Annotated in this window: 54 protein-coding genes (2 of these 54 cut by a window edge); 28 read left to right on the forward strand and 26 right to left on the reverse strand. The window is 69.4% G+C overall.

Annotated elements, in window-relative coordinates; translation table 11 throughout:
* From A9977_RS09560 to A9977_RS09570, 3 genes are all read left to right on the forward strand, one after another.
* Window positions 1-1,110 carry the 3' portion of an acyl-CoA dehydrogenase family protein gene (locus A9977_RS09560; RefSeq protein ID WP_183024593.1) on the forward strand. Its footprint begins 6 nt before the window's first position, so 1,110 of the gene's 1,116 nt are visible here — the last part of the coding sequence; its start codon lies beyond the left edge, outside the window; its stop codon occupies window positions 1,108-1,110.
* Window positions 1,111-1,195: 85 nt separating this feature from the next.
* On the forward strand, window positions 1,196-2,554 hold the full coding sequence (locus A9977_RS09565) for an alpha/beta fold hydrolase (protein WP_183024594.1): 1,359 nt from the start codon (window positions 1,196-1,198) through the stop codon (window positions 2,552-2,554).
* A 4-nt stretch (window positions 2,555-2,558) separates the two neighbouring features.
* Complete coding sequence (locus A9977_RS09570; RefSeq protein WP_183024595.1) at window positions 2,559-3,347, forward strand: enoyl-CoA hydratase; 789 nt, start codon at window positions 2,559-2,561, stop codon at window positions 3,345-3,347.
* On the opposite strand, the gene A9977_RS09575 is transcribed toward A9977_RS09570, so the two are convergent.
* A complete protein-coding gene (locus tag A9977_RS09575) occupies window positions 3,344-3,904 on the reverse strand; it encodes an HNH endonuclease (protein ID WP_183024596.1) in 561 nt (186 codons plus the stop codon). The two genes, A9977_RS09570 and A9977_RS09575, sit on opposite strands and share 4 nt — an antisense overlap.
* Before the next feature lie 167 nt (window positions 3,905-4,071).
* Between A9977_RS09575 and A9977_RS09580 the strand changes: the two genes are divergently transcribed.
* The 10 genes from A9977_RS09580 (at window position 4,072) to A9977_RS09625 (ending at window position 16,031) form a co-directional block, all read left to right on the forward strand.
* Window positions 4,072-5,097, forward strand: a complete 1,026-nt coding sequence (locus A9977_RS09580; RefSeq protein ID WP_183024597.1) for a bifunctional riboflavin kinase/FAD synthetase — start codon at window positions 4,072-4,074, stop codon at window positions 5,095-5,097.
* Window positions 5,098-5,204: 107 nt separating this feature from the next.
* On the forward strand, window positions 5,205-8,057 hold the full coding sequence (gene ileS, locus A9977_RS09585; RefSeq protein ID WP_183024598.1) for an isoleucine--tRNA ligase: 2,853 nt from the start codon (window positions 5,205-5,207) through the stop codon (window positions 8,055-8,057).
* Window positions 8,057-8,575 carry a signal peptidase II gene (gene lspA, locus A9977_RS09590; protein WP_183024599.1) on the forward strand — a complete coding sequence of 173 codons (519 nt, stop codon included), beginning with the start codon at window positions 8,057-8,059 and terminating at the stop codon, window positions 8,573-8,575. Before ileS ends, lspA begins: the two co-directional genes overlap by 1 nt.
* Before the next feature lie 125 nt (window positions 8,576-8,700).
* Window positions 8,701-9,699, forward strand: a complete 999-nt coding sequence (locus A9977_RS09595) for a LacI family DNA-binding transcriptional regulator (RefSeq protein ID WP_183024600.1) — start codon at window positions 8,701-8,703, stop codon at window positions 9,697-9,699.
* Window positions 9,700-9,754: 55 nt separating this feature from the next.
* The gene (locus tag A9977_RS09600; RefSeq protein ID WP_183024601.1) at window positions 9,755-10,768 is read left to right on the forward strand and encodes an ABC transporter substrate-binding protein; all 1,014 of its coding nucleotides are present in this window, start codon (window positions 9,755-9,757) and stop codon (window positions 10,766-10,768) included.
* The gene (locus A9977_RS09605; protein WP_259651881.1) at window positions 10,765-11,574 is read left to right on the forward strand and encodes an iron ABC transporter permease; all 810 of its coding nucleotides are present in this window, start codon (window positions 10,765-10,767) and stop codon (window positions 11,572-11,574) included. Before A9977_RS09600 ends, A9977_RS09605 begins: the two co-directional genes overlap by 4 nt.
* 18 nt (window positions 11,575-11,592) lie before the next feature.
* Window positions 11,593-12,393 carry an ABC transporter permease gene (locus tag A9977_RS09610; protein WP_183024602.1) on the forward strand — a complete coding sequence of 267 codons (801 nt, stop codon included), beginning with the start codon at window positions 11,593-11,595 and terminating at the stop codon, window positions 12,391-12,393.
* Window positions 12,383-13,450 (forward strand): ABC transporter ATP-binding protein, encoded by a 1,068-nt coding sequence (locus A9977_RS09615; protein ID WP_183024603.1) that lies wholly within the window; start codon window positions 12,383-12,385, stop codon window positions 13,448-13,450. The genes A9977_RS09610 and A9977_RS09615 overlap by 11 nt, the downstream gene beginning before the upstream one ends.
* Window positions 13,447-14,274 carry a phosphodiesterase gene (locus A9977_RS09620; RefSeq protein WP_183024604.1) on the forward strand — a complete coding sequence of 276 codons (828 nt, stop codon included), beginning with the start codon at window positions 13,447-13,449 and terminating at the stop codon, window positions 14,272-14,274. Before A9977_RS09615 ends, A9977_RS09620 begins: the two co-directional genes overlap by 4 nt.
* 92 nt (window positions 14,275-14,366) lie before the next feature.
* Window positions 14,367-16,031 carry a Na/Pi cotransporter family protein gene (locus tag A9977_RS09625; protein ID WP_183024605.1) on the forward strand — a complete coding sequence of 555 codons (1,665 nt, stop codon included), beginning with the start codon at window positions 14,367-14,369 and terminating at the stop codon, window positions 16,029-16,031.
* A 7-nt stretch (window positions 16,032-16,038) separates the two neighbouring features.
* Here the strand turns inward: A9977_RS09625 and A9977_RS09630 are convergent, their stop codons facing one another.
* Complete coding sequence (locus A9977_RS09630; RefSeq protein ID WP_183024606.1) at window positions 16,039-17,040, reverse strand: bile acid:sodium symporter family protein; 1,002 nt, start codon at window positions 17,038-17,040, stop codon at window positions 16,039-16,041.
* A 70-nt stretch (window positions 17,041-17,110) separates the two neighbouring features.
* Here A9977_RS09630 and A9977_RS09635 point away from each other — a divergent pair, with 70 nt between their 5' ends.
* Window positions 17,111-18,001, forward strand: coding sequence for a LysR family transcriptional regulator (locus A9977_RS09635; protein WP_183024607.1), 891 nt, complete (start codon window positions 17,111-17,113; stop codon window positions 17,999-18,001).
* Here the strand turns inward: A9977_RS09635 and A9977_RS09640 are convergent.
* The 6 genes from A9977_RS09640 to A9977_RS09665 all read right to left on the reverse strand — a co-directional run bounded on the left by A9977_RS09640 (window position 17,991) and on the right by A9977_RS09665 (window position 24,482).
* Window positions 17,991-18,974, reverse strand: a complete 984-nt coding sequence (locus A9977_RS09640) for a quinone oxidoreductase (RefSeq protein WP_183024608.1) — start codon at window positions 18,972-18,974, stop codon at window positions 17,991-17,993. The genes A9977_RS09635 and A9977_RS09640 overlap by 11 nt on opposite strands.
* Before the next feature lie 79 nt (window positions 18,975-19,053).
* Complete coding sequence (locus A9977_RS09645; protein ID WP_183024609.1) at window positions 19,054-19,944, reverse strand: DUF5672 family protein; 891 nt, start codon at window positions 19,942-19,944, stop codon at window positions 19,054-19,056.
* A gap of 17 nt (window positions 19,945-19,961) precedes the next feature.
* Window positions 19,962-20,759: an SDR family oxidoreductase gene (locus A9977_RS09650; RefSeq protein ID WP_183024610.1), complete on the reverse strand. Its 798-nt coding sequence runs from the start codon at window positions 20,757-20,759 to the stop codon at window positions 19,962-19,964.
* Window positions 20,760-20,777: 18 nt separating this feature from the next.
* A complete protein-coding gene (locus A9977_RS09655; protein WP_183024611.1) occupies window positions 20,778-21,698 on the reverse strand; it encodes a DMT family transporter in 921 nt (306 codons plus the stop codon).
* 184 nt (window positions 21,699-21,882) lie between these two features.
* The gene (locus A9977_RS09660) at window positions 21,883-23,496 is read right to left on the reverse strand and encodes a gamma-glutamyltransferase family protein (protein WP_220811631.1); all 1,614 of its coding nucleotides are present in this window, start codon (window positions 23,494-23,496) and stop codon (window positions 21,883-21,885) included.
* Between the two features lie 14 nt (window positions 23,497-23,510).
* A complete protein-coding gene (locus A9977_RS09665) occupies window positions 23,511-24,482 on the reverse strand; it encodes a tripartite tricarboxylate transporter substrate binding protein (protein ID WP_183024612.1) in 972 nt (323 codons plus the stop codon).
* A 98-nt stretch (window positions 24,483-24,580) separates the two neighbouring features.
* Here A9977_RS09665 and A9977_RS09670 point away from each other — a divergent pair, with 98 nt between their 5' ends.
* The gene (locus A9977_RS09670) at window positions 24,581-25,507 is read left to right on the forward strand and encodes a LysR family transcriptional regulator (RefSeq protein ID WP_183024613.1); all 927 of its coding nucleotides are present in this window, start codon (window positions 24,581-24,583) and stop codon (window positions 25,505-25,507) included.
* 66 nt (window positions 25,508-25,573) lie between these two features.
* Here the strand turns inward: A9977_RS09670 and A9977_RS09675 are convergent, their stop codons facing one another.
* The 7 genes from A9977_RS09675 to A9977_RS09705 form a co-directional block, all read right to left on the reverse strand.
* Window positions 25,574-27,085, reverse strand: coding sequence for a tripartite tricarboxylate transporter permease (locus A9977_RS09675; protein WP_183024614.1), 1,512 nt, complete (start codon window positions 27,083-27,085; stop codon window positions 25,574-25,576).
* Between the two features lie 10 nt (window positions 27,086-27,095).
* Complete coding sequence (locus A9977_RS09680) at window positions 27,096-27,584, reverse strand: tripartite tricarboxylate transporter TctB family protein (protein WP_183024615.1); 489 nt, start codon at window positions 27,582-27,584, stop codon at window positions 27,096-27,098.
* A 107-nt stretch (window positions 27,585-27,691) separates the two neighbouring features.
* The gene (locus A9977_RS09685) at window positions 27,692-29,485 is read right to left on the reverse strand and encodes a GspE/PulE family protein (protein WP_183024616.1); all 1,794 of its coding nucleotides are present in this window, start codon (window positions 29,483-29,485) and stop codon (window positions 27,692-27,694) included.
* The gene (locus A9977_RS09690; protein ID WP_183024617.1) at window positions 29,482-30,234 is read right to left on the reverse strand and encodes a spermidine synthase; all 753 of its coding nucleotides are present in this window, start codon (window positions 30,232-30,234) and stop codon (window positions 29,482-29,484) included. Before A9977_RS09690 ends, A9977_RS09685 begins: the two co-directional genes overlap by 4 nt.
* Window positions 30,234-30,848 carry a DNA-deoxyinosine glycosylase gene (locus tag A9977_RS09695; RefSeq protein ID WP_183024618.1) on the reverse strand — a complete coding sequence of 205 codons (615 nt, stop codon included), beginning with the start codon at window positions 30,846-30,848 and terminating at the stop codon, window positions 30,234-30,236. Before A9977_RS09695 ends, A9977_RS09690 begins: the two co-directional genes overlap by 1 nt.
* The gene (locus A9977_RS09700) at window positions 30,829-31,179 is read right to left on the reverse strand and encodes a hypothetical protein (protein ID WP_183024619.1); all 351 of its coding nucleotides are present in this window, start codon (window positions 31,177-31,179) and stop codon (window positions 30,829-30,831) included. Before A9977_RS09700 ends, A9977_RS09695 begins: the two co-directional genes overlap by 20 nt.
* 126 nt (window positions 31,180-31,305) lie before the next feature.
* On the reverse strand, window positions 31,306-32,166 hold the full coding sequence (locus tag A9977_RS09705) for a TatD family hydrolase (protein ID WP_183024620.1): 861 nt from the start codon (window positions 32,164-32,166) through the stop codon (window positions 31,306-31,308).
* A gap of 87 nt (window positions 32,167-32,253) precedes the next feature.
* Here A9977_RS09705 and A9977_RS09710 point away from each other — a divergent pair, with 87 nt between their 5' ends.
* The 4 genes from A9977_RS09710 to A9977_RS09725 are packed head-to-tail and all read left to right on the forward strand — an operon-like array spanning window position 32,254 to window position 36,320.
* Entirely contained in the window at window positions 32,254-33,219 is a 966-nt protein-coding gene (locus A9977_RS09710) for a S1C family serine protease (RefSeq protein ID WP_183024621.1), read from the forward strand.
* A gap of 36 nt (window positions 33,220-33,255) precedes the next feature.
* Entirely contained in the window at window positions 33,256-34,272 is a 1,017-nt protein-coding gene (locus tag A9977_RS09715) for a MoxR family ATPase (RefSeq protein WP_183024622.1), read from the forward strand.
* On the forward strand, window positions 34,253-35,254 hold the full coding sequence (locus A9977_RS09720) for a DUF58 domain-containing protein (RefSeq protein ID WP_183024623.1): 1,002 nt from the start codon (window positions 34,253-34,255) through the stop codon (window positions 35,252-35,254). Before A9977_RS09715 ends, A9977_RS09720 begins: the two co-directional genes overlap by 20 nt.
* A 25-nt stretch (window positions 35,255-35,279) precedes the next feature.
* Window positions 35,280-36,320 carry a VWA domain-containing protein gene (locus A9977_RS09725; RefSeq protein ID WP_183024624.1) on the forward strand — a complete coding sequence of 347 codons (1,041 nt, stop codon included), beginning with the start codon at window positions 35,280-35,282 and terminating at the stop codon, window positions 36,318-36,320.
* Between the two features lie 19 nt (window positions 36,321-36,339).
* Here A9977_RS09725 and A9977_RS09730 read toward each other — a convergent pair whose 3' ends face one another.
* Window positions 36,340-37,074, reverse strand: coding sequence for a response regulator transcription factor (locus A9977_RS09730; RefSeq protein ID WP_183024625.1), 735 nt, complete (start codon window positions 37,072-37,074; stop codon window positions 36,340-36,342).
* A gap of 149 nt (window positions 37,075-37,223) precedes the next feature.
* Here A9977_RS09730 and A9977_RS09735 point away from each other — a divergent pair, with 149 nt between their 5' ends.
* From A9977_RS09735 to A9977_RS09760, 6 genes are all read left to right on the forward strand, one after another.
* Entirely contained in the window at window positions 37,224-39,326 is a 2,103-nt protein-coding gene (locus A9977_RS09735; protein WP_183024626.1) for a carboxypeptidase-like regulatory domain-containing protein, read from the forward strand.
* A 103-nt stretch (window positions 39,327-39,429) separates the two neighbouring features.
* On the forward strand, window positions 39,430-40,026 hold the full coding sequence (locus tag A9977_RS09740; protein ID WP_183024627.1) for a YqiA/YcfP family alpha/beta fold hydrolase: 597 nt from the start codon (window positions 39,430-39,432) through the stop codon (window positions 40,024-40,026).
* A 47-nt stretch (window positions 40,027-40,073) separates the two neighbouring features.
* Window positions 40,074-42,131: a ribonuclease catalytic domain-containing protein gene (locus A9977_RS09745; protein WP_183024628.1), complete on the forward strand. Its 2,058-nt coding sequence runs from the start codon at window positions 40,074-40,076 to the stop codon at window positions 42,129-42,131.
* 23 nt (window positions 42,132-42,154) lie between these two features.
* Window positions 42,155-43,015: an energy transducer TonB gene (locus A9977_RS09750; protein WP_183024629.1), complete on the forward strand. Its 861-nt coding sequence runs from the start codon at window positions 42,155-42,157 to the stop codon at window positions 43,013-43,015.
* A 4-nt stretch (window positions 43,016-43,019) separates the two neighbouring features.
* Window positions 43,020-43,859 (forward strand): shikimate dehydrogenase, encoded by an 840-nt coding sequence (gene aroE / locus A9977_RS09755; protein ID WP_183024630.1) that lies wholly within the window; start codon window positions 43,020-43,022, stop codon window positions 43,857-43,859.
* A 4-nt stretch (window positions 43,860-43,863) separates the two neighbouring features.
* Complete coding sequence (locus A9977_RS09760; protein ID WP_183024631.1) at window positions 43,864-44,625, forward strand: transglycosylase domain-containing protein; 762 nt, start codon at window positions 43,864-43,866, stop codon at window positions 44,623-44,625.
* A gap of 7 nt (window positions 44,626-44,632) precedes the next feature.
* Here the strand turns inward: A9977_RS09760 and A9977_RS09765 are convergent, their stop codons facing one another.
* Entirely contained in the window at window positions 44,633-45,145 is a 513-nt protein-coding gene (locus A9977_RS09765) for a GNAT family N-acetyltransferase (RefSeq protein WP_183024632.1), read from the reverse strand.
* Window positions 45,142-45,576, reverse strand: a complete 435-nt coding sequence (locus A9977_RS09770; protein WP_405054677.1) for a DUF2809 domain-containing protein — start codon at window positions 45,574-45,576, stop codon at window positions 45,142-45,144. Before A9977_RS09770 ends, A9977_RS09765 begins: the two co-directional genes overlap by 4 nt.
* Here A9977_RS09770 and A9977_RS09775 point away from each other — a divergent pair.
* The 3 genes from A9977_RS09775 to ruvC all read left to right on the forward strand — a co-directional run bounded on the left by A9977_RS09775 (window position 45,575) and on the right by ruvC (window position 47,974).
* Window positions 45,575-46,222 carry a lysophospholipid acyltransferase family protein gene (locus A9977_RS09775; protein ID WP_183024634.1) on the forward strand — a complete coding sequence of 216 codons (648 nt, stop codon included), beginning with the start codon at window positions 45,575-45,577 and terminating at the stop codon, window positions 46,220-46,222. The two genes, A9977_RS09770 and A9977_RS09775, sit on opposite strands and share 2 nt — an antisense overlap.
* Entirely contained in the window at window positions 46,219-47,271 is a 1,053-nt protein-coding gene (locus A9977_RS09780) for a phosphatidate cytidylyltransferase (RefSeq protein WP_183024635.1), read from the forward strand. Before A9977_RS09775 ends, A9977_RS09780 begins: the two co-directional genes overlap by 4 nt.
* A 154-nt stretch (window positions 47,272-47,425) precedes the next feature.
* Window positions 47,426-47,974, forward strand: coding sequence for a crossover junction endodeoxyribonuclease RuvC (gene ruvC / locus A9977_RS09785; RefSeq protein ID WP_183024636.1), 549 nt, complete (start codon window positions 47,426-47,428; stop codon window positions 47,972-47,974).
* Here the strand turns inward: ruvC and A9977_RS09790 are convergent.
* The 8 genes from A9977_RS09790 to murG form a co-directional block, all read right to left on the reverse strand.
* Entirely contained in the window at window positions 47,971-48,147 is a 177-nt protein-coding gene (locus tag A9977_RS09790) for a hypothetical protein (RefSeq protein ID WP_183024637.1), read from the reverse strand. The genes ruvC and A9977_RS09790 overlap by 4 nt on opposite strands.
* Window positions 48,148-48,165: 18 nt before the next feature.
* A complete protein-coding gene (gene lpxC, locus A9977_RS09795) occupies window positions 48,166-49,089 on the reverse strand; it encodes a UDP-3-O-acyl-N-acetylglucosamine deacetylase (RefSeq protein WP_183024638.1) in 924 nt (307 codons plus the stop codon).
* A gap of 193 nt (window positions 49,090-49,282) precedes the next feature.
* Window positions 49,283-50,491, reverse strand: coding sequence for a cell division protein FtsZ (gene ftsZ / locus A9977_RS09800; protein WP_183024639.1), 1,209 nt, complete (start codon window positions 50,489-50,491; stop codon window positions 49,283-49,285).
* Window positions 50,492-50,654: 163 nt separating this feature from the next.
* Window positions 50,655-51,884 (reverse strand): cell division protein FtsA, encoded by a 1,230-nt coding sequence (gene ftsA, locus A9977_RS09805; protein ID WP_183024640.1) that lies wholly within the window; start codon window positions 51,882-51,884, stop codon window positions 50,655-50,657.
* Window positions 51,885-51,904: 20 nt separating this feature from the next.
* Window positions 51,905-52,687: a cell division protein FtsQ/DivIB gene (locus tag A9977_RS09810; RefSeq protein WP_183024641.1), complete on the reverse strand. Its 783-nt coding sequence runs from the start codon at window positions 52,685-52,687 to the stop codon at window positions 51,905-51,907.
* Between the two features lie 4 nt (window positions 52,688-52,691).
* Complete coding sequence (locus tag A9977_RS09815) at window positions 52,692-53,675, reverse strand: D-alanine--D-alanine ligase (protein ID WP_310936107.1); 984 nt, start codon at window positions 53,673-53,675, stop codon at window positions 52,692-52,694.
* Entirely contained in the window at window positions 53,672-55,129 is a 1,458-nt protein-coding gene (gene murC / locus A9977_RS09820) for a UDP-N-acetylmuramate--L-alanine ligase (RefSeq protein ID WP_183024642.1), read from the reverse strand. Before murC ends, A9977_RS09815 begins: the two co-directional genes overlap by 4 nt.
* A protein-coding gene (gene murG / locus A9977_RS09825) for an undecaprenyldiphospho-muramoylpentapeptide beta-N-acetylglucosaminyltransferase (RefSeq protein WP_183024643.1) crosses the window boundary here: on the reverse strand, window positions 55,126-55,785 show its 3' portion. It continues 426 nt past the right edge of the window; 660 of the gene's 1,086 nt are visible here — the last part of the coding sequence; its start codon lies beyond the right edge, outside the window; it ends in the stop codon at window positions 55,126-55,128. The genes murC and murG overlap by 4 nt, the downstream gene beginning before the upstream one ends.

Here is a 55,785-nt window from a genome sequence, read left to right on the forward strand (position 1 = left end):
TTCAATTTCACCGACGACCAGGAACAGCTGCGCGACGCGGTCCGCAAGTGGGTCGACAAGGGCTATGACTTCGAGCGCCGCCGCGGCATCGAGGCCAAGGGCGGCTTCTCGCGCGAGGCCTGGGACGAACTGGCCGAGCTCGGCCTGGGCGGCCTGTACATCTCCGAAGACGACGGCGGCCTGGGCATGGGCCCGGTGGCCGGCATGGTCGTGATGGAAGAACTGGGCCGCGGCATCGTGCTCGAGCCCTTCGCGCAGACGTTGATCGCGGGCGCGGTGCTCGGCGGCTATGCCGACGGGAACCTCAAGGACAACTGGCTGCCGCGCATCGCGGGCGGCCAGGCCATCGTGGTGCTGGCCTACCAGGAACGTAAGGCGCGCTACCGCCTCGACGTCTGCGAGGCCACGGCCGTGACGTCGGGCAGCGGCCATTCGCTGACCGGCGCCAAGAGCCTGGTGCCCGTGGGCGACGAGGCCGATGCCTTCATCGTGCCCGCCAAGCTCGACGGCAAGATCGCCCTCTTCCTGGTCGAGCGCAGCGCCAGCGGCGTCGAGGCCCGCGGCTACGGCACGCAGGACGGCAGCCGCGCGGCCGAGGTGGTGTTCGACAAGGCCGACGCCACGCTGGTCACGGCCGACGGCCTGGCCGCGCTGGAGTACGCGGTGGACGTGGGCATCGCCGCCACCTGCGCCGAAGCCGTCGGCGTGATGGACAAGACCGTCGACGTCACGGTCGAGTACCTGAACCAGCGCAAGCAGTTCGGCGTGGTGATCTCCAGCTTCCAGGCGCTGCGCCATCGCGTCGCCGACATGAAGATGCAGCTCGAGCTCGCGCGCTCGATGAGCTACTACGCGACGCTCAAGCTCAACGCCCCGGCGGACGAACGCCGCCAGGCGCTGGCCCGCGCCAAGTACCAGCTGGGCACCTCGATGCGCTACGTGGCCGCGAACTCGGTGCAGCTGCACGGCGGCATCGGCGTGACCGACGAATACATCGGCAGCCACTACTTCCGCAAGCTCACGCAGCTGGAGCTGACCTTCGGCGACACGCTGCACCACCTGGGCGAGGTGTCGGCCCGCATGCAGGACACGGCCGGCGTCTTCGCCTGACGGCCTTTCCCCCTTAGCATCCAACGCCCGCCCGCTTTTGCGCCGGCGGGCGTTTTCACGTGGACCTCAGCCCCAGGAACGCAACATGCCCTCCCGCCGCACCCTCCTCGCCATGGCCGTCCTCGGGACCGCCGCCGCCGCCATGCTGACCGCCTGCGCCACCGCCCCCTCCGGCTTGGGCACCGAACGCCCGCCGATCGTCTTCATGCACGGCAACGGCGATTCGGCCGCGCTGTGGCAGACCACGCTCTGGCGCTTCGAATCCAATGGCTGGCCGCGCGACCGCCTGTTCGCGCTCGACCAGCCCGCGCCGCTGGCACGCGACGACGACGCGGTGGCGCAGCCGGGCCGCAGCTCGAGCGCCGAATCGGCCGCCTTCCTGAAGGCCGAGGTCGACCGGGTGCTCAAGGCCACCGGCGCCGGCAAGGTGGTGCTGGTCGGCAACTCGCGCGGCGGCAACACGATCCGCAACTATGTGCAGAACGGCGGCGGCGCGGCCGTGGTGAGCCACGTGGTGCTGGGCGGCAACCCGGCGCACGGCATCTGGGCCGTGAAGGGCTTCCGCGAGAACAACGAGTTCTCGGGGCTATCGCCCTTCATGCAGCAGCTCAATGCGCCCAAGGGGCCGAACGGCGACGAGGTCACGCCGGACGTGAAATGGCTGACCCTGCGCTCGGACAACAACGACAAGTACGCGCAGCCCGACGGCGCCTGGATCGGCGCGCCGGGCAAGCCCACCAACATCGGCTTCGACGGGCCGGCGCTCAAGGGCGCGACCAACCTCGTGCTGCCGCGCGTCGACCACCGCGAGGTCTCGTTCTCGCCGGCCGCCTTCGCCGCCACCTGGCAGTTCCTGACGGGCGAGGCGCCGCGCGTCACGGCCATCGCGCCCGAGTCCAGCGTGGTGCTCGGCGGCCGTGTGCTCAGCGCGGAGAACCTGCCGCTGGCCGGCGCGCAGCTCGCCATCTACGCGGTCGACCCGGCCACGGGCGCACGGCGCGGCGAGGCGGTGCACCGCCAGGACATCGGCGCCGGCGGCCGCTGGGGGCCCTTCGCCGCGCGCGGCGACGCGTTCTACGAGTTCGCGGTCAGCGCGGCCGGCGGCGTGACCCATATCTACCGCAGCCCCTTCCCGCGCAGCAGCAGCGTGATCCACCTGCGGCCCGAGCGCCTCGCGGCGGCCGACGCCGGCGCGAACGCGGTGGTGGTCTTCACCCGGCCGCGCGGCTACTTCGACGCACAGCGCGACACCCTGCGCTTCGACGGCCAGAGCCCGCCGGCCGGCGTGCCGCCCCGGGGCGCGGGCGTGTCGAGCTCCCGGCTGCGCATCGCCGCGGCCGAGCCGCAGCGCGCGGTAGGCGGCGAGTTCAACGGCGAACGCATCGCCGGCCAGACCTGGCCCGCGGCGCAGGGCCATGTGACGGTGCTCGAACTCACCTACTGAGGCCATGGACGCCACCCCGACGCCTTGCCTGCTGCAGACGCGCGACGCACGCGGCGTGGTCACGCTGACGCTGAACCGGCCCGCGGCCTTCAACGCACTGTCGCAGGGCCTGATCGAGGCGCTCGAGCAGGCGCTGGAGGGCCTCGCAGAAGACGAGCAGGTGCGCGCGGTCGTGATCGCCGGCGCCGGCAAGGCCTTCTGCGCGGGGCATGACCTCAAGGAGATGCGCGCCGAGCCCTCGTCGAGCTACTACCAGCAGCTGTTCGATCGTTGCGGCGCGATGATGCTGCGGATCCAGCGCCTGCCGGTGCCCGTGATCGCGCGCGTGCACGGCCTCGCGACCGCGGCCGGCTGCCAGCTGGTGGCGATGTGCGACCTGGCCGTGGCCGCGAGCGACGCGCGCTTCGCGGTCAGCGGCGTCAACGTGGGCCTGTTCTGCGCCACGCCCAGCGTCACGCTGTCGCGCAACCTGGGGCGCAAGGCGGCTTTCGAGATGCTGGTCACGGGCGAGTTCATCAGTGCGCAGCAGGCACGCGACGAGGGGCTAGTCAACCGCGTGGCGCCACCTGAAGCGCTCGATGCCGAGGTCGAATCGCTGGTCGCCAGCATCGTCGCCAAGCCGCGCATCGCGCTGGCCCTGGGCAAGGGCCTGTTCTACCGCCAGCTCGAGACCGGCATCGAGGCCGCGCTGGCCGATGCCAGCCAGACCATGGCCTGCAACATGATGGACGAGAGCGCGCTGGAAGGCGTGCAGGCCTTCATCGAGAAGCGCCCGCCGGCCTGGAAAACCTAGCTGTCGTGCAGCCGCGAGCTCTGCGGCAGGTGCGCCATCAGGAACTCCATCTGGTCCGCCAGGATGCGGCGATTGCGCAGGATGAAGTCCTCCCAGAGGCTGGGCACATAGGGCGTGTAGAGCAGCGGCATGTTGGCCTGCTCGGGCGTGCGGCTGCTCTTGCGGTGGTTGCAGGGCTTGCAGGCCGTGACCACGTTCATCCAGACGTCGATGCCCTTCTGCGCGAAGGGGATGATGTGCTCGCGCGTGAGTTCGTCTTCGTGGAAATGGCCGCCGCAGTAGGCGCAGACGTTGCGGTCGCGCGCGAACAGCTTGCTGTTGCTCAGGCCGGGACGCTGGGTGAAGGGGTTGATGCGCGGCACGCCCTTGGTGCCGATGATGCTGTTGATCGCGATCTGCGACTGCAGGCCGGTGACCGCGTTGTGACCGCCACGGAAGACCGCCACCTGCGCGCCGACCTCCCAGCGCACCTCGCCCGCCGCATAGTGGAGCACCGCCTCTTCGAGCGAAATCCACGACTGGGGCAGCCCTTGGGCCGACAGCTTCAAGACCTTCACACACGCCTCCTGACCACAGGGAAGAACACGGAGAGACCCGGACCACGGCAGCACCCCGGAGGGCACCTGCCGTGACGCACTGCGTCACAATATACCGGCTTTGTGACAACAGGCCCTGCCATGCCCCATTCCGCGGGCGCGCAGCGCTATCAAAATCAGATCGATCCATGCAGGTTTTTCGCGGATTCCGGCATCCCGGCGTGGCTTCGGCCTGCGCCCTCACCATCGGCAATTTCGACGGCGTGCACCGTGGCCACCAGGCCATGCTGGCGCTGCTGCAGACCGAGGCGCGCCAGCGCGGCCTGCCCAGCTGCGTGCTGACCTTCGAACCCCATCCGCGCGACTACTTCTCGGCGCTCACCAAGCAGCCGGCGCTGGCGCCCGCGCGCATCGGCACGCTGCGCGACAAGCTGGGCGAGCTCGCGGCCTGCGGCGTGGCGCAGACCATCGTGCTGCCCTTCGACGCCCGGCTGGCCGCGCAGTCGCCCGAGCAGTTCATCCAGAACGTGCTGATCGAGGGCCTGGGCGCGCGCTACGTGCTGGTGGGTGACGATTTCCGTTTCGGTGCCAAGCGCGCCGGCGACTACGCGATGCTCGATGCGGCCGGCGAACAGCACGGCTTCGACGTGGCGCGCATGAACAGCTACGAGGTGCGCGGGCTGCGGGTGTCGAGTTCGGCGGTGCGCGAGGCCCTGGCCGAGGGCCGCATGGCCGACGCCCAGGCGCTGCTGGGCCGGCCCTACGCCATCTCGGGCCATGTGGTGCACGGCCGCAAGCTGGGCCGGGCGCTGGGCGCCTCCGCCCCGGGCCGAGACGACGGCTTCCGCACGCTCAACCTGCGCTTCAAGCACTGGAAACCGGCCGCCAGCGGCATCTTCGCGGTGCTGGTGCACGGGCTGGCCGAACGCCCGCTGCAGGGCGTGGCCAACCTGGGCGTGCGGCCCTCGCTCGACCCGAACGACGTCAACGCGGGGCGCGTGCTGCTCGAGACCCATTGCCTCGATTGGCCCGCCGAACTGGGGCGGGAAGGGGCCTACGGTAAAATCGTCCGCGTGGAACTGCTGCACAAACTGCACGACGAATTGCGCTACACCAGCCTGGAAGCCCTCACCGCGGGCATCGCCAAGGATGGCGTCGATGCACGCGCCTTCTTCGCGTCCACCCACCGTCAGACCACGCGCGACCGAATTTAAAGCGGAACCGTCTTCCGCCGCGCGCGGCCGCCCTTGTGTCACATCGGCGCCGCACCCTCCCCCGATCCTTCGAGCGCTGCCCCGCAGCGCAGACTTCTGGAAACCCCATGGCTGACAACAAAACCGCAGGCGGCACCGATTACCGCGCCACCCTCAACCTGCCCGACACCCCCTTCCCGATGCGCGGCGACATGTCCAAGCGCGAGCCGGGCTGGGTCAAGGAATGGGAAGACCAGGGGCTCTACAAGCGGCTGCGCGACGCCCGCATCGGCCGGCCCAAGTTCATCCTGCACGACGGCCCGCCCTACGCCAACGGCCAGATCCACATGGGCCATGCGGTCAACAAGATCCTCAAGGACATGATCACCAAGGCGCGCCAGCTCGAGGGCTTCGACGCGCTCTACGTGCCGGGCTGGGACTGCCATGGCCTGCCGATCGAGAATGCGATCGAGAAGAAGCACGGCCGCAACCTGAGCCGCGACGACATGCAGGCCAAGAGCCGCGCCTTCGCGACCGAGCAGATCGCGCAGCAGATGGCCGACTTCCAGCGCCTGGGCGTGCTGGGCGAGTGGGACCATCCGTACAAGACCATGGACTTCGCCAACGAGGCCGGCGAACTGCGCGCCTTCAAGCGCGTGATCGAGCGCGGCTTCGTCTACCGCGGCCTGAAGCCCGTGTACTGGTGCTTCGACTGCGGCTCCTCGCTGGCCGAGTTCGAGATCGAGTACGCCGACAAGAAGTCGCAGACTCTCGATGTGGCCTTCAAGGCGCACGAGCGCGCCAAGGTGCTCGAAGCCTTCGGCCGCCCCGATGTGCTGGGCGACATCTTCGCGGTCATCTGGACCACCACCGCCTGGACCATCCCGGCCAACCAGGCCATCAACCTGAACCCGGAGCTCGAGTACTCGCTGGTCGACACCGAGCGCGGCCTGCTGATCCTGGCGAACTCGCTGGTCGAGATGTGCATGACCCGCTACGCGCTCGACGGCAAGGTGCTGGCCACGGTCAAGGGCGAGGCGCTGGGCGGGCTGGAATTCGAGCATCCGCTGTACGACGTGGATGCGGGCTACCGGCGCCTGTCGCCCGTGTACCTGGCCGACTACGCCACCGCCAGCGACGGCACCGGCCTGGTCCACTCCTCGCCCGCCTACGGCGTGGACGACTTCAACTCCTGCATCGCCCACGGCGTCGCTTACGACGACATCCTGAACCCGGTGCAGGGCAACGGCACCTATGCGCCCGACTTCCCGCTGTTCGGCGGGCAGCACATCTGGAAGGCCGTGCCGGAGATCATCGCCGCGCTGCGCGATGCCCATCGCCTGCTGGCCACCGAGGGCATCACCCACAGCTACCCGCACTGCTGGCGCCACAAGACGCCGGTGATCTACCGCGCCGCGGCGCAGTGGTTCATCCGCATGGACGAAGGCGAGGGCGTGTTCACCAAGGACAAGGCGCCCAAGACGCTGCGCCAGACCGCGCTCGACGCCATCGAGCAGACCAGCTTCTACCCGGAGAACGGCAAGGCGCGCCTGCACGACATGATCGCCGGCCGGCCCGACTGGTGCATCTCGCGCCAGCGCAGCTGGGGCGTGCCGATCCCCTTCTTCCTGCACAAGGATTCGGGCGAGCTGCATCCGCGCACCATGGAGATCCTCGACCAGGCCGCCGACATCGTCGAGCGCGGCGGCATCGAGGCCTGGAGCCGCGTCACGGCCGAGGAGATCCTCGGCGCCGAGGACGCGCCCAGCTACACCAAGAGCACCGACATCCTCGAGGTGTGGTTCGATTCGGGCTCGACCTTCTATCACGTGCTGCGCGGCACCCACCCCAACGTGCACCACGACACCGGCCCCGAAGCCGACCTCTACCTCGAAGGCCACGACCAGCACCGCGGCTGGTTCCATTCGTCGCTGCTGATCGCCTCGGCGCTCGAAGGCCGCGCGCCCTACAAGGGCCTGCTGACGCACGGCTTCACGGTCGACAGCCAGGGCCGCAAGATGAGCAAGTCGCTGGGCAACGGCATCGACCCGCAGGAGGTCAGCAAGAAGCTGGGCGCCGAGATCATCCGCCTGTGGGTGGCCGCGAGCGACTACTCGGGCGACATCGCGGGCGACGACAAGATCCTGGCGCGCGTGGTCGACGCCTACCGCCGGATCCGCAACACCCTGCGCTTCCTGCTGGCCAACACCAGCGACTTCGACATCGCCAAAGACGCGGTGCCGCTCGACCAGTTGCTGGAAATCGACCGCTACGCGCTGGCGCGCGCGGCCGAGTTCCAGGCCGAGATCCTCGCGCACTACCAGGTCTACGAATTCCACCCGGTGGTGGCCAAGCTGCAGATCTACTGCTCCGAAGACCTGGGCGGCTTCTACCTCGACGTGCTCAAGGACCGGCTCTACACCACCGCGCCCGGCTCGCAGGCGCGCCGCAGCGCGCAGACCGCGCTGTGGCACATCACGCAGGCGATGCTGCGCTGGATGGCGCCCTTCCTGAGCTTCACCGCCGAAGAGGCCTGGAAGCTGGTCGGCACGGGCGAGCCGGGCACCTCGATCTTCACGCAGGTCTACAGCGACCTGGGCACGCCCGACGACGGCCTGCTGGCCAAGTGGACGCGCATCTGCGAGATCCGCGACAGCGTCAACAAGGAGATCGAGACGGTGCGCGCCACCGGCCAGGTCGGCTCCTCGCTGCAGGCCAACGTGGTGCTCACCGCCACGCCGGAAGACCATGCGCTGCTGGCCTCGCTGGGCGAGGACCTGAAGTTCGTGTTCATCACCTCGGCCGCCACGCTGGTGGCCGGTGACACGCCCTCGGTGCTGGTCAAGCCCAGCGCCGACACCAAGTGCGAGCGCTGCTGGCACTGGCGCGCCGACGTGGGCCACGATGCGGCGCACCCGACGCTGTGCGGCCGCTGCACCAGCAACCTCTACGGCGCCGGCGAAGCGCGGAGCGTCGCCTGATGGCCCGCGCCGTCGCCGCCAAGCGGGGTGCGGGCAAGAGCCTGGCCGACAGCATCTGGCCCTGGCTGGGCCTGGCGCTGGTGCTGTTCATCCTCGACCAGTTCACCAAGACGCTGATCCTGGGCTACTACCGGCTGGGCGACTGGACCCAGATCACCGGCTTCTTCAACATCGTGCGTGCGCACAACACCGGCGCGGCCTTCTCCTTCCTGGCCGACAGCTCGGGCTGGCAGCGCTGGCTGTTCACCGGCATCGGCGTGGCGGCCGCGATCTTCATCGTCTGGATGCTGAAGTCGCACGCGGGCCAGAAGCTGTTCAGCTTCGCGATGGCCTGCATCCTGGGCGGCGCCGTGGGCAACGTGGTCGACCGCATGATGCACGGCTACGTGGTGGATTTCCTGGACTTCCACCTGGGCGGGCGCCACTTCCCGGCCTTCAACGTGGCCGACGCGGCCATCACCATCGGCGCCATCTGCCTGATCCTCGACGAGCTGCGGCGCGTGAAACGCGGCAAGTAGTCCCTCCCCTGCGCTTCTCACGAAAACCGCGTCGACCCGCCTAGGGTTTACGCGGTTTTCTCGTTCGTCATCACCGGGTCATACTGCCGTGCTTCAATGTAATCGATTACATTGCGCCACCACAGATGAACATCCAGATCGTTGCCGAACGTGCCGGCGTCTCCGTCGCCACGGTGTCGCGGGCCTTCAACTTCCCCGACAAGGTCGCGCCCGCCACCCGTGAGCTGGTCGAGCGCGTCGCCAAGGAACTCGGCTACCTGCCCAACGCCAGCGCCCGCACCCTGCGCACCCAGCGCAGCCGCGTGCTGGGCGTGGTGCTGCCCACGCTGCTGAACCCGACTTTCGCCGAATGCCTGCAGGGCATCGCCGAGGCCGCGGCGGCCGGCGGCTACGCGATCATCCCGGTCACCACCGGCTACGAGGTCGAGGAGGAGCAGCGCTCGGTCCACCAGCTGCTGGCCGGCAATGTCGACGGGATGATCCTGGTGGTCTCCAACCCCTCGAACTCGGTCGCGCTGCAGCGGCTGCACGGCGCGGCCGTGCCCTATGTGCTGGCCTACAACCGCCACCCGGCCCATCCCTGCGTCTCGGTCGACAGCGAGCGCGCCTCGGCCGAGGTGGTCGAGCGGCTGGTGCGGCTGGGCCACCGGCGCATCGCCATGGTCAGCGGCACGCTGGCCGCCTCCGACCGCTCGCAGCAACGCTATCGCGGCTACCTCCAGGGCATGGCCGACGCCGGCCTGGACGCGCTGCCGCTGCTCGAGGTGCCCTTCGTCGAGACCGCGGTCGAGGCCGTGCGCCACTACCTCGAGGCCGCGCCGCGCCCCAGCGCCCTGTTCTGCTCGAACGACCTGCTGGCGATCCGCTGCATCCGCGCCGCGCACCGCAACGGCCTGCGCGTGCCGCAGGACCTGGCGGTGGTGGGCTTCGACGGCATCGCGCTCGGTGAAGACCTGACGCCCGCCCTGAGCACCGTGACCCAGCCCAACCACGACATCGGCCGCCATGCGGTGGAACTGCTGGTGAAGGCGCTGGCCGCCGGCACCGCGCCCGGCGCCGACGCCAGCCTGCTGCTGCCCCATGCCTTCCGCGAAGGCGAGTCCTATGCGGCCGCGCCGGCCTGACCTCTTTCGTTTTCTCTTTCTCCCCACCCGATCCCTTCAGACCAAGGAGCCTTCCATGTCTTCGACCCTTCGACGCATCGCCCGCCTGGGCGTGCTGGCCGCCGGCCTCGCCGCCGCCAGCGTGACCATGGCCCAGACCGCCATCTGCTACAACTGCCCGACCGAATGGGCCGACTGGGGCACGCAGCTGCGCGCCATCAAGGCCAAGACCGGCGTCACGGTGCCGGCCGACAACAAGAACTCGGGCCAGGCGCTGGCCCAGATGGTGGCCGAGAAGGCCAGCCCGGTGGCCGACGTGACCTACCTGGGCGTGACCTTCGCGATCCAGGCGCAGAAGGAAGGCGTGGTCGCGCCCTACCAGCCGGCCAACTTCAAGGACATCCCCGACGGTCTCAAGGACCCGGCCGGGAACTGGTTCAGCATCCATTCGGGCACGCTGGGCTTCATGGTCAACGTCGACGCGCTCAAGGGCAAGCCGATCCCCAAATCGTGGGCCGACCTGCTCAAGCCCGAGTACAAGGGTCTGATCGGCTACCTCGACCCGGCGTCGGCCTTCGTCGGCTATGTCGGCGCGGTGGCGGTCAACGAAGCGCGCGGCGGCAACCTCGAGAACTTCGGCCCGGCCATCGACTACTTCAAGGCGCTGCAGAAGAACGAGCCCATCGTGCCCAAGCAGACCTCGTACGCGCGCGTGCTGTCGGGCGAGATCGCGATCCTGCTCGACTACGACTTCAACGCCTACCGCGCCAAGTACAAGGACAAGGCCAACGTGGCCTTCGTGATTCCGGCCGAAGGCACGGTGGTCGTGCCCTATGTGATGAGCATGGTGGCCAAGGCGCCGCACGCGGCCGAGGCGAAGAAGGTGCTGGACTTCACGCTGTCCGACGAAGGCCAGGCGATCTGGGCCAAGGCCTACCTGCGCCCGGTGCGCGCGAGCGCCATGCCCAAGGAGGTCGAGGCCCAGTTCCTGCCCGCCGCCGAATACGCGCGCGCCAAGACCGTCGACTACGGCCGCATGGCCGCCGCGCAGCGCGCCTTCTCCGACCGCTATCTGAAGGACGTGCGTTGAAGTCCAGGCAGCACTGGCTGCTGCTGGGCTGCGCAGCCCCGGCCGGCGCCTTCTTCCTGATGTTCTGGCTGCTGCCGGTGCTGCGCCTGATGGCGCTGCCGGCGGAGAAGGGCTGGGCCACCTATTTCGCGGTGCTGACCGACGGCCGCTATGTGCAGAGCATGGTCAACACCGTGCTGCTGTCGCTGGGCGTGACGCTGGCCACGCTGGTCCTGGGCGGCGCGGTCGGCGTCTACCTGGCGCGGCGCGAGTTCGTGGGCAAGCGCGTGCTGCTGTCGCTGCTGACCTTGCCGCTGTCCTTCCCCGGCGTGATCATCGGCTTCTTCGTGATCCTGCTGGGCGGCCGGCAGGGCCTGGTGGCCGACCTGTCCGACGCATTGGTGGGCGAGCGCATCACCTTCGCCTACGGCCTGCTGGGCCTGTTCCTGGCCTACCTCTATTTCTCGCTGCCACGCGCCATCGCCACCTACGCGGCGGCCGCGGAGTCGATGAACATGCAACTCGAGGAAGCGGCCCGTTCGCTGGGCGCCTCGCGCCTGCGCGTGGTGCGCGACGTGTGGCTGCCCGAACTGGCCCCCACCACGCTGGCCTGCGGCGCGATTTTGTTCGCGACCTCGATGGGCGCCTTCGGCACGGCCTTCACGCTGGCCAGCAAGTTCGAGGTGATCCCGATCACCATCTACAACGAGTTCACCAACTACGCCAACTTCGCGCTGGCCGCCTCGCTGTCGATCGCGCTGGGCGTCGTGACCTGGCTGGTGCTGTTCGTGGCCCGTCATTTCGGCGGCAACCCGACCGTGCGCTGAGGACGAGAGCAGACAAGCATGCGAAAGAACACGCAACCCAAGGCGCCCTTCCTGTTCGCGGTGACGGCCATCGTGAGCTTCTTCATGATCGCGCCGATGCTGCTGTCGGTGATGGCGGGCCTGGTCAACAACTACAGCGTGGGCCTCAAGAGCGGCCTCACGACCCGCTGGTTCGGTGAGGTGTGGGAGGTCTACGGCGGCACCGTCGGCTGGTCGCTCGCGCTGGCGCTGGTCTGCGTCGCGGGCACCATCGTGCTGGGCGTGCCCTGCGCCTATGCGCTGGCGCGCAGCCGCTCGCGCACCGCACGCATCTTCGAGGAGCTGCTCACGCTGCCGGTGGCGGTGCCGGGCCTGGCGACCGCGCTGGCGCTGATCCTGGCCTATGGCCAGATCACGGCCTTCCGCCAGAGCTTCGCCTTCATCCTGGTCGGCCACATCGTCTTCACGCTGCCCTTCATGGTGCGCACCGTGGCCTCGGCCTTCCAGCGCAACGACCTGGTCGCGCTGGAAGAAGCCGCGCGCACGCTGGGCGCGAGCTTCCGCCAGCGCTTCCTCGGCGTGCTGGTGCCGGCGGTGTTCCCGGCCATCGTCGCGGGCAGCCTGATGGTCTTCACGCTCTCGGTCGGCGAATTCAACCTGACCTGGATGCTGCACACGCCGCTCACGCGCACGCTGCCCGTGGGGCTGGCCGACAGCTACGCCTCGATGCGGCTGGAAGTGGGCTCGGCCTACACCCTGGTCTTCTTCATCGTCATCCTTCCGGTGCTCTGGGGCCTGCAGTCCCTCGCCCATCTCATGCAGAAACGCTATGGAACTTGAACGCATCCCGGTCGACGTCGAGAACGTCGCCAAGACCTACGCCGACGGCACGCGCGGCCTGCAACCGACGAACCTGCACGTGGAACCGGGCGAAGTGCTCGCGCTGCTCGGCCCCTCGGGCTGCGGCAAGACCACGCTGCTGCGGCTGATCGCCGGCCTCGAGACGCTCGACACGGGCGGCCGCATCCGCTTCGGCGACCAGGACGTGACGCACAAGCCGGTCGAGCAGCGCGGCGTGGGCATGGTGTTCCAGAGCTACGCGCTGTTCCCGCAGCTGAGCGTGGCCGCCAACATCGGCTACGGCCTGCGCATCCGCGGCGTGAGCGCGGCCGACGAGCGCCGCACGGTGGGCGAGCTGGTCGAGCTCACGCGCCTCACCGGCCTGGAACACAAGCGCCCGGCCGACCTCTCGGGCGGCCAGCGCCAGCGCGTGGCCCTGGCCCGCGCCGTGGCCGTGCGCCCGCGCGTGCTGCTGCTCGACGAGCCGCTGGCCGCGCTCGACGCCAAGCTCAAGGAGTCGCTGCGCGACGAGCTGGCCGAACTGCTGCGCCGGCTGCACATCACGGCCATCCACGTCACGCACGACCAGCAGGAAGCCATGGCCATCGCCGACCGGCTGGCCGTGATGCGCGCGGGCCGCATCGTGCAGATCGGCCGCGGCGAGGACCTCTACCGCGCGCCCAGCCATCCCTTCGTGGCCGAGTTCCTGGGCCGGGTGAACCGGCTCGAGCGTTCGGCCCAGGCCATCGCGCAGGGCGTGCTCGCCTTCGGCGGCACGACCATTGCATGCCCCGCCGACTGGATGAAGCACCCGACCCTGCTGCTGCGCCCCGAAGACGTCGAGATCGGCGCGCCCGGCCAGGCCGGCTGGGGCACGGCCCGCGTCGAGCAGCGCACCTTCCTCGGCGACCGCGTGCAGCTGCGCCTGAGCCTGGTGGACCAGCCGGGCCTGCTGGCCGACGCGGTGCGCGACACGCCCTTCAACGCCGGCGATGCCATCGGCATCCGCATCCAACCCGACCGCCTCATGACCTCGCAGGAGGAGGCCAGCGCATGACCCACACCGTTCTCGTTCAACTGACCGACCTCCACATCCGCGAACCGGGCCGGCTGGCCTACGGCCGGATCGACACCGCGCCCTACCTGAAGCGCGCGGTGCAGAGCGTGCTGCGCCTGCGCCAGGCGCCCGATGCGGTGGTGATCACCGGCGACCTCAGCGACTTCGGCCGCGCCGCCGAGTACACCCACATGGCCGAACTGCTGGCGCCGCTGACCATGCCGGTCTACCTGATGCCCGGCAACCACGATGACCGCGACCAGCTGCGCCGCAGCTTCCCCGGCCACAGCTACCTCGGTGCGGTCGGCGAGTTCGTGCAGTACAGCGTGAAGGTCGGCGGCCTGCGCCTGCTCACGCTCGACACCTGCGTGCCCGGCCACAGCCACGGCACGCTCGACGCCGCGCGCCTGGCCTGGCTCGAAGCGCAGCTGGCGGCCTGCCGCGGCGAGCCGGTGGTCATCGCGATGCACCACCCGCCCTTCCGCACGCTGATCGGCCACATGGACGACATCGGCCTGCTCGAGGGCCGGGCCGAACTCGAAGCCTTGGTGGCGCGCCATCCCAACGTCGAGCGCGTGATCTGCGGCCACCTGCACCGCGCGATCGACGTGCGCTTCGGCGGCACCATCGCCTCGACCTCGCCGGCACCCGGCCACCAGGTCACGCTCGACCTGGACCCGCAGGCGCCCTCGTCCTGGGGCCTCGAGCCGCCGGGCTTCCGCGTGCATGCCTGGGACGGCGAACGCCTGGTCACGCACCTGGCCGCAGCGGGCGAATTTGAAGGTCCCTACCCTTTCCATGAGAATGGGGCCTTGATCGACTGAACCCCGCGTCCCTGGCCGACGCCTTGCCGCACATCCCGTGTTGACAATAGAGGCTCACTGAACAACAAAGAAGAGAAAGCCATCCGCCGTCCATGAAACATCTGCTGAACCTGCTGGCAGCAGTCGCACTCCTCGTCTGGGGCACCCACCTGGTCCGCACGGGCGTGCTGCGCGTGTTCGGCGCCAACCTCCGCACCCTGCTCGCGCGCAGCATGCGCAACCGCTTCACCGCGGCGCTGTCGGGCATCGGCGTGACCGCGCTCGTTCAGTCGAGCACGGCCACCTCGCTCATGACCTCGTCCTTCGTCGGCCAGGGCCTGATCGCGCTGCCGGCCGCGCTGGCCGTGATGCGCGGCGCCGACGTGGGCACGGCGCTGATGTCCGTGCTGTTCTCGACCGACCTCTCGTGGCTGTCGCCGCTGTTCATCTTCACCGGTGTGGTGTTCTCGATCACCCGGCCCGCGAGCGCTGCCGGGCGCTTCGGCCGCATCCTGATCGGCCTAGGGCTGATGCTGCTGGCGCTGCAGCTGGTGGTGCAGGCCACCGGCCCGCTGTTCGATTCGCCGGCCATGCGCGCGATCCTGGTGTCGATCAGCAGCGACATCCTGCTCGAGATCACCATCGGCGCGGCACTCGCGGTGGTGGCCTATTCGAGCCTGGCCGTGGTGCTGCTGGTGGCGGCGATGGCCAGCTCGGCCGTGGTGCCGCTCGACGTTGCGCTGGGCCTGGTGCTGGGCGCCAACCTGGGCAGCGGCATCCTGGCGGTGCTGACCACCGCCAAGTCCGAGATGTCGGTGCGGCAGGTGACGGTGGGCAACCTGCTGTTCAAGCTGCTGGGCGTGACGGTGGCCGCGCCCTTCGTCGGGCTGTACCTGACGCATGTGCGGGCCTACGTGTCCGACGCGACGCAGCTGGTGGTGCTCTACCACCTGGCCTTCAACGTGGTGGTGAGCATCGGCTTCATCGGCCTCACCGACTGGGTGGCGCGGCTGGTGAAGAAGCTGCTGCCGGTGCCGCAGGAAGGCTCGACCACCGCCCGGCCGCAGCACCTGGACCCCTCGGCCCTGTCCACGCCCACGCTGGCGATCTCGAACGCGGCGCGCGAGGCGCTGCACCAGGCTGACATCGTCGAGACCATGCTGATCGGCATGCTCAACGTGATCCGCAACAACGACCTGCGGCTGGCCGACGAACTGCGCAAGCTCGACGACGTGGTGGACCGGCTCTACTCCGACATCAAGTACTACCTCACCAAGATCTCGCGCGAGGCGCTGGGCGAGGAAGAAAGCAAGCGCTGGACCGACATCATCAGCTTCACCATCAACATGGAGCAGGTGGGCGACATCATCGAGCGCGTGATCATCGACATCGAGGACAAGAAGATCAAGCCGCAGCGCAATTTTTCCGAGGCCGGCATGGCCGAGATCGTCGAGCTGCACGAGCGCCTGGTGGCCAACCTGCGGCTGGGCATGAGCGTGTTCCTCAACGGCAACGTGCGCGACGCGCAGAAGCTGCTGGAAGAGAAGGCGCGCTTCCGCGACCTCGAGCGCGCCTACGCCAACACCCACCTGACCCGGCTCATGGACCGCACCACGCCGAGCATGGAGACCAGCTCGCTGCACATCGACCTGATCAGCGACCTCAAACGCATCAACTCGCACATCTGCTCGATCGCCTATCCGATCCTCGACTCGGCCGGCGCGCTGGCGCCCAACCGGCTGCGCGAGGCGCAGCTCACGCCGGTCAAGGAATCCTGAGAACGGCTCAGGCGGCGCGGGCGGCGGCCGGCTCCACGGCCTCGTCGGCCGGCCGGCGCGCATAGCGCTGCGCCAGCACCGCGCACACCATCAGCTGCATCTGGTGGAACAGCATCAGCGGCAGCACGATGGCGCCCACCGCGCCCGAGGCGAACAGCACGTGTGCCATCGGGATGCCGCTGGCCAGGCTCTTCTTCGAGCCGCAGAACACGATCGTGACCTCGTCGGCCTTGTCGAAGCCCAGCTTGCGCGCGGTCCAGGTGGTGGCGAACAGCGCCAGCGCCAGCAGCACCGCGCAGACCACGAACAGCCCGGCCAGCGCGCTCAGCGGCACCTGGCGCCACAGGCCCTCGATCACGGCGGCGCTGAAGGCGGTGTAGACCACCAGCAGGATCGAGCCGCGGTCGACGAAGCTCAGCACCGAGGCACGCTGCTTGATCCAGGCGCCGATCCAGGGCCGCAGCAGGTGGCCGACCACGAAGGGCACCATCAGCTGCAGCAGGATCCGCCCGATGGCATCGAAGGAAGACGATGCGGCGCCGCCCGAGACCACCAGCCAGTTCACCAGCAGCGGCGTGACGAACACGCCCAGCAGGGTCGAGGCCGAGGCGCTGCAGACCGCGGCCGGCACGTTGCCCCGCGCCAGCGAGGTGAAGGCGATGGCGGACTGCACCGTGGCGGGCAGCACGCACAGGTACAGCACGCCGGTGTAGAGCTCGGGCGTCACCAGCGGCTGCAGCACCGGCCGCAGCGCGAGCCCGAGCAGCGGGAACAGCACGAAGGTGCTGAGGAACACCAGCAGGTGCAGCCGCCAGTGGCCCACGCCGGCCACGATGGCCTCGCGCGGCAGCTTGGCGCCATGCAGGAAGAACAGCAGGCCGATGGCCACCGTCGTGAGGCCCTCGAAGAAGTGCGCCGTGCGGCCGGCAGCGGGCAGCAGCGAGGCCAGCGCCACGGTCGTGACCAGGGCGAGGGTGAAGTTGTCGGGGAGGAAGCGTGAACGGGCCATGGGCAGGATTGGGCCCGGGATCGGATCGAAAGAGAAATGGATTTATCTGATGGATATATGATTTCTCTGCATGAACATCAGCCTGCGCCAGCTCCGCGTGTTCCTGGCCGTGGCCGAGGAGCGCAATTTCAGCCGTGCCGGCGATGCGATCGCGCTCACCCAGCCCGCGGTGAGCCGCTCGATCCTCGAGCTCGAATCGCAGCTGGGCCTGAAGCTGCTCGACCGCACCACGCGCGAGGTGGTGCTGACCGAGGCCGGCCAGTCGCTGGCCGCGCGGCTGGGCCGGGTGCTCGAGGAGCTCGACCAGACCCTGCTCGACGTGCAGGGCATGGCCCATGCGCGGCGCGGCAAGGTGCGCGTGGCCAGCAGCCCCACGCTGTCGGCCCAGCTGATGCCGGCCTGCATCGCGGCCTGCGCACGGCAGGAGCCCGAGATCCAGCTGGTGCTGCTCGACCGCATCCAGCAGGACGTGCTCGACAGCGTGCGCAGCGGCGAGGTCGACTTCGGCGTGGTGATCGAGCCCTCGGCGGCCGAGGACCTGCAGACCGAAACCATCCTCGACGACCCCTTCGTGCTGGTGGTGCCGCGCGGCCATGCGCTGGCGGCGCACCGCAGCGTGCGCTGGTCGATGCTGCGCGGCCATGCGCTGGTGCTGCTCGACCATGCCTCGGGCAGCCGCCGGCTGATCGACGAGGCGCTGCTCGCGCACGGCGTGCAGGCCGAGGTGGCGCAGCAGCTGGGCCATCCGACCACGGTGTTCCGCATGGTCGAGGCCGGCATCGGCATCAGCGTGATGCCCGCGCTGGCCGTGCCGCCGCAGGGGCTGGGCACGCTGGTCGCGCTGCCGCTCACGCCGCGGGTGCAGCGCCAGGTGATGCTGGTGCACCGGCGCAACCGCGCGCCTTCGCCGCTGGCGCAGCGGGTGTGGCGGCTGGTGCGCGAGATCGCAACTACAGCGTGAGGATCGTGCAGCCCGTGGTCTTGCGCGCCTCGAGGTCGCGGTGCGCCTGCTGCACGTCTTCCAGCGCGTAGCGCTGCGCGATCGGGATCTTCACCGCGCCGCTCTGCACCACCGCGAACAGGTCGTCGGCCATGGCCTGCGTGGCTTCGCGCGAGGACATGTGGGTGAACAGCGTGGGCCGCGTGACGTAGAGCGAGCCCTTGGAGGCCAGCATGCCCAGGTTGATCGGCGGCGTCGGGCCCGAGCCGTTGCCGAACACCGCCAGCAGGCCGAAGGGCCGCAGGCAGTCGATCGAGCCTTCGTAGGTGTCCTTGCCCACCGAGTCGTAGACCACCTTCACGCCCTTGCCGCCGGTGATCTCCTTCACCCGCGCGGCGAAGTTCTCGTTGCTGTAGTTGATCGCGTGCGCCGCGCCGTGTTCGAGCGCGAGCTGGCACTTGGCGTCGCTACCGGCGGTGCCGATCAGCTGCAGGCCCAGCGCCTTGGCCCACTGGCAGGCGATCAGGCCCACGCCGCCGGCGGCCGCGTGGAACAGGATGAAGTCGCCTGGCTGCAGGCCTTCGGCCGGCAGGGTCTTCTTCAGCAGGTACTGCGTGGTCAGGCCCTTGAGCATCATGGCCGCGCCGGTCTCGAAGGAGATCGCGTCGGGCAGCCGGCAGACGTTCTTGGCCGGCAGCACGCGCAGCTCGCAGTAGGCGCCCGGCGGCGGGCTGGCGTAGGCGGCGCGGTCGCCGACCTGGAGGTGCGTCACGCCCTCGCCCACCGCCTCGACGATGCCGGAGGCTTCCATGCCCAGCTGCAACGGCATCGCGAAGGGGTACAGGCCGCTGCGCTGGTAGGTGTCGATGAAGTTCAGGCCCACGGCCTTGTGGCGGATGCGGATCTCGCCCGGGCCGGGCTCGCCGACCTGCACGTCGACGATCTTGAGTTCTTCGGGACCGCCATGGCGGTCGATACGGACGGCTTTGCTCATCATCGTTGCAGTCTCCAAAAAGAAGAGCCGCATCCTGCCACGTTTGGCCCACCCGCGAAGGCGCGGGGCATTGCCTTGCTCAGCCCGGTGGCGGCTCGGCCGCGAACTCGATGCGGTAGCCCCGGCGCTCGAACATCTGCAGGATCTCGCGCTCGCCGTACCAGAGGTCGAGCTGCGACAGCGGGATCTGCGAGCGCAGCGTGAGCGGCGCCAGCGACACCAGCTGCCGCACCCGCGCATGGTGGCCGAACAGCCGCAGCGGGTCGTAGCCGTGGTGCAGTTGCGGCCCCGCATGCTCGATGGCGAAGTCGCGTGCCAGCGCCAGCGGCGCGAAGCGCATGCCGACGGCCTCGAGCGCAGGCCGCAGCACGCCGCTGAGCTGCACGTCCTCGAGCAGCGCGTTGTTGTGCCAATGCATGCGCAGCGGGTCGCCTCCCACCGCATCGGGCGGCGGGATCTCCACCCGGACCTGCGGATGGTCGACCAGCGCCCGCATGAAGCGCCGGCTGCGCAGGCTGAAGCCGCCGTTCTGGACCGGCGTGACGCGCAGTTCGGGCCGCTGCAGTTCCTGCACCCAGTCGAAGCGGGTGCGCCAGGCCGGGCCCCCGGGCCCGTCGATGCGCGCCAGGTGGATCGGCGCGCCGATGTAGTCGCAGTCCAGGAAGTCATCGCGCCAGTTGGCAGCATCGACGACCCAGCCGTCGTCCTGCACCACCAGCGCGAACTCGGTCTGCACCACGCGCCACAGCGCGAACATCATGAACCAGCTGTACTCGTGGTAGTTGAGCGGCGCGATCGCCTGGTGCGCGATGCCCGGCGGCAGGTCGGGCGGCGCCTGCGGGCAGCACAGCAGGGCCCGCGCACCCGGCATCTGCTGCAGGCTCCATTGCAGCGCCAGCGCGGCGCCGCGCGCATCGGGCAGCCCGGTGACCGACACCAGGGTGATCTGCCTGAACGCGTCCCCGCTCATGCGCGGCTTCGTCGGCTTTAGTAGGTGCCCGGGTACGCGCCGCCGTCGGTCAGCACGTTCTGGCCCGTGATGTAGCCGGCCTGCCGGCTGCAGAGGAAGGCGCAGACCGCACCGAATTCCTCGGGGCTGCCGAAGCGGCCGGCGGGAATGTTCTTCTGGCGCGCCGCGCGCACCGCGTCGACGTCCTGGCCGCTCTTCTTCGCGGCGCCGGCCATGGTGCCCTTGAGCCGGTCGGTGTCGAAGGCGCCGGGCAGCAGGTTGTTGATCGTCACGCCCTTCGCCGCGATCGAGGTCCGCGCCGCGCCGGCCACGAAGCCGGTCAGGCCGCTGCGCGCGCCGTTGGACAGGCCCAGGATGTCGATCGGCGCCTTGACCGAACTCGAGGTGATGTTGACGATGCGGCCGTAGCCGCGCGCGGCCATGCCGTCGACCGTGGCCTTGATCAGTTCGATCGGCGTGAGCATGTTGGCGTCCACCGCCTTGATCCAGGCCTCGCGGTCCCAGTCACGGAAATCACCGGGCGGCGGGCCGCCCGCGTTGGTCACGACGATGTCGTAGTCGGCATGCGCGGCAAAAGCCGCGGCACGGCCTTCTGGCGTCGTAATGTCGGCCGCCACGGCCTTGACGAAGGGCTTGTTCGCCACGCCCGCGGCCAGCGCCTCGAGCTGAGCCGCCGCGGCGTTCAGCACTTCGGCGCCGCGCGCCACCACCACCACGTTCACGCCTTCGCGCACCAGGGCTTCGGCACAGCCCAGGCCCAGCCCCTTGCTCGCGCCGCACACCAGGGCCGTCCTGCCTGCAATTCCGAGGTCCATTCAAATTCTCCTGCGGGCTCAGCGCCCGGTTCGCGTAAAGACAAAGATTCCCGTGATGACCAGCACCGTCCCGGCCGCAATCCAGGCCGTGAAGGGTTCGCCGAGCAACACCACGCCCATGAGAATAGTCGAGAGCGGCCCCACCATGCCGGTCTGCGCCGCCATGGCCGCACCGATGCGCTCGATCGCCATCATCACGGACAGCACCGGCACCGCGGTGCACAGCGTCGCATTGAGCACCGACAGCCAGATCACCTCGGGCGCCACGTTCAGCGCCACGTCGATCGGCCGCAGCAGCAGGAACTGCGCGATGCACAGCACGCAGGCCACGCTGGTCGCCAGGCCGACCAGCCGCAGCGAGCCCAGGCGCTTGACGAACTCGCCGCTCGCGACCAGATAGACCGCATAGCTCACCGCACTGAGGAAGACCAGCAGCGTGCCCCAGGCCGCGGCGCTGCTCTGCCCCAGCTGCACCTCGTGGCCGAACACCAGCAGCACGCCCGCATAGCTGATCGCGATGCCGATCAGCTGCTGGCGCACGATGCGGCGGCGGTAGACGATCCAGCCGAACAGCAGCACCAGCGTGGGGTTGAGATACAGGATCAGCCGCTCCAGGCTGGCCGTGATGTAGGCCAGCCCGGCGAAGTCGAGAAAACTCGACAGGTAATAGCCCGAAAAGCCCAGCCCGATCACCCCCAGCCAGTCGCGCAAGGTCAACGCCGCCTTGCCCCGCCCCGCCCACCAGGCCATCGCCACGAACAGCGGCAGCGCGAACAGCATGCGGAACATGATCAGGGTGACCGCGTCCACGTTGTGCCGGTACGCCAGCTTCACGATGATCGCCTTGCCGCTGAACGCGATGGCGCCGAAGGTGGCGAGGATCAGGCCGGTGCGGATGGATTTGGGGGCCGCGGCCGAGGGGGTGGGAGAGGAGGTCAATTTTTCTTATTCCAAAGACACCGCGGAACCGGCTTTGCCGGGCCGCAGGTGTGGCCGCCCGACAGGAACTCGGCCAACGCGCTTTCCCCTATTCCAGGGACACCGCGGATCCGGCTTCGCCGGTCCGCCGGTGTCGCCCCTTGAGGGGAGACGGCTACACGAAGTGAGCCGTTTCGGGGTGGACTCAGAATCCTGCAGCAAGGCCATCCCGCCGCGGATCGCTCGCCGCCACATAACCCTCGACCGCCGGATCGCCCGCGCGCCAGATGAACTGGCCGGCACCGAAGTCCTGATAGGAGTCGTCGATCACCTCGACCTTGTGGCCCAGGGCGCTCAGCCCCTGCAGGACCTGCGGGTCCATCGCGGCCTCGGCGTTGATCTCCAGGCCGCTGTTGAAGCGCCAGCGCGGCGCATCGCAGGCGGCCTGCGGGTTCTGGCCGTGGTCGAGCATGCGCACCAGCGTCTGCATGTGGCCCTGCGGCTGCATGTTGCCGCCCATCACGCCGAAGCTCATGACCGGCTGGCCGTCCTTGGTGAGGAAAGCCGGGATGATGGTGTGGAAGGGGCGCTTGCCCGGTGCCGCGACGTTGGGGCTGGCCGCATCCAGGCTGAAGCCGTGGCCGCGGTTCTGCAGGCTGATGCCGAATTCCGGTTCCACGCAGCCCGAGCCGAAGCCCATGAAGTTGCTCTGGATGAAGCTCACCATCATGCCGCTCTCGTCAGCGGCCGTGAGGTAGATGGTGCCGCCCTTGACCGGGTTGCCGGCCTTGAAGTCTTGTGCCTTGTTCACGTCGATGAGTTTGGCACGCGAGGCCAGGTAGCCGCCATCGAGCATTTGCGCGACCGTCGTCTCCATCGACGAGGGCTCCGACACATAGCGGTAAACGTCGGCGAAAGCCAGCTTCATGGCCTCGATCTGCAGATGCTGCGACGCCACCGAGTCGATGGGCATCGAGGCCAGGTCGAAGTTCTTCAGAATGCCCAGCGCGATCAGCGCCGCGATGCCCTGCCCGCTGGGCGGGATCTCGTGCAGCGTGTGGCCCGCGTAGTCCTGCGAGATCGGCGTGACCCATTCGGGCTTCCAGTTCGCAAGGTCGCGCACCTTGAGGCTGCCGCCGTTGGCATTGGAGAATTTCTCCAGCGCCTCGGCGATCTCGCCGCTGTAGAAAGCTTCTCCACGGGTCGCGCCGATGGCGCGCAGCGCGCGCGCCGCGGCCGGGAAGCGGAACAGCTCGCCCACCTCGGGCGCACGGCCCCAGGGCAGGAAGCTCTGGGCGAAGCCCGGCTGGTTCTGCAGGATCGGCGTGGCCGCGGCCCACTTCTGCTGCACCACCGGCGGCACCAGGTAGCCACGCTCGGCGATCTCGATGGCCGGCGCCATCAGGGCCTCGAAGGGCAGCTTGCCGAAACGCTCCGACAGCGCGACCCAGCCGCCCACCGCGCCCGGCACGGTGACCGAGTCCATGCCGCGCTGCGGCGGCGTGGCGGCGCCATCGCCATGCTTGCGCCGGAAGTACTCGGGCGTCCAGGCCTGCGGCGCGCAGCCCGAGGCGTTGAGGCCGTGCAGTTCCTTGCCGTCCCAGAGGATGCAGAAGGCGTCGCTGCCCAGGCCGTTGCTCACCGGCTCGACCAGCGTCATCACGGCCGCGGTGGCGACGGCCGCGTCGACCGCGTTGCCGCCCTGCTGCAGGATGCGCAGGCCGGCCTGGGCCGCCAGCGGATGGGAGGTCGAGACGACGTTGCGTGCGAAGACCGGGATGCGGACGGAACGGTAGGGGTTGGCGTAGTCGAATTTCATGGGATGGGGCGGGTTCAGTCGCCGACGATGCGGCGTTCGGTGATGATCTTTTTCCACTTGGCGGCGTCCTGCGCCACCATGCCGGCCAGTTCGGCCGGGGTGCTGGTCGTGGGCTCGATGCCCAGGCGCGAGAGCTTGTCGCGCACCTCCGGGTCGGCCAGCGACTGGTTGGCCGCGGTGTTGATGCGCGCCACCATCTCGGCCGGCAGGCCCTTGGGGCCGTAGAGCCCGAACCAGGTGTTGGACTCGAAGCCCGGCAGCACGTCGGCGATCGCGGGCAGCTCGGGCGCGAGCGGGCTGCGCTTCAACGAGGTCACGCCCAGCGCGCGCAGCCGGCCGTCGCGCACGTGCGGCATGCCGGTGGGCAGCGAATCGAAGAGCACGTCGACCTTGCCGCTGATCAGGTCGGGAATGGCCAGCGCCGTGCCCTTGTAGGGGATGTGGGTGACGAACACGCCGGCCTGCGACTTGAACAGCTCGGCCGTGAGCTGCACGATGGTGCCGTTGCCGCTCGAGGCGTAGTTGAGCTTGCCGGGGTTCTTCTTCGCATAGTCGATCCACTCGCGCACCGTCTTGGCGGGCGAGCTGTTGGGCACCAGCATGATGCTGGGCGCATCGCCCACGTGGGCGATGGGCGTGAAGTCGCGCACCGTGTCGTAGGGCAGCTTCGGGTTGATGGCCGGGCCGATCGAGTGCGTGCTGGTGGTGGCCAGCAGCAGCGTGTAGCCGTCGGCCGGCGCCTTGGCCGCGATGTCGGAACCGATGGCGCCGCCGGCGCCCGGCTTGTTGTCGATCACGATCGTGGCGCCGAGCTTCTCGCCCATCTTCTGCGACAGCGTGCGCGCGAACAGGTCGGTGGCACCGGCCGCGGGGAACGGCACGACCAGCCGGATCGGCTTGGCCGGATAGCCCTGCGCCAGGCTGGCCGACGATGCGGCGATGCACAGCGCGATGGCGGCCCCTTGAAGAAACCGGATTCTTTTCATGGTGCTGGATTCTGTCCCGGTGGAGCAAAGCTCGCATGCTATGCAGCCCCAGGGCATCAAGCCAGATAATTCCGCTTATTCAACTATAAGCACTGTTTATGACAAAGAACGGCACCGAGGAGGTCTCGCTGCAACAGCTGCGGGCGCTGGCCGCCGTCGCCGAATCGGGCAGCTTCACATTGGCCGCCGAAGCCCTGCAGCTCACGCAACCCGCCATCAGCCACCTGATCAAGCGCATGGAGGAAGAACTGGGGCAGCCGCTGGTGGTGCGGGGCCGCCGCCTCCAGCTGACCGGCGCCGGCCAGGTGATGTTCGACACCGCCTTGCGCGCGCTGCGCCTGATCGACGAATCGGTCGAGGCCTGCCGCTCGCAGTCGCAGCTGCGCGAGGGGCGGGTGGTGCTGGCGGTGGGCCACCTCACGGCGGGCGCCCTGCTGCCGCCGGTGCTGGGCCGCTTTTCCCGCCTGCATCCCACGCTGGCAGCGACGCTGCTCGACAGCACGGCCGAGCAGATGATCTCGCGCATCCTGTCGCAGGAGGCCGACCTGGGTTTCGGCTCGGACATCGGGCAGAAGCATTCGGAACTCGCGACCGAGCCGCTGTTCACCGAGCGCATGGCCCTGTTCGTGCGCGACGACCATCCGCTGGCCCAGCGCGTGGTGGTCGATGCGAAGCACCTGGAGCCGCTGCCCTTCATCCACGTCAACCCCGATGCCAACGTGTGGCGCGCCGTCAGCCGCCAGCTCTCGAGCGTGGCCAACGTGTACCCGCGCGTGGCCCACCATGTGTCGATGCTGTCAACCGCCTTCGGCCTGATCCAGGCGGGCGCGGGTGTGGCGCTGCTGCCGCGCTACGTGGAAGTGTTGATGCCGGGCAACCTGCGCGCCGTGGCCGTGACGCGGCCGACGCTGGAATACCCGGTGGTCGCGATCCGGCTGGCCAAGCATCCGCTGAGCCCGGCGGCGATGGCCTTCCTGGCCATGGCCCGGCAGCACATGAAGCCGCCGCGCAGCGGCAAGCCCTGAGCGGCTGCCGCGCAAAAAAAAACGGCGCCCGAAGGCGCCGTCTTGCGGAAGGAGCTAGCGCCCCGGTCAGTCCTCGACGAAGGCCTCTTCGCGCTTGGACTTCACGGCCGGCAGCAGCACGATGATCAGCAGCAGCAGCGCGGCGGCCAGCAGACCGGCGGAGATCGGACGGCTCACGAACACGCTCCAGTCGCCGCGCGACAGCAGCAGCGCACGGCGCAGGTTCTCTTCCATCATCGGGCCCAGGATGAAGCCCAGCAGCAGCGGCGCGGGTTCGCAGCCCAGCTTGAAGAAGGCGTAGCCGATGAAGCCGAAGGCGCCCACCATCCAGATGTCGAAGGTGTTGTTGTTGGTCGAGTACACGCCGATCGCGCAGAACAGCACGATGGCCGGGAACAGGTACTTGTAGGGCACCGACAGCAGCTTGATCCACATGCCGATCAGCGGCAGGTTCAGGATGATCAGCATCGCGTTGCCGATCCACATCGAGGCGATCAGGCCCCAGAACAGCTCGGGGTTGCTGGTCATGACCTGCGGACCCGGCTGGATGTTGTGGATGGTCATGGCACCGACCATCAGCGCCATCACCGCGTTGGGCGGAATGCCCAGCGTCAGCAGCGGGATGAAGGAGGTCTGGGCACCGGCGTTGTTGGCCGACTCGGGTGCGGCCACGCCGCGGATGTTGCCCTTGCCGAAGGGCACTTCGCCCGGCTTCAGCTTGGTCTTCTTCTCGATCGTGTAGGCCGCGAAAGCCGCCAGCAGCGCACCGCCGCCGGGCAGGATGCCCAGGGCCGCGCCCAGGGCCGTGCCGCGCAGCACGGCCGGGATCATGCGCTTGAAGTCTTCCTTGGTCGGGAACAGGCCGGACACCTTGGCGGTGAACACTTCGCGCTCTTCCTCGGGGCGCGACAGGTTGGCGATGATTTCGCCATAGCCGAACACGCCCATGGCGATGGCCACGAAGCCGATGCCGTCGGTCAGTTCAGGGATGTCGAAGCTGAAACGGGCCACGCCCGAGTTCACGTCGGTACCGACCAGGCCCAGCAGCAGGCCCAGCACGATCATCGCGATGGCCTTGAGCAGCGAGCCCGAAGCCAGCACCACGGCGCCGATCAGGCCCAGGATCATCAGCGAGAAGTATTCGGCCGGGCCGAACTTGAACGCGATCTCGGTCAGCGGCGGCGCGAAGGCCGCCAGGATCAGCGTGCCCACGCAACCGGCGAAGAAGGAACCCAGGCCGGCCGCGGCGAGCGCGGGACCGGCTCGGCCCTTGCGTGCCATCTGGTAGCCGTCGATCACGGTCACCACCGAGGAGGATTCGCCCGGCAGGTTGACCAGGATGGCGGTGGTCGAGCCACCGTACTGCGCGCCGTAGTAGATGCCGGCCAGCATGATCAGCGCCGACACGGGGGGCAGCGCGTAGGTGGCGGGCAGCAGCATCGCGATGGTCGCGACGGGGCCGATGCCGGGGAGCACGCCGATCAGCGTGCCGAGAATGCAACCGACCAGGCAGTACAGCAGGTTCGTGAAGGTGAACGCGACGCCGAAGCCGATCGAGAGGTTGTTTACCAGATCCATTTTTTATTCCTCAACCCGTGATGAAGGTCGGCCAGACCTGGATCTGCAGCTTGAGCGCCCAGATGAATGCCACGTAGCTGCCGACGGCCAGCACGGTCGCGAGCAGCAGCACCTTCTTCAGATCGAACTCGGTGCCGGCCAGGCTGGAGATGATCACCAGGGCGTAGATCGCGATGATCATGCCCATGGCCGGAACGCCGACGCTCGGCAGGCCGCCCAGCAGGATGCCGAAGGCCAGGTTGGCGCCGATGATGTAGACCACCTGCTTCCAGGCCCACTTGCCGATCTTTTCACCGTCTTCGGTCTCGACGGTCAGGCCGGTGAACATGATGCCCAGGCCGATCAGGGCCATGACGATGCCCAGCATCAGCGGGAAGTAGCCCGGGCCCATGCGGGCGCCGCTGCCGACGTTGTAGGTCGATGCACCCCATGCGAAGGCGATGCCCACCACGGCGAACATCAGCCCTGCAAAAAAGTCGCGTTGACTTTTGATTTTCACGAACAGTCTCCTCGAACAAATCGAACGGGAGATTGTCTGGTCAGCTTCCGGTCAGTTTGATGTGGATTCCACCTATCGCCGGGCTAGGGTTAGCCCCAGGGACAACGCTACTCCAGGGGCGGCGTGGCGCTCAGCACTTCCTCGATGGTGGTCACGCCTTCGGCCACGCGCAGGGCGCCGGCCAGGCGCAGCGGGCGCATGCCGTCGGTCACGGCCTGGCGGCGCAGCGCGAGCAGGCTGGGTTCCTTGGTGACGCGGGCCTTGAAGTCCTCGCTGACGCTCAGCAGCTCGTACAGGCCCATGCGGCCCATGTAGCCGGTCATGCGGCAATCGACACAGCCCACGGGCCTGTAGGCGCGCACCGAGCCGGTGATCTGCCAGGGCGCGACGAAAGCCGCGAGCTTCTCGCGCGTGACCGATTCGTCGGGCTGCTTGCACAGCGGGCACAGCGTGCGCACCAGGCGCTGCGCGAGCACGCCCAGCATCACGGCGTTGATCAGGTACGAGGGCACGCCGAGCTCCATCAGCCGCGTGATGGCGCTGGGCGCGTCGTTGGTGTGCAGCGTGCTGAAGACCAGGTGGCCGGTGAGCGCCGACTGCACCGCCATCTCGGCCGTGGCGAGGTCGCGGATCTCGCCGACCATGATGATGTCCGGGTCCTGGCGCATCAGCGCGCGCAGGCCCTCGGTGAAGCCGAAATCGAGCTGCGGCTGCACCTGCGTCTGGTTGAACGCGGGCTCGATCATCTCGATCGGGTCCTCGATGGTGCTCACGTTGACCTGCTCGGTCGCCACCCGCTTGAGCGTGGAGTACAGCGTGGTGGTCTTGCCCGAACCCGTGGGCCCGGTCACGAGGATGATGCCGTGCGGCCGCGTGACCAGCTGCTCCCAGCGCTTGGCGTCGTGCTGCGCGAAGCCCAGCGCGTCGAGGTCCTTGACCGCGGTGTCGGGGTCGAAGATGCGCATCACCATCTTCTCGCCGAAGGCCGTGGGCAAGGTCGACAGGCGCATCTCGACCTCGTCGCCGCGCATGTTGCGGGTCTTGATGCGGCCGTCGAGCGGGCGCCGCTTCTCGACCACGTCCATGCGGCCCAGCAGCTTGATGCGCGCGACCATCGCGTTCATCACGCCCATGGGCATCTGGTAGGCCGGGTGCAGCACGCCGTCGATGCGGAAGCGGATCACGCCCTGGTCGCGCCGCGGCTCGAGGTGGATGTCGCTGGCGCGCTGGTCGAAGGCGTACTGCCAGAGCCAGTCCACCACCTGCACCACGCTCTGGTCGTTGGCGTCGAGCTGCTTGTTGCTCTTGCCCAGCTCGACCAGCTGCTCGAAGCTCGCGCCACCCGCATTGCCGCCGGCCTTCTGCGCCGCGCGCACCGACTTGGCGAGCGCGAAGAACTCGGCGGTATAGCGCTGGATGTCGGTCGGGTTCGCGACCACGCGGCGCACCGAGCGGCGCGACTGGCGCTCGACCTCGGACACCCAGTCGACCAGGAAGGGCTCGGCCGTGGCCACCACCACCTCGCTGGGCGTGACCTGCACCGGCAGCACCTTGTGGCGCTCGGCATAGGCCGCGCTCATGGTGTCGGCCACCTTGCCCACGTCGACCTTGAGCGGATCGATGCGCAGGTAGCTGAGCCCGGCGCGGCCGGCCAGCCATTCGGTCAGCATCTCGAGGTCGAGCGGCTTGCCGTCGCGCTCGCGCGTCATCGCCACGTTGGCCAGGCGCACCAGCGGCGCCTGCCGGCTCTCGGCCTGCGCACAGCGCGCGATGGTGCGCTGCGCCTCGTGGGGCGAGATCACGCCGTCGGTGGCCAGCCAGCCGATCAGCAGCCGCAGGTCGAGCGGACCTTGGTGCTGCGGGGGCGCGGGCTGGGGCACGGGCGGCGAGACGGCGTTCATGACATGGCTTTGAAGACCCGCAGCCACTTGGGGGCCGGCAGGCCCCAGCGAGTCTGGATGGTTTGCGCACGCTCGGCAAGCACGCCGCGCGCGGGCCGCAGCGGCGTGCGCTGGGCCAGCACCACGGTGTTGCCCTCGCGCGTGGGCTTGAAGGCCCACACCGCGTCGGCGCCGAAGGCCGCGGCGATCTTTTCCAGGCTGCGCTCGTAGCTCGACGATCGGCCGAACAGGTTGACCGTCATCGCGCCGTCTTCGGTGAGCAGCGCGCGGCAGTCGGCGTAGAAGCTCTCGCTGTCGAGCACCGGCGCCGCGGCCTCGTGGTCGTAGAGGTCGACCTGCAGCGCATCGACGGTGCCGTGCCACTTGGGTTTCTGGATCTCGGCGCCCGCATCGGCCAGCACCACGCTGAGCTTGGCGTCGTCGGCCGGCAGCTTGAACCAGCCGCGGCAGGCCGCGACCACCTGCGGGTTGAGTTCGACCGCGGTGGTGCGCATGCGCAGCTGCTTGCGGCTGAACTTGGTCAGCGTGGCCGCGCCCAGGCCCAGCTGCATCGCATGGCGGCTCATCACGCTCGAGGGCTCGACGAACAGCAGCCAGGCCATCATGCGCTGCACGTACTCGAGCTCGATCTCGAAGGGCGCATCGATCTTCATCGAGCCCTGGACCCATTCGGTGCCCAGGTGCAGGTAGCGGATGTCGCCCCAGTCGGAGAAATTGACCTCGGGCAAGGCCGGTTTGCGCGCCGCCATCAGGCCACCAGCCCGTGGCGCGCGAACACCTCGTGCCAGGCCTCGCACTTGCGCTCGAAGGACCAGGCCGCATGAGCCGGGCTGGTCGAGGGCAGCTTGTAGGCTGGCAGTTCGGCATGGCCGCCGGCGCGCAGCGCCTCGATCACCTTGGGCGCATGGCGGAAGCTCTCGGCGCCGTTGTGCGCCACCGCGGCCAGGCGCGGCAGGTCGAGGCCGGCGAAATCGTTGAGCACCGCGTCGCGGATCGAGGCGTCGAGGCTGCCTTCGCGGGCACAGGTGCCGTAGACGTCCCAGACGCCGACACCGCGTTCGAGCAGCCAGTCGGCGCGGGGGGAGAAAGCCGTGCCGGGCGGCAGCGGGCTGGAGGGCCAGAGGGCTTGCAAGATCTTCCAGAATTGGTTTTGCGGGTGGGCATAGTAGCGCCCCTGCGCCAGCGAACGCGCGCTCGGGAAGCTGCCCAGCACCAGCAGCACCACCTCTGGCGAGACGATCGGCGCCAGCCCTTCGAGCGTGGGCGCTTCGCCGGCCCCACGAGAAAAAACCCGCCGAGGCGGGTTTTCGCTGGGGCCTTGGCGGCTGTCGCCGCCGGGGCGATCAGGGCTTGGCGGCTGCATTCTCGGCGGTGCCGGGGATCTTCTCGCCGATCTTGTGGCCGGCGCTGCGCATGCCATCAGCGGCCTTGTGACCGACGCCGGCGACAGCGTGGCCGGTCTTCTTGGCGGCGTTGCTGGTCGCATGGCCGGCCTTCTTGGCGGTGCGCTTGGTGGCCTTGTAGGCCTTCTTGGTGCCGGTCTTGGCCTTGTCGACCACGGTCGGCTCGGGTGCGGCGGCCGGCGCCATCGTGGTGGTCGCCGGTGCAGGCTGCTGTGCCATGGCGGAGAAACCGATGGACGCGATGCCCAGTGCGAGGATGGCGGGAACGGTACGGATGAAAGACGAGGTCATGAGGGTTCTCCTTGAACAGTTGTAGTCACGGACGGGCCGCACTGATCGAACAACGGGCCACATGGCGATCAGGATGACAGCAAAAACACACGGTGTAATCGTCGAAACAGAAATCGGGCCGCGCGCCTACAGGCCAGCCTGACCGGAAGCTGACTCCGGCGTCAGCGCGCGCAGACGCGGCATCGCCTCCAGTGCATTGCGGGTGGTGGCCTCGGCCAGTGCTTCCAGCGAAATGCCGCGCAACAGCGCCAGTTCCTGCGCGATGCGCGGCAGCTCGCCCGGCTCGTTGCGACCCTGCGGCGCGCCGGCCTCGCGCTCCTCGCGCGTGCGGTAGAGCCAGTGCGGCTGGATGTCGGGCGCGTCGGTCTCCATCACGATCGCCTCGAGCGGCAGCGTCGCGGCCAGGCGGCGCACCTGCAGCGCGCGGTCGAAGGTCAGCGTGCCGCCGAAGCCCAGCTTGAGGCCCAGGTCCAGGCAGGCCTGCGCCTGCTGCGCGCTGCCGTTGAAGGCATGGGCGATGCCGCGCCAGGGCCGGCCGGCGCCGACCCGGCGCAGCTGCTTGAGCACCTGGTCGACCGAGCGCCGCACATGGATCAGCACCGGCAGATCGTGCCGACGCGCGAGTTGCAGCTGTGCATGGAAGAAGTGCTCCTGCTTCGCCCAGTCCAGGCCGGGCACGAAACCGTCCAGGCCGATCTCCCCCAGCGCCACCAGGCGCGGGTCCGCGAGCTTGTCGTGGAGCGCGGCCTCGAGCGTGGCGAGGTCCTGGTCGCCGGCCTGGCCGGTGAACAGCGGGTGGATGCCCAAGGCGTAGGCGTCGCCCTGCACATGCGCCAGATGGCGCACCGTCTCGAAGTTGAAGGCCCCCACCGCGGGAATGACGCAGAGCGCCACCCCGGCCGCCGCGGCACTGGCACGGACCATGGGCATCTCGTCGCCGAACTCCGGGGCGTCGAGGTGACAGTGTGTATCGATGAAGGCGGGCATCGCTTCATGATGCCCGAACGCATGCAAAGGGCCACAAAGCGTGCTACCGTGATTTCCTCCCCACGCCACTCTTTGCCGGAGGTGTCGATGCGCAGGACAGCTCTCTACAGCCGCTCGCCGCAGGCGTCGAAGGACGCCGAGGCGCCTGCGGCCGACACACCGCAGGCCGTCGCCCCGCCGGTCGCGGCCGGCGCGCGATGGCAGCCGGGCCGGCGCGCCTTCGGCGCCCTGCTGGCGCTGGTCGTCGCCCTGGGCGTGGGCGGGGCCGCGCTCTGGCCCCGGCAACCGGCCCACACGCTGACCCAGAAGGACATCGACGCGGCAGTGCTGCGCACGCTGCAGACCGCCACGCTGCCCTCGGCCGCGGCCCGCGCGGCGGCCCTGGTGCAGCCCTCGGTGGTGCGCGTGGTGAGCTACGGCCCCGAGCGCACCACGCCCGAGGCCAAGACCGAGAAGCGCGGCCGCAACCTGGCGCGCGGCAAGCCGCCCGAAGCCGACGGGCCGCCCGGCGAGGTCGAGCGCGGCATCGGCACCGGCGTGGTGATCGTCGACAAGGGCGTGATCCTGACCAACCTGCACGTGGTGGCCGGCGCCCAGACCATCAAGGTGACCTTCGCCGACGGCCTGGAAGCGCTTGCCACCATCACCGGCGTCCAGCCGGAGAACGACCTGGCCGTGCTGCAGGCGCGCAAGATCCCCGACGACCTGATCCCCGCCACCCTGGCCTCCACCGCCGACCTGCAGTCGGGCGACCAGGTGGTGGCGGTCGGCTTTCCCTTCGGCATCGGGCCCTCGGTGTCGGCCGGCGTGGTGTCGGGCCTCAAGCGTTCCTTCCGCTCGCCCGAAGGCAAGCAGGAGCTGGGCAACCTGATCCAGTTCGATGCCGCGGCCAACCCCGGCAACTCGGGTGGCCCGCTGGTGAACATGGAAGGCCAAGTGGTGGGCATCGTCACCGCCATCCTCAACCCGACCCAGCAGCGCACCTTCATCGGCATCGGCTTCGCCGTGCCGATCGAGAACGCGGCCTCGGCGATCGGCTCGCCGCCCTTCTGAGCGCCTCTCTTCCACCCTCACCCCGAAAGCCGTCGCATGAGCCCAGAGACCACGCCGCCGTCGAACCCGCCCGCCACCGCCGAGCTGATGGAGCAGATCCTCTACGAGGTCAAGCGCGTCGTGGTGGGGCAGGACCGCTTCCTGGAGCGCGTCATGGTCGCCATGCTCGCCGGCGGCCACCTGCTGGTCGAAGGCGTGCCCGGCCTGGCCAAGACGCTCACCATCAAGACGCTGGCCGACACGGTGCGGGGGCAGTTCAAGCGCATCCAGTTCACGCCCGACCTGGTGCCGGCCGACCTGGTGGGCACGCGCATCTACAACCAGAAGACCGGCGAGTTCAGCACCTCGCTGGGCCCGGTGTTCGCCAACCTGCTGCTGGCCGACGAGATCAACCGCGCGCCGGCCAAGGTGCAGAGCGCGCTGCTCGAGGTGATGCAGGAGCGGCAGGTCACGATCGCGGGCGAGACCCACAAGGTGCCGCGCCCCTTCCTCGTGATGGCCACGCAGAACCCGATCGAGACCGAAGGCACCTACCCGCTGCCCGAGGCCCAGGTCGACCGCTTCATGATGAAGGTGCTGGTCGACTACCCCAGCGACGAGGAAGAGTTCGTGATCGTGCAGCGCGTGATCGGCCCGCCGGTGGAGGTCGCGGCCGTGGCCAGCACCGAACAGCTCGCGGCGCTGCAGGCCGAGGCCCGGCGCGTCTACGTCGACCCCTCGCTGATCCAGTACGCGGTGAAGCTGGTGTCGGCCACGCGCAACCCCGAGAAGCACGGCCTCAAGGAGTTGCGCCGCTTCATCACCTTCGGCGCCAGCCCGCGCGCCACCATCAACCTCACCGAGGGCGCGCGCGCGCTCGCGATGCTGCGCGGCCGCAGCTACGCGCTGCCCGAGGACATGACGGCGCTGGTGCCCGACGTGCTGCGCCACCGCGTCACGCTGTCCTACGAAGGCCTGTCGGAGGGCCTGACGCCCGACGGCCTGATCGACAAGATCATGCGCGCCATTCCCGCCCCACCGAAGCCGCTCGAACATGAAAAACTGGTGGCCTAGCAAGCGGGCGCGTGCCGCCAACGACGCCCAGGTGGCCGCTGCGGCCGAGACGGCCGCGGGCGCCGCCGAGCGCCTGCTGCGCCGGCTCGAATGGACCGTGATCCGCCGGCTCGACGGCCTGCTGCAGGGCAACTACCGCACGCTGATGCGCGGCACCGGGCTCGACCTGGCCGACCTGCGCGAGTACCAGCTGCACGACGACGTGCGCCACATCGACTGGAACGTCACGGCGCGGCTGCAGACGCCGCATGTGCGGGTGTTCACCGAAGACCGCGAGATGGCCGCCTGGTTCGTGCTCGACCTGAGCCGCTCGGTCGACTTCGGCTCGGGCCTGCGGGCCAAGCGCGAGATCTCGGCCGGCTTCGTGGGCGTGCTGGCGCGCCTGCTCACGCGCCACGGCAACCGGGTGGGCGCGCTGGTCTACGGCAGCGACCTCGAGGCGGTGATTCCGCCGCGCAGCGGGCGCCGCCACGTGCTGCATCTGCTGCACAGCATGGAACGCCGCGCGGTCGAAGGCCCGGCGGCGCAGGGCATGACGCGGCTGGCCGAGCTGCTGCAGTCGGCCGCCACGCTGATGCCGCGGCGCGCCACGGTGTTCGTGGTGTCCGACTTCCTCAGCGAGCCCGGCTGGGAGAAGCCGCTGGCCCGGCTGGCGCAGCGCCATGAGGTCGTGGCCGTGCGCCTGTTCGATCCGCTCGAGCTCTCGCTACCCGACCTCGGCCTGGTGCCGCTGCGCGACGCCGAGACCGGCGACCAGCTCTGGGTCGACACGCACGACGCGGGCTTCCGCCAGCGCTTCGCGCGTCTTGCGGCCGAGCGCGAGAACACCTTGCGCACGGCGCTGGCCAAGGCCGGCGTCGATGCGCTCGAACTGTCGACCGACGACGACCTGGCCGCCGCCATCCTGCGCTTCGCCGACCTGCGCAAGCGCCGCGTGCGCGCCGGCAGCGCGGCCCGCCCTTTGCAGGCGGCCACCGCATGACACCGATGTCCACCCGGAGCGCACCATGAGTTTCCTGTGGCCCCAGTTCCTCTGGCTGCTGGCGGCGTTGCCGCTGCTGGTGCTGCTCTATGTCTGGCTGATGCGGCGCAAGAAGAAGCTGGCGCTGCGCTATGCCAGCCTCTCGATCGTGCGCGAGGCCATGGGCGCGGGCCAGAGCGTGCGCCGCCACATCCCGCCGCTGCTGTTCCTGCTGGCCATGGCCGCGATGCTGATCGCCGCGGCCCGGCCGATGGCGGTGGTGGTGCTGCCCTCGAACCAGCAGACGATCATCCTCGCGATGGACGTGTCGGGCAGCATGCGCGCCACCGACGTGCAGCCCAACCGGCTGGTGGCCGCGCAGGACGCGGCCAAGGGCTTCATCAAGGACCTGCCGCGCACCGTCAAGGTCGGCATCGTGGCCTTCGCCGGCAGCGCGCAGGTGGCGCAGCTGCCGACCACCAACCGCGACGACCTGGTCACCGCCATCGACGCCTTCCAGCTGCAGCGCGCCACCGCGACCGGCAACGCCATCGTGGTCTCGCTGGCCACGCTGTTCCCCAACGCGGGCATCGACATCTCGAACTTCGATCCGCAGAGCCGGCAGCGCGGCGTGCCGATCGAACAGGCGGGCAAGGCCCCGCCCAAGGACTTCGTGCCGGTGGCGCCCGGCTCCTACACCTCGGCCGCGGTGATCATGCTGACCGACGGCCAGCGCACCACCGGGGTCGATCCGCTCGACGCGGCCAAGGTGGCGGCCGACCGCGGCGTGCGCGTCTACACCGTGGGGATCGGCACCGTCGACGGCGAGACCATCGGCTTCGAGGGCTGGTCGATGCGCGTGCGGCTCGACGAAGAGACGCTCAAGGCCATCGCCAACAAGACCCAGGGCGAGTACTTCTACGCGGGCACCGCGGCCGACCTGAAGAAGGTCTACGACACGCTGAGTTCGCGCCTCACGGTGGAGAAGAAGGAAACCGAGGTCTCGGCGCTGTTCGCGCTGGGCGCGGCGCTGCTGGCCTTCCTGTCGGCCGGCCTGTCGCTGTTCTGGTTCAACCGGATCCTGTAGGGGCGGGGGCGACCGGCCCTCAGCCCGGATGGCGCAGCAGGCCCAGCCGCGTGGCCTCGAACACCGCCTCGTTCTTGGAGTGCACGGCCAGCTTGCCGTAGAGGCTCTTGATGTGGGTCTGCACGGTGTGCACGCTCAGGGACTTGAGCCGTGCGATCTCGGCATAGGAGAAGCCGCGCGCGATCAGGGTCAGCACCTCCTGCTCGCGCCCCGACAGCAGCGAGGGCGGCGCGGGCGCGGGGGCCGGCGGCGCGGCGCGCAAGGCATCGGCGGCCTCGCTGGCCTCGGACTGCAGGCTGCGGTACTTGGCCAGCACGCGGCGCGCGATCATGGGCGAGATCGGCGAGGCGCCGGCTTTCATCTCCAGGATGGTCTGGGCGATGTCCTCGGGCGGCGCGTCCTTGTGCAGGTAGCCCACGGCCCCGGCCTCGATGCTGGCCAGCACGTTGTCTTCGTCGCCGAAGACCGAGATCACCAGCGGCTCGCATTGGGGAAAGCGCGCGACCGCGGCGCGGATCACGTCCAGGCCCGTGCCGTCGGGCAGGCCCAGGTCCGACAGCAGCACATCGGGCGCCTCGGGCGTCGCGGCCAGCCAGGCCAGCGCCTCGCCCACCGTGCCCACCCCGGCCAGCCAGCGCAGCCGCGGGCTGGCGCGCACGCTGCGCTCGAAGAAGGCACGGGTGCCTTCGTCATCCTCGACCACCAGAACGCTGAAAGGGCGCCCGGCGCCCGCCGCATAGACCTCGGTTTGCATAGACGCCGAGCATAAGCCGCGAAGACGGCGGAAATCCGCGGGAACTCACCGATTCATGGGATGCGCGAGCGCAGGCCGCGCTTCAGACTGCGCGGGCGCCGGTGTGTAACACCGCCGTTACCCCTCGATCCCCCAAGGAAGTACCTCCCATGAAGCACCCCGCCATCGCCAGAACCCCCATCGCCTGGGCCTCTGCCCTGCTGCTCACCCTCGCCGCCTGCGGCGGTGGCGGCGGCGATGGCGCGTCTTCCGGCGGCGGTGGCGGCGGCGGCGCCGCGGGCGGCGGCGGGACCGAACAACCCGTGACCCTGGCCCAACTGCACGGCGTCGCCGCCACCGGCGCGCCCTTCGGCAACGCCACCGTGACCGTGACCGACCAGACCGGCGCGGTGGTCTGCACCCGCACCACCGATGCCAACGGCGCCTACACCTGCGAACTGCCCGCCGGCACCAAGGCGCCGCTGGTGATCCGCGCCAGCCGCGACGACCTGAGCCTCTACAGCACCACCGCCAGCGCCACCGGCGGTATCGTCAACGTGACACCGTTGACCACGATCGTCGTTTCGCAGCTCTCGCCCGACGGCAACCCGGCCAGCCTGGCCGGCGCGATCCAGACCCGGCCCGACACGGTGACGGCCGCGACCATCCAGACCCAGGTGGCGGAACTCAGCGCCGCGCTCAAGCCGCTGCTCGATGCGCTGGGCCAGGGCGGCCTGGACCTGATGAACGGCAACTTCGCCGCCGACGGCACCGGCCAGGACCGCCTGCTGGACTCGATCGCCGTGAGCGTGCAGCCCGACGGCAGCGCCGCCAACATCCAGATCACGGTCAAGAGCGTGCCCTCCAGCGGCAGCCCCGAGCCGCTGTCGATCAGCTTCAGCACCGCCGACACGGGCACGCCGGTGCTGCCCCCGGTCGATGCCGGCACGCTGGTGCAGCCGCCGACCCCGGCGCTGATCGCGTCCTTCCTGGCCCGCCTCAACGCCTGCTACGCCCTGCCGCTCGCCCAGCGTGTGACGGCCGTCAACGATGGCGTGAACGCCACCGGCACCGCCGCAGACCTGGTGGCGCCGGCCTGCCGCACGCTCTTCGTCGGCGACGACCCCGCGACCTACCAGGCCAACGGCGCCAGCGTGGGCCGCAACGCCAGCGGCCGCGGCGCCTTCGAGAGCCTGTTCCGCGCCGGCCCGACCGGCCTGGTGCACGACCGCGGCAACTTCGAGTTCTTCCGCAACGCGACCGACGTGGTGATCACCTACCGCTGGACCGACACCCTGGGCAACACCGACAACGACACCCTGCTGCTGCGCACCGAGAACGGCGTGCTCAAGCTGACCGGCAACGGCAACGCCTACCGCGTGTCGGTGCGCCCGATCGCCGAGAAGCGCGAGATGATCAACACGCCCGACTTCAGCTACAGCGCCACCGGCTACAACGTCAACATCGAGAACCGGCTCGACGAGAACTTCCAGCCGGTGCTCGACAAGGTGGTGGTCACGCCGCCCTTCGGCGCGCCGCAGACCTACCGGCCCCAGCCCGGCTTCTCGTACCTCACGGTGGCACGGCCGAACGGCAACGCCGCCAACGCCAGCGGCAGCGTGATCTACCTGGCGGGCCGCTTCGACAACCCGGCCACGGCCGGCACGCCGGCCGACAAGGAGACCAACCTGAACTTCGTCAGCCCGGCCTACGCCGAAGCGGATCTGCGCGCGCTCAAGGACCAGAGCGTGTGGAAGATCGAGTTCTACCGCCTCGGCGAAAGCGCGCCCTCCACCACCCAGAGCGCGCGCACCATCGCCCGGGCCCAGACCCTCGACGAGATCAGGCAGCTGAGCTTCGCCGCGATCACGCCGGCCCTGCGCGACGAACTGCGTGCCGAAACGGCGAACACGACCGACCACGTGCTGGTGTTCGGCACCAGCACGCCGCAGGAGCCGAACCTCATCGACTTCAGCGCCGAAGGCAACAACCCGGGCTGGGCCGTGCCGACGGGCGCGCTGGCCCCCACGCTGTTCACCGCCTACGGCCGCTACAGCGGCACGCGCTGGGAAGACTCGGTGACGGTGCGCAACACCGCCCGCACGACCATCCTCAACTGCTCGCCCTACACGGCGACCGATGCCCACTGCGTGACCCTCAACAACGCCCGCGAGTACCGGCCGGGCGCCAGCCTGAACACCTTCGACCTCTGGGCACGCAACGCGCGCCAGGTCGAGCTCAGCAGCAAGATCGGCCTCTACAGCATCCAGTAAGCCGCTCCAGCCCCCTAAAGCCCCGCCTGCGCGGGGCTATCTTCTTGCAGAATCGGGATCCATACACCCGGGCTCGTCGCGCCCCCTCGACCGCCCCAATCGCATGCCACAGCGTCCCGTCACCCACCTGCTCTACCTGCACGGTTTCCGCTCCTCGCCGCAGTCCATGAAGGCTCGGCTGGTGGCGGAGCGCGTCCAGCAACGCCACCCCCAGCTCCAGTGGTGGTGCCCCCAGCTGCCGCCCTCGCCGCGCGATGCGATAGACATGGTGATGCGCGGCATCGCCGACTGGCCGCGCGAATCGATGGCGGTCATCGGTTCCTCGCTGGGCGGCTTCTATGCGAGCTACGTGGCGGCCATGACGCGCTGCCGCGCGGTGCTGCTGAACCCGGCCGTCGAGCCGGCGCGCGACCTGGGCCGCCACATCGGCGAGCAGACCGCCTGGCACGACCCGCAGCAGCACTTCTTCTTCCGCCCCGAATTCATCGACCAGCTGCGAACGCTGGAGGTCGGCGAACTGTCGCGCCCGGAACGGGTGTTCGCCATCATCGCCAAGGGCGACGAGGTGCTCGACTGGCGCGAGATGTCGGCCCGCTACCCGGGCAGCCGGATCCGCCTGCTCGAGGGCGGCGACCATGCGCTGTCGGACTTCGCCGCGAAGCACCTCGACGACGTGATGCGCTTCGTCCACCCCTGCTGATCCCGGCCTCGGCGCCGGCGCCGGGGCCGCGTGGGACAATCCGACCCATGTTTGTATTGTTCGAAGAAGCCGGAAAGTACCTCGGCGGCCGCGTTTTGTCGGAGGCCGAGGCGTCGGCGCAGGTCGAGCTCGACACCGGCAAGCGGCTCAAGGTCAAGAGCGCCCACATCGTGCTGCGTTTCGAGAAACCGGCCCCGGCCGAGCTGATCGCGGAGGCGCGCGCACTGGCCGCCACCATGGACCTCGACCTGGCCTGGGAATTCGCGGCCGAGGGCGAGTTCGGCTTCGCCGACCTGGCGGCCGACTATTTCCAGTCCAATCCGACGCAGGCCCAGCAGGCGGCCGCGCTGTTCGCGCTGTTCGAGGCGCCCCACTACTTCCGGCGCGCCGGCAAGGGCCGCTTCAAGAAGGCGCCGGCCGAGATCGTCCAGCAGGCGCTGGCCGCGATCGAGAAGAAGAAGCAGGTGCTGGCGCAGATCGCCGAATGGGCGACGCAGCTGGTGGCCGGCGAATGCCCGGCGCCGGTGCGCGAGCAGCTCTACAAGATCCTGTTCAAGCCCGACAAGAACGCCCCCGAATACAAGGCCGTGGTCGAGGCCTCGCGCACCGCGCAGCGCGCGCCACTCGAGCTGCTCGAGCGCGCGGGCGCGATCGACTCGGCCTACCAGTTCCACTGGAAGCGCTTCCTGTTCGAGAACTTCCCCAAGGGCACGGCCTTCCCCGCGCTCGCGGCCCCGCCGATCGCCGACGACCTGCCGCTGGCCGAAGGTGTGCAGGCCTTCTCGATCGACGATTCGCAAACCACCGAGATCGACGACGCGCTGTCGGTGCAGGGCCTGGGCACGGGCACCGTCACGGTCGGCGTGCACATCGCGGCGCCCGGCCTGGCCTTCGCGCCGGGCAGCGCGCTCGACCAGGTGGCGCGCGCGCGCATGTCCACGGTCTACATGCCGGGCCACAAGATCACCATGCTGCCCGACGCGGTGGTGCAGACCTACACGCTGCTCGACGGCGGCGACCGCCCGGCGGTGTCGCTCTACGCGCGCTACGACGAAGCCACGCTCGAACTGCAGGGCACCGAGACGAAGATCGAGCGCGTGCCGATCGTCGCCAACCTGCGCCACGACCAGCTCGACAGCGTGATCACCCAGGCCTGGCTCGAGGACGCCTCGGTGCCCGGCGCCGACGCGCCCGCCATCGTCACGACGCTGCGCGACCCGCTGATGTTCCTGTTCCGCCTGGCCAAGGCGCTCAAGGCGCAGCGCGAGGTGGTGCGCGGCAAGCCGGAGAACTTCAACCGGCCCGACTACAACTTCCGGCTCGTGGGCAACGACGGCGAGCCCGAGGGCAGCGAGCAGGTGCAGATCAGCACCCGCCAGCGCGGCGCGCCGCTCGACCTGATCGTCTCCGAGGCCATGATCCTGGCCAACAGCAGCTGGGGCGGCTGGCTGGGCGAGCTGGGCGTGCCTGGCCTTTACCGCAGCCAGGCCAGCCTGGCGCCGGGCATCAAGGTGCGCATGGGCACGCGCGCGCTGCCGCACGCGGGCCTGGGCGTGAAGAGCTACGCCTGGAGCACCTCGCCGCTGCGCCGCTACACCGACCTGGTGAACCAGTGGCAGATCATCGCCGCGGCCCGCCACGGCAAGACCGCCGCGCTGGCCGCGCCCTTCAAGCCCAAGGACGCCGACCTGTTCTCGATTCTTTCGGGCTTCGACGCGGCCTACGCCACCTACAACGCCTACCAGGGCGGCATGGAACGCTTCTGGACGCTCAAGTACCTGGCGCAGCAGGGCATCACCGAGCTCACCGCGACGGTGATCAAGGACCTGCCCAACGGCGCGCTGGTGCGGGCCGACACGCTGCCGCTGGTGTTCCCGGTGGCCGGCCAGCAGGAGCGCGGCGCGCACCTGCGGGTGAAGCTGGGCGAGATCGACGAGATCGCGCTCGACGTGCACGGCACCGTGCTCGAGCGCCTCGATGCGCCGGTCGACGACGCCGCGCTGGACGACGGCGCGGGTGAGGACGACGAGGAAGTGGCCGGCCCGATCGCCATCGCGGTCGACCTGAGCGACAGCGAGGCCGGCACGGAGAACACGCCCGCCTGAGCACCGCCGCCGACGCACGCCCGATGAACCTCAAAGACCTGAGCACCCTGCAGATCGCGCTGGGCCTGTCGGTGGTGGCCCACGCCCTGCTGCTCACGGTGCGCTTCATCGACCCCGAGGCGATGAACCGCGTGTTCCGCGACACGCCGCTCGAGGTGATCCTGGTCAACGCCGCCACGCAGGAGCGGCCCGACAAGGCCCTGGCCATCGCCCAGAAATCGATGGCCGGCGGCGGCGATCTCGAACGCGGCCGCGCCACCAGCCCGCTGCCTCCGTCGACCTTCACCGCGGTCGGCGATGCGATGGAGGACGCCGAGCGCAAGGTCGAGGCCCTGCAGGCGCAGCAGCAGCAGTTGCTCACGCAGATCCGGCAGCAGCTCGCGGCCATGCCGGTCCCCGACCCGCGCCAGACGGGCCAGCCGAGCGATGCCGCGGCGCAGGAGGAGAAGCGCCGCCAGCTGCTCAACCTGCTGGCCGAGATCGAGCGCCGCGTGAACGAGGAGAACGCGAGGCCCAAGAAACGCTACATCAGCCCGTCGACGCGCGAGGAGGCCTACGCCGTGTACGTCGATTCGCTGCGCCGGCGCATCGAGTCGCGCGGCACCGAGAACTTCCCCGAGGTCGCGGGCCGCAAGCTCTACGGCGAACTCACGATGCTGGTCACCGTCAACTTCGACGGCAGCGTGCTCGGCACCGAGATCGTCCAGACCTCGGGCAACCTGGCGCTCGACCGCCGGGCCCAGGCCATCGTGCGCAGCATCGGCAGCTTCGGCCGCTTCAGCGACGCGATGCGCCGCCAGGCCGACCAGATCGTGCTGCCCTCGCGCTTCCGCTTCACCCGCGACGAGACGCTGGAAACGCAGCTGTCCGCGCGCCAACCCTGAGACCATGGACCTCTACTGCGTCATGGGCAACCCGGTCGCGCACAGCCGCTCGCCGTGGATCCACGCCCGCTTTGCCGAACTCACGGGCCAGACCCTGGCCTACGGCCGCCGCCAGATCGCGCTCGACGGCTTCGCCGACGGCCTCGTGGCCTTCCGCGCCGATCCCGAGGGCACGGCCCGCGGCTGCAACGTGACCGTGCCCTTCAAGTTCGACGCCGGCGCGGTGGCGCAGCATGTGAGCCCGCGCGCGGCGCTGGCCCAGGCGGTGAACACGCTGAGCTTTCGCGAGGACGGCGTGCACGGCGACAACACCGACGGCGCCGGCCTGGTGAACGACATCCAGCGCAACGCGGGCGTCGCGATAGCGGGCAGCGACGTGCTACTGATCGGCGCGGGCGGCGCGGCGGCCGGCGTGATCGGCCCGCTGCTCGACGCCGGCGCGCGGCGCATCGTGCTGGCCAACCGCACGCTGGCCAAGGCCGTGGCGCTGGTGCGGCGGCATGCGGCGCTGGCGCTCGCGCACGGCGCGGTGATCGAGGCGCATGAACTGCACACCGTGCCGGGCGATTTCGACATCGTGGTCAATGCCACCGCCTCCAGCCTCGCGGGCGCTGCGGTGCCGGTCGCGGCCGGCGTGCTGCGCCCGGGCGCGCTGGCGGTCGACATGATGTACGGGCCCGCGGCCGCGGGCTTCATGGACTGGGCCCGCGCCCACGGCGCCGTGCCGCGCGACGGGCTGGGCATGCTGGTCGAGCAGGCGGCCGAGTCCTTCGCGATCTGGCGCGGCGTGCGCCCGCCCTCGGCCCAGGTGCTGGCCGAGCTGCGCGCGCAGCTCGACGGCTGAGCCGATGCGCGCGCTGCTGCGCCTGATCGCCTGCCTCGCGGCCGCCGGCCTGGCGCTGCAGCTGTTCTTCATCGGCCGCATCGCGTTGATGGTCGCCATCGACCCGCAATCGACCACCTTCCAGCGCTCCGAGGCCTGGCGCATCGCGAGCGCGGGCCGCGACAACACCACCCGGGGCGACGCGCGTGCGTGGCAACAGGAATGGGTGCCCTACGAGCGCATCGCCGACACGCTCAAGCGCGCGGTGATCGCCAGCGAGGACGCCGACTTCATCTCGCATGGCGGCGTCGAATGGGAAGCCATCGAGCGCGCGCGCCAGCGCAATGCCAAGGCCGAGGAGATCGCGGCCCGCCGCGCCGCCCAGGCGCGTGCGCGCGGCAAGGAGCCCGCGGCGCCGAAGATCCGCGGTGGCTCGACCATCACGCAGCAGCTGGCCAAGAACCTGCTGCTGTCGGGCGAACGCACGCTGCTGCGCAAGGGCCAGGAGCTGATGCTCGCCACCACGCTCGAGTTCCTGCTGGACAAGCGCCGCATCCTCGAGATCTACCTCAACAACGTCGAGTGGGGCGAAGGCGTGTTCGGCGCCGAGGCCGCCGCGCAGCACTACTTCAACAAGCCGGCCGCGCGGCTGAGCGCCAACGAGGCGGCACGGCTGGCCGTGATGCTGCCCAGCCCCAAGTTCTTCGAGCGCCGGCCGGGCTCGCCCTACGTGAGCGGCCGGGCCGCGACCATCATGGCCCGCATGCCCGCGGCCGAGCTGCCCTGAGCCTGCGTCAGGCGCGCTCGAACACGATGCGCGAGACGGCGGTGCGCCCCGAGCCATGGGGCCGGCGCGCCGGCTCGGCGAAGGTGTCGATCACGCTGAAGCCGGCCTTGCGCATCATGCCGGCAGAGGCCGCGTTCTCCTCGTGGCGATCGATGTAGACCTCGCGCAGGCCTTGCGCTTCGAGCACGCCCAGCGCAGCAGTGAGCAGGGCGGCACCGATGCCGCGGCCCACGCCCTCGCGGTGCACCGCGGCTTCGCAGACGTAGCCATGCACCGCGTCGCGCCGGTCCTCGGATTGGTAGCGCGCAAAGTGCGTCGTGCGGCAGAAGGTGACCACGCCCCGCACCCCGTCGCCCTCGCGCGCCACCACGGCGCCGACCTCGCCGGTCGCGATCTGCGCCAGATGGGCCGCCACCTCGTCGGGCGGCAGCCAGTTCCAGACGTTGGGGCCGTGCGTGAGGATCAACTCGGTCAGCACGGGAATGTCGGCGGCCGTCGCCGCATCGATCTGCCAGGTCATCGCTTCTGTCCTTTGAAGAAAACCACGTCGATCCACAGCACCGCCGCGCCGCCGATCGCATAGGCCAGCACGTCGAGCCAGTCCGGCGTGCTGCCCAGCAGGATGCGCAGCACCGGGTTCGGGATCTGCCAGTGCCAGAGCTTGGCCAGGTACTGGCCCAGCTCCAGCAGGCAGCCACTGCCGAAGGCCGCCAGCGCGAGTGGCCAGCGCCGCGCGGCCACCACGGTCTTGAAGACGAAGTAGAGCCAGGCGACGGCCAGCACGTCGCCGAAGAAGCTGCGCAGCCAGCCGGCGCGCGCGCCCACGGTGGCCAGCAGCGCGAGCAGGATGAACAGGACCAGCGCCGCGAGGCCCGCGCGTGGATCGAAGCGCCAGGCCGCGGCGGGCCGGTCGAGGGATGGCGATGTCATGCCCCGTATCATCGCCTCCATGTTTGCCGCGAAGTTGCTGGGATGGGTCTTGCTGGGCGTGGTGCGTTTGCTCACCGGGGCACAGGCACGCTGGTGGGGCTGCCCGCCCAAGGCCGAGCAGCGCATCTACTTCGCCAACCACCAGAGCCACCTCGACCTGGTGATGATCTGGGCCGCGCTGCCCGAGGAACTGCGCAGCATCACGCGCCCGATCGCGGCACGCGACTACTGGGCCAACACGCCGATGAAGCGCTGGATCACCACCGAGGTGTTCAACGCGATCTATGTGGAGCGCGGCGGCACGCCCGCACCGGCCGAGGACGGCGCCCCCGCGCCCGACCCGATGGCGCCGCTCATGCCGTTGATCGAGGCGCTCAGGAGCGGCGACTCGATCATCATCTTTCCCGAAGGCACGCGCGGCCACACCGGCGAGCCGCAGAAGTTCAAGTCGGGCCTCTACACGCTGGCCCAGATGTTCCCCGAGGTGGTGCTGGTGCCGGCCTGGATCGACAACGTGCAGCGCGTGATGCCCAAGGGCGAGATCGTGCCGGTGCCGATCCTGTGCTCGGTGACCTTCGGCGCGCCCATCGCGCTGGGCGCCGACGAGGAGCGCCGGGCCTTCCTGGACCGCGCGCGCGAAGCGGTGGTCGCACTGCGCAACGTATGAACGCCTTCCTTCGCAACCTCACGCCCACCCAGCAGGTGGCCGCGCTCTTCGTGATCGTGTTCGGCCTGCTGACCGTGATCAGCATCGCGACCCTGCTGGTCGGCTTCCGCGAGCGGCGCAACGCCGCGCATGGCGAGGCCTGGCTGCGCGAATTCAACGACTTCCGCGCGCTGCTCAACACCACCTGGTTCATGGTGGTCGTGTTCTGGATCGGCTGGGCGCTGGGGCCCAGCGTGGCGACCGTGCTGTTCGCGATCATCTCCTTCTTCGCGCTGCGCGAGTTCATCACGCTCTCGCCCACGCGCCGGGGCGACCACCGCAGCCTGATCCTGGCCTTCTTCGTGGTGCTGCCGATCCAGTTCGTGCTGGTGGGCACGGCGCGCTTCGACCTGTTCACGGTCTTCATCCCGGTCTACGTCTTCATCGCCATCCCGGTGGTGAGCGCGCTGGCCAACGACCCCAGCCACTTCCTCGAGCGCAACGCCAAGCTGCAGTGGGGCATCACGGTCTGCGTCTACGGCATGAGCCATGTGCCGGCGCTGCTGCTGCTGAGCTTCCCGGGCTACGAGGGCAAGAGCGCCTTCCTGGTCTTCTTCCTGGTGTTCGTGGTCCAGACCTGCATGGTGGTGCAGCACCTGATCGCGCGCCAGTTCGCCCCTCTGGCGGCCGATGCGCCGCAGCCCACCGGCCTGCGCGGCCGGCTCCAGCGCCTGCTGGGCCGCGCGCCCTTCGCGCCCAACGTGAGCCGCAGCTTCAACTGGACCAGCTGGGGCGTGGGCATGGCGATCGCGAGTGTGGTGGGCGCGCTGATGTCCTTCATCACGCCCTTCAAGTTCGGCCAGGCCCTGGCCATGGCGCTGATCGCCTGCGTGGCGGGCTCGATGGGCCACCTGGTGATGAAGGCGCTCAAGCGCGACCGCGGCATCCCCAACTGGGGACCCAAGGGCGTGGGCGTGACGGGCGCCAACGGCCTGCTCGACCGGGTCGATGCGCTGTGCTTCGCGGCGCCGATCTTCTTCCATTCGGTGCGCTGGTACTTCGGCGTATGAACACGAGACCGGATGCGGGAACCGGACGCAGAGGACGCAAAGGTTCCGCAGAACAAACGTCCAAAGAATCCGGATTCAGATTCCCGGGTTGTCTTCTGCGACCTCTGCGAGACTTTCGCGTCTTCTGCGTCCGGAAGTCCGCTTCCCGCGAACCATGCGCATCCTAGGCATCGACCCCGGCCTGCAGACCACCGGCTTCGGCGTGGTGGACCTCGACGGCCATGCGCTGCGCTACGTGGCCAGCGGCACCATCAGCACCAGCAAGCTCGAGCGCGGCAACCTGCCGGCGCGGCTCAAGGTGCTGTTCGACGGCATCGGCGAGATCGTGGCGCGCTACCAGCCGACCACCTCGGCGGTCGAGATCGTGTTCGTCAACGTGAACCCGCAGTCCACGCTGCTGCTGGGCCAGGCCCGCGGCGCCTGCCTGACCGCGCTGGTGTCGCACGACCTGCCGGTGGCCGAGTACACGGCGCTGCAGATGAAGCGCGCGGTCGCGGGCCACGGCCAGGCGGCCAAGGCGCAGGTGCAGGAGATGGTCAAGCGCCTGCTCGACCTGCCGGGCCTGCCCGGCAGCGACGCGGCCGACGCGCTGGGCATTGCGATCACGCATGCGCACGTGGGCAGTTCGATGGCGCGGCTGGGCGAGGCTTCGGCACTGGCGCGCAGCACCAGCGGGATGTACCGGCAGGGACGGACGCGCTAGGCGACGCGCTCGGCGATCAGCACCGCGAAGAAGCCGAAGGCCGCGAGCAGCGTCCACTTCAGCACGATCCAGCCGAAGCGGCGGTACTTCATCTGCCCGGTGCCCGCGTAGAACGCGAAGGACACACCGGCGATCAGTAACAGCAGCAGGATGGCCCAGCGGAACAGCAGCATCGGTCGTCGGCGCCTGCGTTACCAGGCGCGCGCGACTTCGGCGAAACCGGCCGGCGCGCGCTTCTCGTCGTCGAAGGTGACGATCTCGAAGGCGTCGGGGTGCGCCAGCAGCTCGCGCAGCAGCTGATTGTTCATCGCATGGCCCGAGCGGAAGGCGCTGTAGGCGGCCAGCAGCGGACGACCGACCACGTAGAGGTCGCCCATCGCGTCGAGGATCTTGTGCTTAACGAATTCATCGTCGTAACGCAGGCCGCCGACGTTCAGCACCTTGGTGTCGTCCATCACGATCGCGTTGTCGAGCCCGCCGCCCAGGGCCAGGCCCTTGCTGCGCATGTACTCGACTTCCTTGGTGAAGCCGAAGGTGCGTGCGCGCGCGATGTCACGGCTGTAGGAACCCAGCCCCAGGTCGAACTCGACGCGCTGGCCGGTCGAATCGACCACCCGGTGGTCGAAGTCGATCTCGAAGCTCAGCTTGAAGCCGTGGTAGGGCTCCAGCCGTGCCCACTTGGCGTTGGCGCCCTCGCCTTCGCGCACTTCCACGGGCTTCAACAGCTTGATGAAGCGCCGCGGTGCGTTCTGCAGCGCGATGCCCGCGCTCTGCAGCAGGAACACGAAGGAAGAGGCGGAGCCGTCGAGGATCGGTACCTCGTCGGCCGTGATGTCGATCAGCAGGTTGTCGATGCCCAGGCCCGCGCAGGCCGACATCAGGTGCTCGATGGTCTGCACCTTGGCGCCGCCGTTGGAGACGGTCGACGCGAGGCGCGTGTCGGTGACGGCCTCGGCCGTCATCGGAATGGAAACGGGTTCGGGCAGGTCGACGCGGCGGAACACGATGCCCGTGTCCGGCGCCGAAGGCCGCAGCGTGAGCTCGACCCGCTGCCCGCTGTGCAGCCCCACGCCGACGGCGCGGGTGATGGACTTGAGGGTTCTTTGTTGCAGCACGGACGTGATTTTAAGAGCGCGCCGTTCCCCGCGGGCCACGCTCCAGACTATCTTGCCCATAGCGACCGCCAGGAGATTGATGGTGCAGAAAGCGTAGCGAGCGGCCCGAACGTGCGGCGAGGAGCGGAGCCGTACTTCGGTACGGTGAGCACCACAGCCGCGCGATCGGGTCGCGCAGTAGCTTTATGCGCCATCAATCCGCTTGGCGGCGCAGGAAGGCGGGGATCTCGAAGTCGTCCATGCCGCCCGAAGACAGCGCGTCGACCTTGGCCGCGGCCATCGTGCGGTTGGTGCGCCACACGCTGGGCACCGCCATGCCTTCGTAGTTGGGCTGGCCGTGCGCGCCGGCGTGGCCCATGCCACCCATGGTCGGCACATTGAACGGGATGTTGTCGGTGCCGGTGCGGATCACTTCCAGCAGCGGCGCCTGGCGGCGTGCGTCGGCGCGCGACAGGCCGGTGGCGACCACCGTCACGCGCATCTCGTCGCCCAGGTTCTCGTCGTAGGCGGCGCCGTAGATCACGTGCGCGTCGGGCGAAGCGTAGGCGCGGATGGTGTTCATCGCCAGCTTCGATTCCGACAGCTTCAGCGAGCCCTTCGACGCGGTCACCAGCACCAGCACGCCCTTGGCGCCAGAGAGGTCGATGCCTTCGAGCAGCGGGCAGGCCACGGCCTGTTCGGCGGCGATGCGCGCGCGGTCCGGGCCGCTGGCCGCGGCCGTGCCCATCATGGCCTTGCCGGGTTCGCCCATCACGGTGCGCACGTCTTCGAAGTCGACGTTCACGCCGCCGTACTCGTTGATGATTTCCGAGATGCCGCCGACGGCGTTCTTCAGCACGTCGTTGGCGTGCGCGAAGGCTTCCGCCTGCGTCACGTCCTCGCCCAGCACTTCGAGCAGCTTCTCGTTCAGGATCACGATCAGCGAGTCGACGTTGGCTTCGAGCTCGGCCAGGCCGCTGTCGGCGTTGGTCATGCGCTTGCCGCCTTCCCAGTCGAAGGGCTTGGTCACCACGCCCACGGTCAGGATGCCCATTTCCTTGGCGATGCGCGCGATCACGGGGGCCGCGCCGGTGCCGGTGCCGCCGCCCATGCCGGCGGTGATGAACAGCATGTGCGCGCCGTCGATGGCCGCGCGGATCTCGTCCACCGCCAGCTCGGCCGCTTCACGGCCCTTGTCCGGCTTGCCGCCGGCGCCCAGGCCGTTGTTGCCCAGCTGGATCAGCTTGGGCGCGTTGCTGCGCGACAGCGCCTGCGCATCGGTGTTCGCGCAGGAGAACTGCACGCCCTGCACGCCGCGCTCGATCATGTGCGCGACCGCGTTGCCGCCGCCGCCGCCGACGCCGATCACCTTGATCTGGGTGCCTTGGTTGAACTCTTCCATTTCGATCATTTCGATGGCCATTTGGAACTCCTAATTTCTTGCTGCTGCAGTTGCTGTTGTTTCAATGAATTTTTCTTGTCGTTCACCGGATGCGTGTCATGAGGGCGGCCCGGTGCGTCGCCATCGCTCATTGAAATGACGAGGGGGGCTTCCGCGCGCCAGCCACAGTGGGTAATGCGTCATGTCAGAAGTTCCCCACGATGAAGTCCTTGAAGCGGCCGAAGGCCGTCTTCACCGAACCGTTTTTCTGGGCCACCTTGTAGCCGCGCATGCGGGCAAAGCGGGCTTCCTCGAGCAGGCCCATCACGGTCGCGGCACGGGGCTGGGCCACCATGTCGGACAGCGCGCTCGCATATTTGGGGATGCCGCGGCGCACCGGCTTGAGGAAGATGTCCTCGCCCAGTTCGACCATGCCCGGCATCACGGCGCTGCCGCCGGTCAGCACGATGCCCGACGACAGCACTTCCTCGTAGCCGGACTCGCGGATCACCTGCTGCACCAGCGAGAAGATCTCCTCGATGCGCGGCTCGATCACGCCGGCCAGCGCCTGCTTGCTCAGCATGCGCGGGCCGCGGTCGCCCAGACCCGGCACTTCCACCTGGGTGTCGGGGTCGGCCAGCAGCTGCTTGGCGTAGCCGTTCTCGACCTTGATGTCCTCGGCGTCCTTGGTCGGGGTGCGCAGCGCCATCGCGATGTCGCTGGTGATCAGGTCGCCCGCGATCGGGATCACCGCGGTGTGGCGGATCGCGCCGTTGGTGAAGATCGCCACGTCGGTGGTGCCGGCGCCGATGTCGACCAGGCACACGCCCAGTTCGCGCTCGTCCTCGGTCAGCACCGCCTGGCTCGAGGCCAGCGGGTTCAGCATCAGCTGGTCGACCTCGAGGCCGCAGCGGCGCACGCACTTGATGATGTTCTCGGCCGCGCTCTGGGCGCCGGTCACGATGTGCACCTTGGCTTCGAGGCGCATGCCGCTCATGCCGATCGGTTCCTTGACGTCCTGGCCGTCGATCACGAACTCCTGCGGTTCGACCAGCAGCAGGCGCTGGTCGCTCGAGATGTTGATCGCGCGCGCGGTCTCGACCACGCGGGCCACGTCGGCCGGCGTGACTTCCTTGTCCTTGACCGCCACCATGCCGCTGGAATTGATGCCGCGGATGTGGCTGCCGGTGATGCCGGTGTAGACCCGCCCGATCTTGCAGTCGGCCATCAGCTCGGCCTCCTTCAGGGCCTGCTGGATGCTCTGCACGGTGGCGTCGATGTTCACCACCACGCCGCGCTTCAGGCCGTTGCTCGGTGCCACCCCCAGGCCCGCGAGCTTGAGCTCGCCGTTGGGCAGCACCTCGGCCACCACCACCATCACCTTGGCGGTGCCGATGTCGAGGCCGACAACCAGGTCTTTGTATTCTTTGGGCATGAAATGTCCTCGGTATTCGCTTATTTCTTCTTGGGGTCGGTGACGACCGTGGTGACGCCGCGCATGCGCAGCGCATAACCCTCGTTGTGACGCAAGTCCGCGCCCTCCACCGAGGCCACGGTGCGCCCGTACTGCGCCGCCACCTGCTTCACGGTGCGCAGGAAACGCTCGGTGCGCACCACCACCTCTTCGCTGCGTCCACGGCCGAGCTCGACCGTGGCGCCGTTGTCCAGCAGCACATGCCAGCTGCCGCGGCTCGACAGGCCCAGTTCCTCGACCGTCAGGTCGTAGGGCTTGAACAGCGGCGCCAGCAGCCGGTACATGCCCAGCACTTGGCTGGCCTGCTCGATCGGACCGTCGAGGCGCGGCAGGTCGTCGTCGACCTCGGCCGTGTTGGCTTCGAACACTTCGCCGAAGCCATTGACCATCTTCGAGGCCGTCTCGTCGCCCCAGTGCGCGACCGGCACGTGCTCGGTCAGCGTGGCGCGCAGCCGGTTCGGAAACTCGCGCCGCACCACCGCCTTGCGCACCCACGGCACCGATTCGAAAGCCGTGCGCGCGCGCGCCAGGTCGACAGTGAAGAAGTTGCCGGCCAGCTGCGGCGCCACGTTGGCGCGCAGGGTGACCGCGTTGTTGTGCGTGACCTCGCCGTCGACCTTGAGGCCGGCGATCGGGAAGAAGGGCTGCCGCAGCACCCACCACGCGCCCGCCGCCAGCAACACCAGCGCGAACGACACGAACACCAGCGTGGCCGTGAAGTTCATCAGCTTGACGTCGAAGGGGACGGGGGCGGTGGTGGCCATGGGGCTAGACCTTGCCTTCCGAATCGAGTGCGGCCGAAGCCAGAACGCGCACGCACAGGTCCTCGTAGGCGATGCCCACCGCGCGCGCCGACATCGGCACCAGCGAATGGGTGGTCATGCCGGGCGAGGTGTTCATCTCGAGCAGGAAGGGCTTGCGGTCGCTGGCGCGGATCATCACGTCCGCACGGCCCCAGCCGCGGCAGCCCAGCGTGCGGTAGGCGGCCAGCGCGATGCGCTGGATCTCGCGTTCCTCGGCCTCGGGCAGGCCGCTCGGGCAGTGGTACTTCACGTCGTCGGTGAAGTACTTGTTCTGGTAGTCGTAGGCGCCTTCGGGCGCGGCGATGCGCACCACCGGCAACGCCTGCGCGTCGAGGCCGTGGCCCAGCACCGCGCAGGTGACTTCCTCGCCCTCGATGAATTCCTCGCACAGCACGTCGGCGTCGTACTTCGCCGACAAGGTGACCGCGTCCTGCATCTCGGAGTAGCCCTGCACCTTGGTCACGCCGATGGACGAACCCTCGCGCGGCGGCTTGACGATCAGCGGCAGGCCCAGCAGGTCGGGCACCACGCGGACCTGCTCGCGGCTCTGCTGGTCGGCCGCCAGGCGCACGTACTTGGGCGTGGGCAGGCCGTCGGCCACCCAGATGCGCTTGGTCATGACCTTGTCCATCGCCACGCTCGAGGCCATCACGCCCGAGCCGGTGTAGGGGATGCCGAGCAGCTCGAGCGCGCCCTGCACCGTGCCGTCTTCGCCGTGACGGCCGTGCAGCGCGATGAAGCAGCGCGCGAAGCCTTCGCGCTTGAGCTCGACCAGCTCGCGTTCGGCCGGGTCGAAGGCATGGGCGTCGACGCCGCGCGCGCGCAGCGCCTCCAGCACGCCGGTGCCCGAGAGGATGGAGATGTCGCGCTCGGCCGAGGTGCCGCCGAACAGCACGGCGACCTTGCCCAGGGAGGAAACGGAAGAAGTGGGAATGGATGGTGTGCTCACAGTGCACGCCCCTCGGAGGTGAAAGAAACCGTCTTCGGCGAAGCGGCCGCGCCGCCCAGCTCGACCACCCGGCCCGGCACCGCGCCGATCGAGCCGGCGCCCATGCAGACCACGACATCGCCCGCACGGGCGTTGTCCAGGATGGCCTGCGCCATCGCGCCGATCTCGTCGACGAACACCGGCTCGACCTTGCCGGCCACGCGCAATGCGCGCGTCAGGGCCCGGCCGTCGGCGGCCACGATCGGCGCCTCGCCGGCCGCATAGACCTCGCTCAGCAGCACTGCGTCGGCGGTGCCCAGCACCTTGACGAAGTCCTCGAAGCAGTCGCGCGTGCGGGTGAAGCGGTGCGGCTGGAAGGCCAGCACCAACCGGCGGCCCGGGAAGGCGCCGCGCGCGGCGGCGATGGTGGCCGCCATCTCGACCGGATGGTGGCCGTAGTCCTCGATCAGCGTGAAGGCGCCGGCAGTGGCCGCGTCCTTCGCCACCACGTCGCCGTAGCTCTGGAAGCGCCGGCCCACGCCCTTGAAGTCGGCCAGGCCGCGCTGCACGGCTTCGTCGGGCACGCCGAGCTCGACCGCCATCGCGATCACCGACAGCGCGTTGAGCACGTTGTGCTCGCCCGCCAGGTTGAGCACGATGTCCAGGTCGGGCAGCGTCACGCCGTTGCGGCGCTGCGCGGTGAAGTGCATCTGCGCGCCCACCGCGCGCACGTTGACCGCGCGAACCTGGGCTTCTTCGTTGAAGCCGTAGCTGGTCACCGGACAGGTCACCTCGGGCACGATGGCGCGCACCGCGGCGTCGTCGGTGCACAGGATCGCCACGCCGTAGAAGGGCATGCGGTGCAGGAAGTCGACAAAGGCCTTCTTGAGGTTGCCGAAGTCGTGCCCGTAGGTCTCCATGTGGTCGGCGTCGATGTTCGTGACCACCGCCATCACCGGCAGCAGGTTCAGGAACGAAGCATCCGATTCGTCGGCCTCGACCACGATGTAGTCGCCGCTGCCCAGCTGCGCATTGGCACCGGCGCTGTTGAGCCGGCCGCCGATCACGAAGGTCGGGTCGAGCCCGGCCGCGGCCAGCACGCTGGCCGCCAGGCTGGTGGTGGTGGTCTTGCCGTGGGTGCCGGCGATCGCGATGCCCTGCTTGAGGCGCATCAACTCGGCCAGCATCATGGCGCGCGGCACCACCGGGATGCGCTTCTCGCGCGCGGCCAGCACCTCGGGGTTCTCGGACTGCACCGCGGTCGAGGTCACGACCGCATCGGCGCCCGCGATGTTGGCCGCGGCATGGCCCACGTAGGTGGTGATGCCCAGGCCCGCGAGCCGGCGCAGCGTGGCGCTGTCGCTCAGGTCGGAGCCGGAGATCTGGTAGCCCAGGTTGAACAGCACCTCGGCGATGCCGCTCATGCCGGCGCCGCCCAGGCCGACGAAGTGGATGTGGCGGATGGCGTGCTTCATGCGCGGCTCCCCTTCTTCCTTTTGTCGGCCAGTTCTTCGCAGGCGCGGACCACCAGGTCGACCGCCTCGGTCTTCTGCATCGTCTTGGCCTTCGAGGCCTTGTCCACCAGGGTGGTTCTTTCGGTTTTCTGTAGCAAGTCAGCCAGCAATTCGGGAGTGAGTTCGGTCTGCTGGACGAGCCAGCCGCCACCCGCGTCGACCAGGAATCGCGCGTTGGTGGTCTGGTGGTCGTCCACCGCCGAGGGGAAAGGCACGAACAGCGCTGCTGCGCCGACGGCCGCGATTTCGGTGACGGTGCTGGCACCGGCGCGCGCGACGATAAGGTCGGCCGTGGCGTAGGCCTCGGCCGTATCGTCGATGAAGGGGGTGAGCTCGGCGTCGACGCCGGCGGCCGCATAGTTGGCGCGCAGCTCGTCGATCTGCTTGGCGCCGCTCTGGTGCAGCACGATCGGCCGCTCGGCGGGCGCGATGCGCGCCAGCGCCTGCGGCACGATGGTGTTGAGCGCGCGCGCGCCCAGGCTGCCGCCCACGACCAGCAGCTTCAACGGACCGCTGCGGCCCAGGAAGCGCACGACCGGGTCGGGCTGCGAAGTGAAGGCCGCGCGCAGCGGGTTGCCGACCCATTCGGCGTTCTTCAGCACCTTCGGGAAGGCGGT

Origin of the sequence: Variovorax sp. UMC13 (genome assembly GCF_014170375.1) — a bacterium.
GTDB lineage: Bacteria > Pseudomonadota > Gammaproteobacteria > Burkholderiales > Burkholderiaceae_C > Variovorax.

Excerpts from the sequence above, each read along its gene's own strand:
- A9977_RS09565 (WP_183024594.1), top strand. The coding sequence starts at position 1,196 with ATGCCCTCCCGCCGCACCCTCCTCGCCATGGCCGTCCTCGGGACCGCC.
- A9977_RS09570 (WP_183024595.1), top strand. The coding sequence starts at position 2,559 with ATGGACGCCACCCCGACGCCTTGCCTGCTGCAGACGCGCGACGCACGC.
- A9977_RS09580 (WP_183024597.1), top strand. The coding sequence starts at position 4,072 with ATGCAGGTTTTTCGCGGATTCCGGCATCCCGGCGTGGCTTCGGCCTGC.
- ileS (WP_183024598.1), top strand. The coding sequence starts at position 5,205 with ATGGCTGACAACAAAACCGCAGGCGGCACCGATTACCGCGCCACCCTC.
- lspA (WP_183024599.1), top strand. The coding sequence starts at position 8,057 with ATGGCCCGCGCCGTCGCCGCCAAGCGGGGTGCGGGCAAGAGCCTGGCC.
- A9977_RS09595 (WP_183024600.1), top strand. The coding sequence starts at position 8,701 with ATGAACATCCAGATCGTTGCCGAACGTGCCGGCGTCTCCGTCGCCACG.
- A9977_RS09600 (WP_183024601.1), top strand. The coding sequence starts at position 9,755 with ATGTCTTCGACCCTTCGACGCATCGCCCGCCTGGGCGTGCTGGCCGCC.
- A9977_RS09610 (WP_183024602.1), top strand. The coding sequence starts at position 11,593 with ATGCGAAAGAACACGCAACCCAAGGCGCCCTTCCTGTTCGCGGTGACG.
- A9977_RS09615 (WP_183024603.1), top strand. The coding sequence starts at position 12,383 with ATGGAACTTGAACGCATCCCGGTCGACGTCGAGAACGTCGCCAAGACC.
- A9977_RS09620 (WP_183024604.1), top strand. The coding sequence starts at position 13,447 with ATGACCCACACCGTTCTCGTTCAACTGACCGACCTCCACATCCGCGAA.
- A9977_RS09625 (WP_183024605.1), top strand. The coding sequence starts at position 14,367 with ATGAAACATCTGCTGAACCTGCTGGCAGCAGTCGCACTCCTCGTCTGG.
- A9977_RS09630 (WP_183024606.1), bottom strand. The coding sequence starts at position 17,040 with ATGGCCCGTTCACGCTTCCTCCCCGACAACTTCACCCTCGCCCTGGTC.
- A9977_RS09635 (WP_183024607.1), top strand. The coding sequence starts at position 17,111 with ATGAACATCAGCCTGCGCCAGCTCCGCGTGTTCCTGGCCGTGGCCGAG.
- A9977_RS09640 (WP_183024608.1), bottom strand. The coding sequence starts at position 18,974 with ATGAGCAAAGCCGTCCGTATCGACCGCCATGGCGGTCCCGAAGAACTC.
- A9977_RS09645 (WP_183024609.1), bottom strand. The coding sequence starts at position 19,944 with ATGAGCGGGGACGCGTTCAGGCAGATCACCCTGGTGTCGGTCACCGGG.
- A9977_RS09650 (WP_183024610.1), bottom strand. The coding sequence starts at position 20,759 with ATGGACCTCGGAATTGCAGGCAGGACGGCCCTGGTGTGCGGCGCGAGC.
- A9977_RS09660 (WP_220811631.1), bottom strand. The coding sequence starts at position 23,496 with ATGAAATTCGACTACGCCAACCCCTACCGTTCCGTCCGCATCCCGGTC.
- A9977_RS09665 (WP_183024612.1), bottom strand. The coding sequence starts at position 24,482 with ATGAAAAGAATCCGGTTTCTTCAAGGGGCCGCCATCGCGCTGTGCATC.
- A9977_RS09670 (WP_183024613.1), top strand. The coding sequence starts at position 24,581 with ATGACAAAGAACGGCACCGAGGAGGTCTCGCTGCAACAGCTGCGGGCG.
- A9977_RS09675 (WP_183024614.1), bottom strand. The coding sequence starts at position 27,085 with ATGGATCTGGTAAACAACCTCTCGATCGGCTTCGGCGTCGCGTTCACC.
- A9977_RS09685 (WP_183024616.1), bottom strand. The coding sequence starts at position 29,485 with ATGAACGCCGTCTCGCCGCCCGTGCCCCAGCCCGCGCCCCCGCAGCAC.
- A9977_RS09690 (WP_183024617.1), bottom strand. The coding sequence starts at position 30,234 with ATGGCGGCGCGCAAACCGGCCTTGCCCGAGGTCAATTTCTCCGACTGG.
- A9977_RS09695 (WP_183024618.1), bottom strand. The coding sequence starts at position 30,848 with ATGCAGCCGCCAAGCCCTGATCGCCCCGGCGGCGACAGCCGCCAAGGC.
- A9977_RS09700 (WP_183024619.1), bottom strand. The coding sequence starts at position 31,179 with ATGACCTCGTCTTTCATCCGTACCGTTCCCGCCATCCTCGCACTGGGC.
- A9977_RS09705 (WP_183024620.1), bottom strand. The coding sequence starts at position 32,166 with ATGCCCGCCTTCATCGATACACACTGTCACCTCGACGCCCCGGAGTTC.
- A9977_RS09710 (WP_183024621.1), top strand. The coding sequence starts at position 32,254 with ATGCGCAGGACAGCTCTCTACAGCCGCTCGCCGCAGGCGTCGAAGGAC.
- A9977_RS09715 (WP_183024622.1), top strand. The coding sequence starts at position 33,256 with ATGAGCCCAGAGACCACGCCGCCGTCGAACCCGCCCGCCACCGCCGAG.
- A9977_RS09720 (WP_183024623.1), top strand. The coding sequence starts at position 34,253 with ATGAAAAACTGGTGGCCTAGCAAGCGGGCGCGTGCCGCCAACGACGCC.
- A9977_RS09725 (WP_183024624.1), top strand. The coding sequence starts at position 35,280 with ATGAGTTTCCTGTGGCCCCAGTTCCTCTGGCTGCTGGCGGCGTTGCCG.
- A9977_RS09730 (WP_183024625.1), bottom strand. The coding sequence starts at position 37,074 with ATGCAAACCGAGGTCTATGCGGCGGGCGCCGGGCGCCCTTTCAGCGTT.
- A9977_RS09735 (WP_183024626.1), top strand. The coding sequence starts at position 37,224 with ATGAAGCACCCCGCCATCGCCAGAACCCCCATCGCCTGGGCCTCTGCC.
- A9977_RS09740 (WP_183024627.1), top strand. The coding sequence starts at position 39,430 with ATGCCACAGCGTCCCGTCACCCACCTGCTCTACCTGCACGGTTTCCGC.
- A9977_RS09745 (WP_183024628.1), top strand. The coding sequence starts at position 40,074 with ATGTTTGTATTGTTCGAAGAAGCCGGAAAGTACCTCGGCGGCCGCGTT.
- A9977_RS09750 (WP_183024629.1), top strand. The coding sequence starts at position 42,155 with ATGAACCTCAAAGACCTGAGCACCCTGCAGATCGCGCTGGGCCTGTCG.
- aroE (WP_183024630.1), top strand. The coding sequence starts at position 43,020 with ATGGACCTCTACTGCGTCATGGGCAACCCGGTCGCGCACAGCCGCTCG.
- A9977_RS09760 (WP_183024631.1), top strand. The coding sequence starts at position 43,864 with ATGCGCGCGCTGCTGCGCCTGATCGCCTGCCTCGCGGCCGCCGGCCTG.
- A9977_RS09765 (WP_183024632.1), bottom strand. The coding sequence starts at position 45,145 with ATGACCTGGCAGATCGATGCGGCGACGGCCGCCGACATTCCCGTGCTG.
- A9977_RS09775 (WP_183024634.1), top strand. The coding sequence starts at position 45,575 with ATGTTTGCCGCGAAGTTGCTGGGATGGGTCTTGCTGGGCGTGGTGCGT.
- A9977_RS09770 (WP_405054677.1), bottom strand. The coding sequence starts at position 45,576 with ATGGAGGCGATGATACGGGGCATGACATCGCCATCCCTCGACCGGCCC.
- A9977_RS09780 (WP_183024635.1), top strand. The coding sequence starts at position 46,219 with ATGAACGCCTTCCTTCGCAACCTCACGCCCACCCAGCAGGTGGCCGCG.
- ruvC (WP_183024636.1), top strand. The coding sequence starts at position 47,426 with ATGCGCATCCTAGGCATCGACCCCGGCCTGCAGACCACCGGCTTCGGC.
- A9977_RS09790 (WP_183024637.1), bottom strand. The coding sequence starts at position 48,147 with ATGCTGCTGTTCCGCTGGGCCATCCTGCTGCTGTTACTGATCGCCGGT.
- ftsZ (WP_183024639.1), bottom strand. The coding sequence starts at position 50,491 with ATGGCCATCGAAATGATCGAAATGGAAGAGTTCAACCAAGGCACCCAG.
- ftsA (WP_183024640.1), bottom strand. The coding sequence starts at position 51,884 with ATGCCCAAAGAATACAAAGACCTGGTTGTCGGCCTCGACATCGGCACC.
- A9977_RS09810 (WP_183024641.1), bottom strand. The coding sequence starts at position 52,687 with ATGGCCACCACCGCCCCCGTCCCCTTCGACGTCAAGCTGATGAACTTC.
- murC (WP_183024642.1), bottom strand. The coding sequence starts at position 55,129 with ATGAAGCACGCCATCCGCCACATCCACTTCGTCGGCCTGGGCGGCGCC.